At 66.9% G+C, this 41,325-nt stretch carries 46 protein-coding genes and 1 pseudogene; 26 read left to right on the top strand and 21 right to left on the bottom strand.

What is annotated here, in order from left to right; translation table 11 throughout:
• Positions 1–274: 274 nt before the first annotated feature.
• Complete coding sequence (locus K3F48_RS17725) at positions 275–1,018, top strand: SDR family oxidoreductase (RefSeq protein ID WP_222576763.1); 744 nt, start codon at positions 275–277, stop codon at positions 1,016–1,018.
• 270 nt (positions 1,019–1,288) lie between these two features.
• Here the strand turns inward: K3F48_RS17725 and K3F48_RS17720 are convergent, their stop codons facing one another.
• A complete protein-coding gene (locus tag K3F48_RS17720) occupies positions 1,289–2,698 on the bottom strand; it encodes an outer membrane protein (RefSeq protein WP_222576762.1) in 1,410 nt (469 codons plus the stop codon).
• A 188-nt stretch (positions 2,699–2,886) separates the two neighbouring features.
• Between K3F48_RS17720 and K3F48_RS17715 the strand changes: the two genes are divergently transcribed.
• Positions 2,887–3,204 (top strand): YnfA family protein, encoded by a 318-nt coding sequence (locus tag K3F48_RS17715; RefSeq protein WP_222576775.1) that lies wholly within the window; start codon positions 2,887–2,889, stop codon positions 3,202–3,204.
• A gap of 212 nt (positions 3,205–3,416) precedes the next feature.
• On the opposite strand, the gene K3F48_RS17710 is transcribed toward K3F48_RS17715, so the two are convergent.
• On the bottom strand, positions 3,417–3,848 hold the full coding sequence (locus K3F48_RS17710) for an iron-sulfur cluster assembly scaffold protein (RefSeq protein ID WP_222576761.1): 432 nt from the start codon (positions 3,846–3,848) through the stop codon (positions 3,417–3,419).
• Positions 3,849–3,977: 129 nt separating this feature from the next.
• Here K3F48_RS17710 and folE point away from each other — a divergent pair, with 129 nt between their 5' ends.
• From folE to K3F48_RS17685, 5 genes are all read left to right on the top strand, one after another.
• Positions 3,978–4,607: a GTP cyclohydrolase I FolE gene (gene folE, locus K3F48_RS17705; protein ID WP_222576760.1), complete on the top strand. Its 630-nt coding sequence runs from the start codon at positions 3,978–3,980 to the stop codon at positions 4,605–4,607.
• Positions 4,608–4,634: 27 nt separating this feature from the next.
• Positions 4,635–5,033, top strand: a complete 399-nt coding sequence (gene hisI / locus K3F48_RS17700; RefSeq protein WP_222576759.1) for a phosphoribosyl-AMP cyclohydrolase — start codon at positions 4,635–4,637, stop codon at positions 5,031–5,033.
• A gap of 157 nt (positions 5,034–5,190) precedes the next feature.
• Entirely contained in the window at positions 5,191–6,144 is a 954-nt protein-coding gene (locus tag K3F48_RS17695; protein WP_222576758.1) for an acetyl-CoA carboxylase carboxyltransferase subunit alpha, read from the top strand.
• Positions 6,145–6,294: 150 nt separating this feature from the next.
• Positions 6,295–6,909: a Holliday junction branch migration protein RuvA gene (gene ruvA / locus K3F48_RS17690; protein WP_222576757.1), complete on the top strand. Its 615-nt coding sequence runs from the start codon at positions 6,295–6,297 to the stop codon at positions 6,907–6,909.
• Between the two features lie 159 nt (positions 6,910–7,068).
• Positions 7,069–7,443 (top strand): hypothetical protein, encoded by a 375-nt coding sequence (locus tag K3F48_RS17685; protein ID WP_222576756.1) that lies wholly within the window; start codon positions 7,069–7,071, stop codon positions 7,441–7,443.
• A 4-nt stretch (positions 7,444–7,447) separates the two neighbouring features.
• Here K3F48_RS17685 and K3F48_RS17680 read toward each other — a convergent pair whose 3' ends face one another.
• Entirely contained in the window at positions 7,448–7,693 is a 246-nt protein-coding gene (locus K3F48_RS17680) for an acyl carrier protein (protein ID WP_222576755.1), read from the bottom strand.
• A gap of 374 nt (positions 7,694–8,067) precedes the next feature.
• Here K3F48_RS17680 and K3F48_RS17675 point away from each other — a divergent pair, with 374 nt between their 5' ends.
• The 6 genes from K3F48_RS17675 to K3F48_RS17650 all read left to right on the top strand — a co-directional run bounded on the left by K3F48_RS17675 (position 8,068) and on the right by K3F48_RS17650 (position 11,235).
• Entirely contained in the window at positions 8,068–8,277 is a 210-nt protein-coding gene (locus tag K3F48_RS17675) for a cold-shock protein (protein ID WP_003613126.1), read from the top strand.
• Positions 8,278–8,349: 72 nt separating this feature from the next.
• Entirely contained in the window at positions 8,350–9,048 is a 699-nt protein-coding gene (locus K3F48_RS17670) for a hypothetical protein (protein WP_222576754.1), read from the top strand.
• 41 nt (positions 9,049–9,089) lie between these two features.
• Positions 9,090–9,692, top strand: coding sequence for a malonic semialdehyde reductase (locus tag K3F48_RS17665; protein WP_222576753.1), 603 nt, complete (start codon positions 9,090–9,092; stop codon positions 9,690–9,692).
• A 33-nt stretch (positions 9,693–9,725) separates the two neighbouring features.
• Positions 9,726–10,133: a DoxX family protein gene (locus K3F48_RS17660; protein ID WP_222576752.1), complete on the top strand. Its 408-nt coding sequence runs from the start codon at positions 9,726–9,728 to the stop codon at positions 10,131–10,133.
• Between the two features lie 293 nt (positions 10,134–10,426).
• On the top strand, positions 10,427–10,768 hold the full coding sequence (locus K3F48_RS17655) for a septal ring lytic transglycosylase RlpA family protein (RefSeq protein WP_222576751.1): 342 nt from the start codon (positions 10,427–10,429) through the stop codon (positions 10,766–10,768).
• Positions 10,769–10,959: 191 nt separating this feature from the next.
• On the top strand, positions 10,960–11,235 hold the full coding sequence (locus tag K3F48_RS17650; RefSeq protein ID WP_222576750.1) for a DUF1153 domain-containing protein: 276 nt from the start codon (positions 10,960–10,962) through the stop codon (positions 11,233–11,235).
• Positions 11,236–11,313: 78 nt separating this feature from the next.
• On the opposite strand, the gene K3F48_RS17645 is transcribed toward K3F48_RS17650, so the two are convergent.
• From K3F48_RS17645 to K3F48_RS17635, 4 genes are all read right to left on the bottom strand, one after another.
• Positions 11,314–12,279, bottom strand: a complete 966-nt coding sequence (locus tag K3F48_RS17645; protein WP_222576749.1) for a lysylphosphatidylglycerol synthase domain-containing protein — start codon at positions 12,277–12,279, stop codon at positions 11,314–11,316.
• Positions 12,280–12,453: 174 nt separating this feature from the next.
• Complete coding sequence (locus tag K3F48_RS17640) at positions 12,454–12,846, bottom strand: flagellar export protein FliJ (RefSeq protein ID WP_222576748.1); 393 nt, start codon at positions 12,844–12,846, stop codon at positions 12,454–12,456.
• Positions 12,847–13,021: 175 nt separating this feature from the next.
• A complete protein-coding gene (locus K3F48_RS24490; RefSeq protein ID WP_255609289.1) occupies positions 13,022–13,144 on the bottom strand; it encodes a hypothetical protein in 123 nt (40 codons plus the stop codon).
• A gap of 122 nt (positions 13,145–13,266) precedes the next feature.
• Positions 13,267–13,530, bottom strand: a complete 264-nt coding sequence (locus K3F48_RS17635) for a hypothetical protein (protein ID WP_222576747.1) — start codon at positions 13,528–13,530, stop codon at positions 13,267–13,269.
• A 54-nt stretch (positions 13,531–13,584) separates the two neighbouring features.
• Between K3F48_RS17635 and K3F48_RS17630 the strand changes: the two genes are divergently transcribed.
• On the top strand, positions 13,585–14,439 hold the full coding sequence (locus K3F48_RS17630) for a LysR family transcriptional regulator (protein ID WP_255609287.1): 855 nt from the start codon (positions 13,585–13,587) through the stop codon (positions 14,437–14,439).
• Here the strand turns inward: K3F48_RS17630 and K3F48_RS17625 are convergent.
• The 3 genes from K3F48_RS17625 to K3F48_RS17615 form a co-directional block, all read right to left on the bottom strand.
• A complete protein-coding gene (locus tag K3F48_RS17625) occupies positions 14,430–15,047 on the bottom strand; it encodes a septation protein A (RefSeq protein ID WP_222576746.1) in 618 nt (205 codons plus the stop codon). The two genes, K3F48_RS17630 and K3F48_RS17625, sit on opposite strands and share 10 nt — an antisense overlap.
• Positions 15,044–16,087, bottom strand: coding sequence for a signal recognition particle-docking protein FtsY (gene ftsY / locus K3F48_RS17620; protein WP_222576745.1), 1,044 nt, complete (start codon positions 16,085–16,087; stop codon positions 15,044–15,046). Before ftsY ends, K3F48_RS17625 begins: the two co-directional genes overlap by 4 nt.
• Positions 16,088–16,237: 150 nt before the next feature.
• Positions 16,238–16,615 carry a GNAT family N-acetyltransferase gene (locus K3F48_RS17615; RefSeq protein ID WP_222576744.1) on the bottom strand — a complete coding sequence of 126 codons (378 nt, stop codon included), beginning with the start codon at positions 16,613–16,615 and terminating at the stop codon, positions 16,238–16,240.
• A gap of 107 nt (positions 16,616–16,722) precedes the next feature.
• On the opposite strand from K3F48_RS17615, the gene K3F48_RS17610 reads away from it, so the two are divergent.
• Both K3F48_RS17610 and K3F48_RS17605 read left to right on the top strand, forming a co-directional pair.
• Positions 16,723–18,822, top strand: coding sequence for an HWE histidine kinase domain-containing protein (locus K3F48_RS17610; RefSeq protein ID WP_222576743.1), 2,100 nt, complete (start codon positions 16,723–16,725; stop codon positions 18,820–18,822).
• Between the two features lie 53 nt (positions 18,823–18,875).
• Positions 18,876–19,235: a response regulator gene (locus K3F48_RS17605; protein ID WP_222576742.1), complete on the top strand. Its 360-nt coding sequence runs from the start codon at positions 18,876–18,878 to the stop codon at positions 19,233–19,235.
• A 63-nt stretch (positions 19,236–19,298) separates the two neighbouring features.
• Here the strand turns inward: K3F48_RS17605 and K3F48_RS17600 are convergent, their stop codons facing one another.
• Together K3F48_RS17600 and K3F48_RS17595 are read right to left on the bottom strand one after the other, a co-directional pair.
• On the bottom strand, positions 19,299–19,586 hold the full coding sequence (locus K3F48_RS17600) for a type II toxin-antitoxin system RelE/ParE family toxin (protein WP_222576741.1): 288 nt from the start codon (positions 19,584–19,586) through the stop codon (positions 19,299–19,301).
• Positions 19,583–19,822: a CopG family ribbon-helix-helix protein gene (locus tag K3F48_RS17595; RefSeq protein WP_222576740.1), complete on the bottom strand. Its 240-nt coding sequence runs from the start codon at positions 19,820–19,822 to the stop codon at positions 19,583–19,585. The genes K3F48_RS17600 and K3F48_RS17595 overlap by 4 nt, the downstream gene beginning before the upstream one ends.
• 221 nt (positions 19,823–20,043) lie before the next feature.
• On the opposite strand from K3F48_RS17595, the gene K3F48_RS17590 reads away from it, so the two are divergent.
• The 3 genes from K3F48_RS17590 (at position 20,044) to K3F48_RS17580 (ending at position 25,248) form a co-directional block, all read left to right on the top strand.
• A complete protein-coding gene (locus K3F48_RS17590; protein WP_222576739.1) occupies positions 20,044–20,886 on the top strand; it encodes a tRNA nucleotidyltransferase in 843 nt (280 codons plus the stop codon).
• 115 nt (positions 20,887–21,001) lie between these two features.
• Entirely contained in the window at positions 21,002–22,798 is a 1,797-nt protein-coding gene (gene recQ, locus K3F48_RS17585) for a DNA helicase RecQ (RefSeq protein ID WP_222576738.1), read from the top strand.
• A gap of 398 nt (positions 22,799–23,196) precedes the next feature.
• Positions 23,197–25,248 carry a TonB-dependent siderophore receptor gene (locus tag K3F48_RS17580; protein WP_255609286.1) on the top strand — a complete coding sequence of 684 codons (2,052 nt, stop codon included), beginning with the start codon at positions 23,197–23,199 and terminating at the stop codon, positions 25,246–25,248.
• Here the strand turns inward: K3F48_RS17580 and cysG are convergent.
• From cysG to mog, 7 genes are all read right to left on the bottom strand, one after another.
• A complete protein-coding gene (cysG, locus tag K3F48_RS17575) occupies positions 25,200–26,660 on the bottom strand; it encodes a siroheme synthase CysG (RefSeq protein WP_222576736.1) in 1,461 nt (486 codons plus the stop codon). The genes K3F48_RS17580 and cysG overlap by 49 nt on opposite strands.
• A gap of 249 nt (positions 26,661–26,909) precedes the next feature.
• Positions 26,910–27,362: a hypothetical protein gene (locus K3F48_RS17570; protein ID WP_222576735.1), complete on the bottom strand. Its 453-nt coding sequence runs from the start codon at positions 27,360–27,362 to the stop codon at positions 26,910–26,912.
• A gap of 136 nt (positions 27,363–27,498) precedes the next feature.
• Entirely contained in the window at positions 27,499–27,897 is a 399-nt protein-coding gene (locus K3F48_RS17565; RefSeq protein ID WP_222576734.1) for a cytochrome c-554, read from the bottom strand.
• A gap of 163 nt (positions 27,898–28,060) precedes the next feature.
• Entirely contained in the window at positions 28,061–28,681 is a 621-nt protein-coding gene (locus tag K3F48_RS17560; RefSeq protein WP_222576733.1) for an alpha-ketoglutarate-dependent dioxygenase AlkB, read from the bottom strand.
• A gap of 25 nt (positions 28,682–28,706) precedes the next feature.
• Positions 28,707–29,327, bottom strand: coding sequence for a 2,3-bisphosphoglycerate-dependent phosphoglycerate mutase (locus K3F48_RS17555; RefSeq protein WP_222576732.1), 621 nt, complete (start codon positions 29,325–29,327; stop codon positions 28,707–28,709).
• Positions 29,328–29,364: 37 nt separating this feature from the next.
• Positions 29,365–30,186 carry a 4-hydroxy-tetrahydrodipicolinate reductase gene (gene dapB, locus K3F48_RS17550; RefSeq protein ID WP_222576731.1) on the bottom strand — a complete coding sequence of 274 codons (822 nt, stop codon included), beginning with the start codon at positions 30,184–30,186 and terminating at the stop codon, positions 29,365–29,367.
• Positions 30,187–30,431: 245 nt separating this feature from the next.
• Positions 30,432–30,974, bottom strand: a complete 543-nt coding sequence (mog, locus tag K3F48_RS17545; protein WP_222576730.1) for a molybdopterin adenylyltransferase — start codon at positions 30,972–30,974, stop codon at positions 30,432–30,434.
• Between the two features lie 241 nt (positions 30,975–31,215).
• Between mog and K3F48_RS17540 the strand changes: the two genes are divergently transcribed.
• The 7 genes from K3F48_RS17540 to dnaA all read left to right on the top strand — a co-directional run bounded on the left by K3F48_RS17540 (position 31,216) and on the right by dnaA (position 38,599).
• Positions 31,216–32,796 (top strand): ATP-binding protein, encoded by a 1,581-nt coding sequence (locus K3F48_RS17540; protein WP_222576729.1) that lies wholly within the window; start codon positions 31,216–31,218, stop codon positions 32,794–32,796.
• Positions 32,797–32,859: 63 nt separating this feature from the next.
• The gene (gene coaBC, locus K3F48_RS17535; protein ID WP_222576728.1) at positions 32,860–34,122 is read left to right on the top strand and encodes a bifunctional phosphopantothenoylcysteine decarboxylase/phosphopantothenate--cysteine ligase CoaBC; all 1,263 of its coding nucleotides are present in this window, start codon (positions 32,860–32,862) and stop codon (positions 34,120–34,122) included.
• A complete protein-coding gene (gene dut / locus K3F48_RS17530) occupies positions 34,119–34,583 on the top strand; it encodes a dUTP diphosphatase (protein ID WP_222576727.1) in 465 nt (154 codons plus the stop codon). Before coaBC ends, dut begins: the two co-directional genes overlap by 4 nt.
• A complete protein-coding gene (locus K3F48_RS17525) occupies positions 34,580–35,026 on the top strand; it encodes an Rrf2 family transcriptional regulator (RefSeq protein ID WP_222576726.1) in 447 nt (148 codons plus the stop codon). Before dut ends, K3F48_RS17525 begins: the two co-directional genes overlap by 4 nt.
• Positions 35,027–35,043: 17 nt before the next feature.
• A complete protein-coding gene (locus tag K3F48_RS17520) occupies positions 35,044–35,817 on the top strand; it encodes an enoyl-CoA hydratase (RefSeq protein ID WP_222576725.1) in 774 nt (257 codons plus the stop codon).
• A gap of 115 nt (positions 35,818–35,932) precedes the next feature.
• Positions 35,933–36,199 (top strand): 30S ribosomal protein S20, encoded by a 267-nt coding sequence (rpsT, locus tag K3F48_RS17515; RefSeq protein WP_222576724.1) that lies wholly within the window; start codon positions 35,933–35,935, stop codon positions 36,197–36,199.
• A 909-nt stretch (positions 36,200–37,108) separates the two neighbouring features.
• Positions 37,109–38,599: a chromosomal replication initiator protein DnaA gene (gene dnaA / locus K3F48_RS17510; RefSeq protein ID WP_222576723.1), complete on the top strand. Its 1,491-nt coding sequence runs from the start codon at positions 37,109–37,111 to the stop codon at positions 38,597–38,599.
• 61 nt (positions 38,600–38,660) lie between these two features.
• Here the strand turns inward: dnaA and K3F48_RS17505 are convergent, their stop codons facing one another.
• Positions 38,661–40,691: a glycosyl transferase gene (locus K3F48_RS17505; RefSeq protein WP_222576722.1), complete on the bottom strand. Its 2,031-nt coding sequence runs from the start codon at positions 40,689–40,691 to the stop codon at positions 38,661–38,663.
• Positions 40,692–40,798: 107 nt separating this feature from the next.
• Positions 40,799–41,325: pseudogene (locus K3F48_RS17500) on the bottom strand (hypothetical protein); the annotation flags it as partial.

Raw genomic sequence — 41,325 nt, 5'->3', positions numbered from 1 at the left:
GTGCCCGCCCTTCGACACGCCCGCTGCGCGGGCCCCACAGGACGAGGGTGACGGGGCTGTAGTCCGTCACCCGATGACTCTGATCGACGTGCTGAGACGCCGTGTTCACTGCGCTTGACGCCCGTCGGGGAATCGCCGAGCTTTTTCGACAGCACAGTGTTCGAGGCTTCCCGCCGGAGCGGCATTGGTCGATCAGAACTCGCTTTTTCGACGCGACTCGTCGAAAGCCGCGATGGCGGCTTTCCCCTCCGATCCGAGACAACAGGGCGCTTGGATGGATCTGCGGATACAGGACAGAACCGCTATCGTTTGCGGCGCCTCTCGGGGGCTGGGCATGGCGTGCGCTCGGGCCCTCGCCGGCGAGGGCGTCCGCGTCACGCTCGTCGCGCGTCGGGCCGAGGCGTTAGAGATGGCCGCCGACCGCATTGCGGAGGCGACCGGAAGCCGTCCCGCTTTCGTCGTCGCCGATGTCGGCACGGCGCAAGGGCGCGCCGCAGTTCATGCGTCGAGCGCCGAGACTGACATTCTCGTCACCAATGCCGGCGGCCCCCCGATCAAAGATTTCACGGATTTGACGCTCGAGGATTGGGAGCGGGCGCTCGACGCGAACTTGCTGTCTGCGGTCGAGTTGATCCGGACGTTCGCGCCGGGCATGCGCGCGCGCCGCTTCGGCCGGATCGTCAACATCACGTCGGCGACCGTCAGAATGCCGGTGGCGAGACTCGATCTCTCCACATCCGCTCGTCTGGCTCTCACCGGATATGTGGCAGGCGTGGCTCGACAGATTGCCGAGGATGGCGTGACGATCAACAATCTGCTGCCCGGCACGATCATGACGGAACGGCTCGCCGAGCTCGGCGCGACGGCGGACGCGCTGGTCGCCCGTGTGCCCGCCGGAAGGGCGGGAAAACCGGAAGAATTCGGAGCTGCATGCGCATTCCTGTGCAGCGAGCAGGCCGCTTTCATCACAGGCCAGAATCTTTTGGTCGACGGAGGCTTGTGCACGCTGACGATCTGAGGCGTCGATCTTGCGTGTCGAAGGCCGAAGGCGCGTGATCTAAGCGGTCGCCGATCGATCGAGACGCTCGAGAGGCCTCGCGACTTCCGCCTGACGCGAGGCCGAAGGTCTTGTCGAGCGCCGCCTGCAGCTGCATGCGCAAGCTGTTGCGGAAGATGCTCTCTTCGGCTGCGATAGCGTCGAGCGTCGCGCCCCCGGGCCGATCCGATTCGTCCATCGCCGTGAAGGACGAGTTCCGAAGGGACGGCGCGGGCGACGACGCTCGACCGTTCAAAACTTGTAGATCACGGCCGCGCGCGTCTTGCCGATGGTCGGACGCGCATCGATCGTCGAGCCGAGCACGCTCGCGTATTTGTCGTAGAAGCTCTGCAGATATTCGAGCCGCGCGCCGACATGCGCCGTCAGCATGGTTTCCATGCCCGCGCCGAATTGAACGCCCGAGAACACATGCGAGGTTTCCAGGCCGCCGAGCCCCGCCGTCGTGAGTTGAGCGTAGGTCTGCGTCCATCCGACGGAGCCGAACAACAGCGTGTCGCCGAACAAATGGCCCGCCCGCGCGCGTATGGAGTAGTCCCAGTCATAGGTGATTTGCGCATTCGCCGAGAGAATGGGAAGCGTCACGCTCGCCGTCGATCGCGCGCCGCCGCCGCTGCCGTCGATTTCCAGGCCGAACACCGATCGCCCGAGCTGGTAGTCGTAGCCGAGCAGCGCGCCGCCGACGCCGCCGGTTCCGCCGACGCCATCGCCCGAAATGGAGCCCGAGGAGAGCTTGGCGCTGCCGAAGGCGTAGCCGCCATGCGCGCCGACATGCGCGCCGGTCCAGCTTTCACGCGGGACGGCGGACGGGACGCCGACGCCGGCCGGCGCGCCGCAGCAATCGGCCGCCTCGAATGGCTTCAAGATCAGCCCGACGCGGGCGACCGCCGTCTCGGGACGGGCGTTGGAGAGCCCGCCGTCGAAATTACGCTGTCCATAGACGCTGTGGAGATATTCGGCCCGGCCATAGAGCCCGGGAGCCAGGCGCGTCTCGACGCCGACGCCGAATATCGCGCCCGTATAGCGCACATCGTCGCTGTCGCCATTGGGATAGCCGAGCTTGGTGACGGCCTGCGTGACGCCGGCGGTGGCGTAGACGAGCGTGTCTTCGGAGACGAGGCCGCCGAGCCTTCCGCGCAAGGCCCAGGAGGCGGCCTCGCGGAATGTCACGTCCTTGCCGAAGCCGGAGGCTTTCGCCTCCGTGCTCTTGACGGAGCCGTCGGCGGCGACGCCCGCGACGAAGGACGAGCCGAAACGATAGTCGAAGCCGGCGGTGACGCCGCCCGCGACGCCATACATGCCGACGCCGCTGACATTGGCGACGCCCGGAATGGCGGCGCGCGTGATCGCCCAGCCGGGGCCGACATTGGCGCCGACATAAAAGCCCGTCCAGCGCGACGAGACGAAAGCCGGCTGCGGAGCATCATCGGCGCGGGGCTGCGCATCGGCGATGATCGGCAGCGAGCCCGTGACATCGTCGTTCTGCCGGTGAAGCCGCTTTCCCCGTGCTGGCTCCGGCGCGCGCCCGCTGCGGCTTTCGAATATCGGACTTGAGGGAGGTTCGTTGTAGCGAGGCGGCGAGCCGGCCGACGCCATGTCCGTGGACAAGAAAACGAGCGTGGTCGAAGCGAAAATTCTTCTCATCGTGTAAAGCCCCCAAAGCGACGCCGCCACTATTGGGAGACATGGTTAATAACACGTAAGGTTGTTTACTCGCGGCGTCCTGAAGCGATAGTTGAGCGGCGGATCGGCCCGATCGCTGTGGCGAGATGCGGACAAGGCCGCCCGGTCGGCATGTCGCGGAACGGGAGCGCGAAATCGTGACGTCGACAATGGCCGTCTATTTTGCCGTCTCCCTCGCGGAGATCGCGGGATGCTTCAGCTTCTGGGCGTGGCTCCGGCTCGGAAAATCGCTGCTCTGGCTGGCGCCCGGCATGGTCTCGCTGGCCCTGTTCGCCTATCTGCTCACCCTGGTCGACAGCTCGGCCGCGGGCCGCGCCTACGCCGCCTATGGCGGAGTCTACATCACGGCTTCGCTGCTCTGGCTCTGGCTGGTCGAAGGAACGCGACCGGATCGCTGGGATTTGACGGGCGTTACGATCTGTCTGATCGGCGCCGGCGTCATCCTGCTCGGCCCGCGAGCGGGCTGAAAATGACCTGAGCTCCTTCGGCTTTTGGGCAGCGAACCGAAGTCGGCGCCCGCCGCCGACCCCGCAGCCGTTTCATCGTCCAGCCGTCCGATCCGCGACGCAGCGGGAGGAGAGGGAACCGCGCGACCTCTTCCTCGTGGCATGATTCAGCCTCTCGAGAGCGAGCCTTCAGGCTCGCTCTCGAGAGGCTGCAAATTCGTCGACGCGAGCCGCTACGTCTTCCGCTCGATCTGCCCGATCGCGTCGACCACCGCGTCGAAAGTCAGAAGCGTCGAGGCGTGGCGCGATTTGAAATCGCGAACCGGCTCGAGGAGAGCGATGTCGCCCCATTTGCCTTCCGGCGGAGCGCCGTTCTCCTTCAGCATCCTGCGGACGATCTCGCGCAGATCGCGCAACTCCTGCGGCGTGCAGCCGACGATATTGCGCGCCATGATCGAGGAGGCGGCCTGGCCGAGCGCGCAGGCCTTTACCTCATGAGCGAAATCCGCCACTTTTCCGTCGCGGAGAGTGACGTCGACCGTCACTGTCGATCCGCATAATTTGGAATGGGCGGTGGCGCTGGCGTCCGGAGCCGTAAGGCGGCCGACGCGCGGAATTTGCGCGGCGAGCTCCAGAATGCGCTGGTTGTAGACTTGATCGAGCATCTGGCCGATAAGTTGCTAGCAGGGGGGTTACGTGGATTTCTTCCACTGAGTATATAATTCGCCGGGCCGTCTTGAAAGCGGCCATCTCCCCCGAAGACGTCGGGCCTTGTTGTTTTAAGGAGGCGCCACATGGATGCCGTGGTTAAGTCCTTGCTCAGCCGTCCCGAGACGGCCGATAAGCCCGTCGAGCGGCCGAGCCGCGAGGAAGCGGAGGCGGCCGTGCGCGTGCTGCTGCGCTGGGCGGGCGACGATCCGGACCGCGAAGGGCTGAAAGAGACGCCGCGGCGCGTGGTGAAGGCCTATGAGGAGTTTTTCCGCGGCTATGAGGAGGACGCCGGCGAGGCGCTGGCGCGAATCTTCGAGGAGGTCGAGGGCTATGACGATCTCGTCCTCGTGCGCGACATTCCGTTCGTGTCGCATTGCGAGCATCATATCGTGCCCTTCGTCGGAAAGGCGCATATCGCCTATTATCCGACGGGCGGCGTCGTCGGCCTCTCCAAGCTCGCCCGCCTCGTCGACACTTACGCCAAGCGGCTGCAGACGCAGGAGGCGATGACGGCGCAGATCGCGGCGGCGATCGATCAGCATCTGGCCCCGCGCGGCGTCGCCGTTCTGGTGGAGGCCGAGCATATGTGCATGTCCATGCGCGGCGTGCTGAAGCAGGGCTCCTCGACCGTCACCGTGCAATTCTCGGGCGTGTTCCGCGACGAGCCGGCCGAGCAGGTGCATTTCTACACGCTTTTGCGCGGCGCGCGCTGAGCCGCCGCGCCTTCGGGAGACCCCGCCATGTCCGCAGCGACGCCGGCCGAAGCCCGCGAGGTCGAGGAAGGGCTCGTTTTCGCGCCGCGATTCGACGCGCAGGGCCTCATCGTCTGCATCACCGTCGAGGCGGCGACCAAGGACATATTGATGGTCGCCTATATGAACGAGCTGGCGCTCGAAAAGACCATCGAGACCGGCGTCGCGCATTATTGGTCGCGCTCGCGCCAGAGCCTCTGGCGCAAGGGCGACACCTCCGGCCAGGTGCAGAAGGTGCTGTCGATCGAGGTCGATTGCGACCAGGACGCCCTGCTGCTGAGGGTGGAGGCGGGCGGCGACGGCAAGGCCTGCCATACGGGCCGGAAATCCTGCTTCTACCGCCGTCTCGTCGAAGGCGAGACGGGTCGGCTCGTGTTCGAGCCATAGCCGCGACGGGGAAGCCGGACAGCCTGTCGTTCCTGTCGTCGGCTTTCGCCTGGCGCGCAGACGCCGCGCCCGCGTTCTTGACTTCCGGCTCCGATGCGGCCAGTTTCCGCGCCTCGCCGCTAGGCTCCGAGCCGCAATCGCCGTGTCCGATCGTCACATGCGTTTCTACCTCGACTTCGAAAAGCCCGTCGCCGAGCTCGAGACCAAGGTCGAGGAGTTGCGCGCCCTGGCCTCCAAGGGCGACGGCGTCTCCATCGGCGAGGAACTCGCCAAGCTCGAGGCCAAGGCCGCCAAGGCTCTGGCCGACCTCTACGCCGCGCTGACGCCGTGGCAGAAAATTCAGGTCGCGCGTCATCCGCAGCGCCCGCATTTTTCCGATTACGTCCGCCTGCTGTTCGACGAGTTCACCCCGCTCGCCGGCGACCGCGCGTTCGGCGAGGACGCCGCGATCGTAGGCGGCTTCGCGCGCTTCCGCGGCGAGCCGGTCTGCGTGATGGGCCAGGAGAAGGGCTCCGACACCTCGAGCCGGCTCGCGCATAATTTCGGCATGGCGCGGCCGGAGGGCTATCGCAAGGCGGCGCGGCTGATGGACCTCGCCGACCGTTTCGGCCTTCCCGTGGTGTCTCTTGTCGACACGGCCGGCGCCTTTCCGGGCATAGACGCCGAGGAGCGCGGCCAGGCGGAGGCCATCGCGCGCTCGACCGAGGTTTCGCTGTCGCTCGGCGTGCCCAATGTCGCGGTCGTGGTCGGGGAGGGCGGCTCGGGCGGCGCCATCGCCATCGCCACATGCAACAAGGTGCTGATGCTGGAGCACGCCGTCTACACCGTGGCCTCGCCGGAGGCCTCGGCCTCGATCCTCTGGCGCGACGCCACCAAGGCGCAGGATGCGGCGACCAGCATGAAGATCACCGCCCAGGACCTGCTCAAATTCGGCATCATCGACGTCATCGTCGCCGAGCCGCCGGGCGGCGCCCATCGCGATCCGCAGGCCGCGGTGACGGCGGTGGGCGAGGCGATCGACCATGCCCTCGCAGGCCTCGGCAATATGTCGCGGGCGCAGATCGTCGACGCGCGCGCCGAAAAATTTCTGTCGATCGGACGCAAGATCTGACGGCGTCGTCCTAGTGGTGCGATTCAGCCCATCAATTTCGGGCGGCTCGCGAGCCCTTCGATCACGCGCCGAATCTTCTCCCTCTTCCGTGCGGCGGGAAGGGGGCGGGAGGGGCGCCAGGAGTTCTGACGCAGACACGGAGCAGGCGCGATGATCGGCAAGCTCAGAGGCGTCGTCGACTCGCAGGGAGAGGATTTCGTGATCCTCGACGTGCAGGGCGTCGGCTATGTCGTGCATTGCTCGACGCGCACGCTGCAGAAGCTGCCGCCCGCGGGAGAGGCCGCGGCGCTCGCCATAGAGACGCAGGTGCGCGAGGATTCGATTCGGCTGTTCGGCTTTTCCGCCGACGCCGAGCGCGACTGGTTCCGGCTGCTGCAGACGGTGCAGGGCGTCGGGGCCAAGGTCGCGCTCGGCATTCTTTCGATTCTGGGCCCCGGCGAGCTCGCCGCGGCCATCGCCGGGCAGGACAAGGCGATGGTGGCGCGCGCGTCGGGCGTCGGGCCCAAGCTCGCCGCCCGCATCGTGGCCGAACTGAAGGACAAGGCGCCGGCCTTCGCCACGATCGATCCTGCGGTCGGGCGTCTCTCGGGCGAGGCGGAGGCGGCCGCGCCACAGGCGGCGCAGGACGCCGTCTCGGCGCTCGTCAATCTCGGCTATGGCCGCCCGCAGGCGGCCGCCGCAGTCGGCGCGAGCCTGAAAGCGCTCGGCGAGAACGCCGACACGGGCGCGCTGATCCGGCGCGGGCTCAAGGAGCTCGCGGGCTAGTCTAGCGGCTTGCGTCGAGATTGAAGCGCGCCACCAAGCCCCTCGGCCTCACGAAACATTAGCTATTGGTCGCAATTCGCGGCGCCGTCGCTGGCTATGCGAGCGCGCTGCGCCATCTGACGGGCGAGGCCGCGAAGGGCGGCCGCGTGGAGGCTCGTCATGTCGCGTTCGATATTCGGCGCGCGCCAGATCGGCGCATTGTTTCTCGGCTTTGTCGCTTTTGCGCTGTTTGCGATCTTCGTCTCCGTTCAGCGCGCCGCCGCCACGCCCTCGCGGGAAGAGCCCTTGTTCGCGCAATGCGGGCTCGAGAATCTCCTGCCGGCCTCCGGCAAGGAGAAGGAGCATGTCGCCTCGCGGCCGACGCGTGAGGAGGGCCGCAGCGCGATCGCCTTCCGGCGTTGGCTCGAAACCTCGTCCCCCATTCTCCCCGGCCTTTTGGTCTTCGGCGTCGATCAGCGGGAATGGCCCGCCGCCGACCTCATCGCCGCCGCCGATCCGACGGCGCGCTACTGCCCCTCGGGCGCGCAGCTCTGACCAGTCAGGCGGCCTTGCTCTCGAGCTGGCGCAGGCAGAACACGATGGAGCCGATCGTCGCGAAGGTCTGGCGGCGCAGCATGCGCTCGGGGAATTGCAGTCCGAGCGCCTCCTCGAGCGCCAGCATGACCTGCACCGCCGCGAAAGAGGTGAGGCCGATCTCATAGAGATCCGCATTCGTCGACAAATCGCGCGCCGGCGCCGGCAGGCGTCCATGTCGGTCGATCATTTGCCGCACGAGGTCGATCATCTTGCTGTCCTGCTTTGGGCCTCGGCGGCGCGGGCCGTCGCCGATTGCGTCGTTCCCGACGATTTGTCGAATATTCGAACGATCGTCGTTGAATCCGAGGTTAAGATTGGCCTTCTCGTGCTGAACGCCGCATGAATTGCGGCGGGACTCGAACGGTAGGGTAAGCAAAATCTTTCCATTGTGGAAAATGCGTAGGCGTCGGGGCCGGGTCGGTCGTTGCCAGGCGCCGGACAGGTTTCTATATTCGCCGGCATCGATTATTCGGCCTGACGACTTGGCCGCGCTTCGGAGACGAAGCCGCTGACGACCTCTCCCAATATCGATCGACCCCGGCCCGCGCGTATGCGGGCTTCAATCTCCAATGGGAGAGACGTATGGCGACCGGAACCGTGAAGTGGTTCAACGCTCAAAAGGGCTATGGCTTCATTCAGCCCGACGACAACGGCAAGGACGTGTTCGTCCATATCAGCGCTGTGGAGCGCGCCGGCCTCCGCGATCTGCGCGAAGGGCAGAAGCTCGATTATGAGCTCACCCAGGATCGGCGCACCGGCAAGTCGGCCGCCGATCGGCTGAAGGCTCTCTGATCTGCTCTGAAATGGAAAGGCCGCCCGCGGGCGGCCTTTCTCATATTCGGGGACTGGGCTAAACTCGCGCTCATGCGCAAGGCGGTCCCCGCAATCTCGCTGTCGCTCTGTCTGGCCTTCGCCGCTGCGCCGCCGGCATGCGCGGCGGAGACGCTGGAGCATTATCTCGACATTCCCGGCCTCGGCCGCGTGCCGATTCCTCTGCCGCCGGGCGTGACCGTGTTCGGTCCGTTGCGCAAGCCGCCGCCGACCCCCGAGCCTCCCATGGATCGAGACGAGCCCGCGCCGCGCGCGACCGGGCTCGACTCCTTGCTCGGCCGCCTTTCCGAAGCGCGCAGCGAAGAGGAGGCCGAGGCGCTCGCGCAGGCCATCGGCCGCATTTGGGCGCGCTCGGGCTCCGCGACCGCCGATCTGCTGATTTCACGCGCCGCCGTCGCCGCTCGGGCGAGCCAGCCCGAGCTGGCGCTCGGCCTTCTGGATCGCATCGTCACGCTGGAGCCCGGTTGGCCGCAGGCCTTGGTCGCTCGCGCCGAGATGCGGCTCACGCTCGGCGACGCCGCAGGCGCCGAGCGCGATCTCGACGCCGCGGTCCGGCTCGACCCGCGCCGGTTCGATGCGCTGGGCGCGCTGGGCGCGCTGCGCGAGCGCGCCGGAGAGCCCGAGCGCGCGCTCGACGCCTATCGCCGCGCGCTCGCCCTTCATCCGCGCCGGGAGCAATGGCGCCGGGCCGCGGAGCGCCTCGAGCAGGAAGTCGTGGGCCGGGACATTTGACGGCGGCGGGCGTTTCCCGCCGGAAGGCGATGGAGGCAGGAATGACGCGAGCTCCGCACGAGACACTCGACGACGCCGCGCTGGCGCAGCTCTACACGCAGGCGCGCACGCATAACGGCTGGCTCGACCGCGAGGTTCCGGACGCTCTGCTGCGGCGGGCGGTCACGCTCGCGCTGTGGGGGCCGACCAGCGCCAATTGCCTGCCGGCGCGCTTCGTCTTCGTGCGCTCGAAAGCGGCCAAGCAGCGTCTCGCTCCAGCGCTCTCTCCGGGCAATCTCGACAAGACCATGGCGGCGCCGGCGACCGCGATCGTCGCTCATGACCTCGCCTTCCACGAGCATCTGCCGCGCCTCTATCCGGCGACCGACGCGCGCTCCTGGTTCGCCGGCAATCAGCCGCTGATCGAGACGACGGCGTTTCGCAACGCCACTCTGCAGGGCGGCTATCTCATCCTGGCGCTGCGCGCGGTCGGGCTCGACGTCGGGCCGATGAGCGGCTTCGACAACGCCGCGGTCGATGCGGAATTTTTCCCCGAGGGGAATGTGAAATCGAACTTCCTGATCAATATCGGTTATGGCGATCCGGCCAAGCTCTATCCGCGCGGCCCGCGCTTCGCGTTCGAGGAGGTCGCCCGCATTCTCTGAGAGGTCGCCTCCATTCTTCAAGAGGAGAGCCGTATGGACTGGAGTCGCCGGGCGCCGGAACTGGCGCCGTGCTTATTGGGCGTGCTGCGCATCGGCGCGGCCGTCCTGTTCCTGCAGCACGGGACCGCCAAGCTGTTCGGCGTTCCCCATGTCGCCATGTTCGACGGGCTGACGCTGTTCTCGCTGCTCGGCGCCGCCGGGATCATCGAGGTCGTCGGCGGCCTGCTGCTGCTTTTCGGCCTGTTCACCCGACCCGCCGCCGTGGTCCTCGCCGTGGAGATGGCCGTCGCCTATGGGGTCGCGCATGCCGGCAAGGCGCTGCTGCCGATCCACAACCAGGGCGAGCTGGCGCTCCTCTATATGCTCGTGTTCATCTATTTCGCCGCCGCTGGACCTGGGCGCTTCGCGCTCGATCGAGCCGGCGCACGTCCCGAAATTTGACCGAATCGAGCGCTCTCGCACAGCGAAGGCGCTGATTCTCGCTCTTTGTTGCATTTTTGTCACAAAAAGTAATCGTGCTTGCCGAATATTGCAAAATGCGTCCGACGCTACTCGAGCCAATAGTATAGATAAGCGGGAAATATTGTTCGGCGTTGCTTGCCGCGCCGCAGCGGAAATTCGAGCGCCTCGTCGCAGGGCTTGGCCGCCACTATTCGATCACATCTTATCCCTAGCGCATGTCTACCTGACAACGGCGGCGCTCGAGGCGTCGCGACTGCGTAAGGAGAGAGTGAGTGAAGCATTTGATCATCGGCTTGGCGGTTGTTTCCGGTTCGACGAGCGCGGCGCTCGGACAGTCTTTTGTCGGCAAGGCGTCCTATTACGGCTATGGCGGCCGCACGGCGAGCGGGGGCCGGGTGGGCCCGATGACGGCGGCGCATCGCACTCTGCCTTTTGGCTCGAAGCTGCGCGTGACCAATCTCGCCAATGATCGATCGGTGATCGTCACCGTCAATGATCGCGGCCCCTTCGTGCGTGGGCGGGTCATCGACGTGTCGGTTCACGCCGCCGAAAGTCTCGGCTTTCGCTCGGCGGGGATCGCCCGGGTGAAAGTGGAGAGGGCGCCCGAGCGGTAGCCCGCTTGTCGCGCGAACGGACGGGTTCGAGCGATCGGAATGCGCGCCGAACCGCTCTGGCGGCGGCGCCACATCTGTAAATTCCTAAGCATAATTGGCAGCAAACACAGGAGTTTCGCTTAGGCAAATATTAAACCGGCGCGTCTATAGATCGGCCAGTCGAGTATGGTCGAGAGTATGCGAGTAGCCAGATGACCGAGACGCATCGTCCGCGTGTCAAATATGTGATCGGGCCCGATGGGAGTCCCCTGACGATCGCCGATCTGCCGCCGCCCACGACCAAGCGCTGGGTGATCCGCCGCAAGGCGGAGGTCGTCGCGGCGGTGCGAGGCGGGCTCCTCTCCCTCGAGGAGGCGTGCAACCGCTACACGCTGACGGTCGACGAGTTCTTGAGCTGGCAGATGTCGATCGACCAGCACGGCCTCGCCGGATTGCGCACGACGCGCCTGCAGCAATATCGCGTCTGAGCAAAAGCAGGAAATTCGAAAGGCGTAGAGCCGATCCGCCGAACGGGGCGGATCGGCTCTACGCTTTTTTTTTAAGGCTCAGCCGCGGTTGCGCAAAGCCTCGGCGAGGCGGCCACGCTCGAACAGCACGACCACGACAAGGGAGAAGAGCAGCGGCACGATCAGATAGAGCAGCCGGAACACCAGCAGCGCCGACAGCACCTTGAGCCGCGGCACGTCCGGCATCGCCTTGATGAAGACGAGCTCGAACACGCCGAGCCCGCCCGGCGCATGGGACACGAGGCCGGCGGAGAAGGACAGGAGGAAGGTGCCGAGCACCACGAGATAGGGTGCGTCGGTTCCGGCGGGCAGCGCGAAATAGATGATGCCGGCCGCGCCGATCAGCTCCATCGGCGCCGCGAACATCTGGCGGATCATCACCTCGGGCCGCGGATAGAGGATATGCAGCTTGCCGATGTTGATCGGCTTGAAGTGCATCAGCGAGCCCGCGACGTAGAGCGCGACCGCGCCGAGGGCGGAGAGGCCGGCGATCAGCGCCGTATGCTCATTGGTCAGCATGTCCGGCAGCATGCCGGAAAGGCGGCCGAGCAGGCTCGGCTGAAAGGTGAGCAGCAGGCCGGCGAGCAGCACCGTGCCGAGCCCGAAAGTGTAGGAGCAGAGCACGACCAGAACGGCCACCTGCCCGGCGGTGAGCCCCTTCGTCGAATAGGCGCGATAGCGCACCACCGCGCCCGAGAACACGGATGCGCCGATGTTGTGCGACAGCGCATAAGTGGTGAAGGAGCACAATGAGATGAATATCCAGGAGATGTGCTTGACGCCGAGATGCAGCAGCGCAATGCGGTCGTACCAGGCGAGCGCGGCGTAAGCGAGAAGCGAGCAGAGCGCGGCCGCCCCCCAATGCAGGGGCGGGATCGCTTTCAGATCCGCCCAGACCTCTTCTCCGACCGCCTCGCCGCGAAACTCTCCATAGAGAAGATAGAAGGATCCGACGACCGCCAGCAGGCCGAAGACGGGCCACAGATATTCCAGGGTTTTTTTCATGCGGCGACGCTTTGACGCTTTCGGAAGGCGAGTCGTCCCCCCGCGGGAACGCCGCTCTCAGTCGCACGGGGACGGCGCAACCGCAAGTCCCGTCTACGGATCCTGTCCCCGTCTACGGATGCGCGCCGCCGCGCGGCCGCGCGGCGGCGGAAAGTCGCGGCCGGCGCTCTGCGCTCAGACGCGGCGGGCGGCCTCTCGGCGATCCGGGCCGTGGCGGTCGGGCATGATGTCGAGCATGCGGTTGCGCGCCTCCTGGCTCTGCGCCTTGGACAGCTCGTCCGACGCGTCCTTCAGGTGGCTTTCCGCCTCGGCGAGCTGGCTGCGCAGATCGCCGACCGAGCGCAGGAGATTGTCGCGGCGCGCGCGGGCGGCGCGGGCGTAGGTGGGATAAGCGAAATGATTGGGATCGGCGATGTTCGCGCGCTGCTCCTCATGCGCGATCTCGCGATCGAGATCGCCGGTCATGCGGGAAAATTCGGCGATCATCGTCTGCAGCTGCGCCACGCGGCGGCGGCATTCCTCGGCCTGAAAGCGCTTCAGGCGGACCAAGGCATCTCGCGATTTCATTTCCACACTCCGACACACGATACATTCGACGCTTGCGAATTCGGTCGCAACATCCGCGAGACATGTGAAATATGGCGCAAGGAGGTTGCTCGAATGTTACTGTCGGATCGGCCGCGCAAAAAGCCGTCCTCCTCGTCTATCTTTGCACCTGTGCGTCGCTTTCCAGCGGCGTGATCTACGGAGGGGTGCGCCGCATGGGGGCGGGGAGCGCATCGAGCTCGGCCGCGGCGGGAGTCGGCATTGCAAGCAGATAGAGCGCCGCAGCGGCGACGAGCTTGAGAAGATGACAGCGAGACATGATGCGATCCGATCGAGCGGCGAGCGCCGCCGTGGCCGAGACGACGAAGCATCTTTGGCTCGATTTCGGTCGGAGGTCCGTGTGGTCGCGCACAGCGAAGCGCCTGTAGACGGCTCCAGCCTTCAGGCCCGCCTCTCGCAGCACGTCGTTTCGTCCGACGCAGGGCGCGCTGGGGCGGCGGGATAGGCCTTTTGGGCCTTGGCCGAGGTGAGGAAGAAGCGCTCGCCCTCGCGATAGGCCGCGTTGCCGCTCACGACCTCGAACTCGACGAGGCCGCCCGGCCGCGCGTCCATCATGTCGCCGAGGAGGCGGACGCTCTTGGGCAGGAGCCCGAGATCGGCGCTGCGCGCCCCCTCGGCCTTCAGCAGAATTTCCCGCGCATCCATCGCCGTCTCCGTTCCTGCTTTATGGAGATGTCCCGTCGATGCGGTTCTGTCCAATTGTCCTTTCCGATCCGACGATGCATTTTCTGCATCATGGAGCTGCAATGGATCGACGATTTCCTGGCCTTGTGCGAGACGCGCAATTTCACGCGCGCGGCGCAGGCGCGCTGCACGACGCAGTCGGCCTACAGCCGGCGCATGCAGCGGCTGGAGGATTGGCTCGGCGCGCCATTGTTCGATCGCGAGCGGCGTCCGGTGGCGCTGACGCCCGCAGGGGAGGAGTTTTTGGCGCGGGCGCATCGGCTGCGCGATGAGATTTTCGATGCGCGCCGGGCTGTTCTGTCTGTCTCGAGCCATTTGGAGAAGTCGCTGCGCGTCTACACGACCAACACGCTCGCCGCGACCTTTCTGTCGCCCTGGCTGATCGCGCGCGGGCTGCAGAATTATTCCGTCATCGTCGCATCAGTGTCCGGCTGCCTCGAAGCGGTGAAGCGCGGCCATGCCGATCTGGCGCTGACGCCGCATTTCGGCGACGCCGAGGCGCTGACCGGCCTCGAAGCGCGCGAAATTGGCGAGGATCGGCTGATCCTGGTCCAGAGCGGCGGACTGAAGGACCCGGTGGGGCTCATCGGCCGGGAGCTCACAGGCGCGCTGATGGTCTACACGCCCGGCACGCAATATGGGGCGCAGATCGCCGCCATGCTCGATGCGCATCGGATCGCCATCCGGGCGCGGCCGGTCTGCGAGAGCGCCTCGGCCGAGGCGCTGCTCGCGCAGGTGAAGGCCGGGCTGGGCGCGGCCTGGATCCCCGCGATCCTGCTCGACCGTGAGGCGACGGTTCGCTGTGCGGCGCCGGATTATTTCGACATTCGATACAAGATCGTGCTGGCCCGGCCGGCAGGTCAGAAGTGACTGTCCGGCTCCGCGGCGGCCGCTTCCTCGCGCTGCTCGTGCCGAAGCATCAGCGGAATCTGCGAGAAGGCGAACAGCAGCGTCAGCGGCAATATGCCGAACACCTTGAAATTCACCCAGACGTCGGTGTCGACGCTGCGCCGAACCACCTCGTTGAGGCCGGCGAGAAAGAAGAAGAAGAAGCTCCAGCGAAAGGTGAGCTTGCGCCAGCCGGCGTCGTCGAGATGAAAGGCCGAGTCGAAGACGGCGGGAAGCAGCAGCTTGTCGAACCAGAGCGCGCCGATGAGCGCGGAGCCGAACAATGCATAGAGGATCGTGACCTTCAGCTTGATGAAATTCTCGTCCTGCAGGAAGAATGTCAGCGAGCCGAAGATCAGCACGAAGATCGCGGTGACGACCGGCATCGCCGGCAGATGCCGCGTGATCGAATAAGAGACGGCGAGCGAGACGAGGACGGCGACCATCAGCGCGGCCGTCGCAGGGAAAATGCCGAATTTCTGATTGGCGAGGAAGAACAGGACGAGCGGCCCCATCTCCAGAACCAGCTTCAGCCCGGGCGCGAGGCGCTTCTTCGGCCGCGTGAGGCCGGCGCTCGTTTCATCGATCATGGCGTCGTTTCCGTTTTCTCTTCGTCGCCCTCGAGTCCGGCGATGGCGCGGGCGAAATCGCGCGCGGTGAAGGGCTCGAGATCGTCCGCCCCTTCGCCGACGCCGATGAAGTGGATCGGCAGGCCGTAGGTCTCCGCGATGGCGACGAGAATGCCGCCGCGCGCGGTGCCGTCGAGCTTGGTCATCACCAGGCCGGTGACGCCCGCCGTCTTGCCGAAGACGTCGACCTGAGCCATGGCGTTCTGGCCGACCGTGGCGTCGAGCACCAGCAGCGCGGCGTGGGGCGCCTCGGGCTCGGCCTTTTTCATCACGCGCACGATCTTGGCGAGCTCGGCCATCAGCTCGGCGCGGTTCTGCAGCCGTCCGGCCGTGTCCATCAGCAGAATGTCCGAACCGCGTTCGCGCGCCGATTTGATCGCATCGAAGGCGAGGCCGGCGGCGTCCGCGCCCTCGGGAGCGTAGCAGACCGGCACATTGAGCCGCTCGCCCCAAAAGCGCAGCTGCTCGACCGCCGCGGCGCGGAAAGTGTCGCCAGCGGCGAGCATCACCTTGCGCCCCTCGGCCGTCCATTTGGCGGCGAGCTTGGCGATGGTCGTCGTCTTGCCCGAGCCGTTGACGCCGACGACCAGCACGATGAAGGGCTTCTTGCTCTCGTCGAGCTCGAAGGGCAGCGCCACCGGGGCCAGAACGCGCTCGACCTCGTCGGCGAGGATCGCCCGCACCTCGTCCGGCCCGATCGTCTTCTCGTAGCGCGCCTTGCCCACCGTCGCGGAAATGCGCTGGGCGGCGGCGAGGCCGAGGTCGGCGCGCACCAGCACGTCCTCGAGTTCCTCGAGCGTCAGCGCGTCCAGCTTGCGCTTGGTGAAGAGATCGGAAATGCCCTGGACGATCGCCTGCGACGAGCGCGAAAGGCCTCCGGTCAGCCGCTCCCACCAGGAGCGCTTGCGCCCCGCCTCGGCGGGGGCTTCGGTCGTCGGGGCGCCGCCGCCGCGCCCGAACAGGCGCGAGAACAAGCCCTTTTTTTCCTCGGCTTCGCTCATGATCTCCCTCGGTCGCAGCGATTGCCTACACCAGCCTGCGACGAAGGGCCAGCGGCGCGTCGGAAGAGAGCCGTCTTTCGATATTGTTTCGGTTTCGGCCGCCCGAGCGGCGGAGCCGCGTTCAGCGTTTCATCAGACGATCGACTTGTTTCATCTGAAGGAAAAGATGAAAGGGCGCGTCCGCGGCGACATCGAAATCGACTGCTGATAGAACCGCTTCGCCTGTTCGTTCTTGGCGTGAACGACGACTGCTCCGATCCCGGCGATGTCGGCGGCTCGGGCGGTGCGCCGCAAGGCGTCCCGCAGAAGCGTTGCGCCGAGCCCTATGCCCTCCCACTCCCTGGCGACCGCCGATCGGGCCAGAATCATGACCGGCACGGGGCGCCGGGCCAATCCCTTCGCGAGACGCTCCGGCGCTTCGGCGTATTCGACCTGCCCGACGGTCAGGCTGAAATAGCCGGCCGCCGTATCGCCGATCTCGGCAACGTCGGTTTGCGCTCCGCCGGACGCCGGGCTCGGGGAGGGCATAACGCTGGAGGAAGAGCGCAAATCCGGGACGCTGGCGCGAGCGCTTGAATCGGCCGTTGCCGAGTTCGATATAGGCTGCGGAGGGGGCGTATCGGAATCGAACGCCGGTGACCGCAACCGAGATCGAAGCCGCCGCGAGGCCGTCCGAACGGGTCTTGCTGGGCGGCGGCGAAACGGCCGCGCTGATTGCTGCGACAGATTGGTCTGCTTCGCCGATCGGCGAGCCCCGCCGCTGGCCCGAGCGCCTGCGCGTGATGCTCGAAGTGTGCCTCAACAGCGCATTTCCGATGGCTATTTTCTGGGGCGAGGACCTGCGCCTCTTCTATAACGACGCCTATCACGTCTTTCTCGCCGACAAGCATCCGCGCGCGCTCGGCCGACCCGCGCGCGATGTGTGGCCGGAAATCTGGGACGTGATCGGCCCCATGCTGCAGGGGGTGTTGGCCAACGGGCGGCCGACCCGGTCGGAGGATCTGCAGCTCGACCCGATGCGCAACGGACGCCGCGACGAGGCCTATTTCAGCTTTTCCTACGGGCCGATCTTCGATGACGACGGCTCGGTCGGCGGCGTTTTCTGCCCGGTCGTCGAAACCACGGAGCGGGTGGTCGGCGAGCGGCGGCTGCGCACATTGCGCGATCTCGCCGCGGTGAGCCGGGCGGAGGACGAAACGCAGGCCTGCCGCGTGGCGGCGAGCGTTCTCGCGGCCAATGAAGCCGACATCCCCTTTTCAGCCGTCTACCGGCTCGACGAGCCGTGCGGCGAGGCGATCCTGATGGCCTCGACCGGCGCGCCTCCCGGCGCGCGCGCGTTTCCGTCGCGCCTGCGCCTCGGCGATCCCGACCCCGTTCGCGGCGACCTCTGGGGCCTCGCCGACGTCCCCGGGCTCCATCCCGGGCGCGTCGCCATGCGCACGCTCGACGCGCGCCATGGCGTGCTGCCGCGCGGCGTCTGCGCCTCCGCGCCGGACGAGGCGGTGCTGTTCCCGATCGTCCTGCCGGGCCAGGACCGCGCGGCCGCTGCTTTGATCGCCGGCGTCAGCGCCTGCAAGCGGCTCGACGCCGCCTATGCCTATTTTCTCGATCGCGTCGCGGCCAAGATCGGCTCCGCCATGGCCGACGCCCGCGCCTATGCCGATGAGCGCGCCCGCGCCGAGGCGATCCGCTCTCGCGAGGAGGCGTTGCTGCGCACCGAGGCGGAGCTGCGGGAAGCGCAGCGCCTCGGCCGCATCGGCAGCTGGCGCTGGAGCGGCCAGGCGTGCGACAGCGGCAGCGCTTCTCCCTATCTCGCGCACATCTTCGGACTCGATCCGGGCAAGCCGCCGCCGGCCTTCGCCGAGCAGAAAGGCCTGCTCTATGCGCCGCAGGACTGGGAGCGGCTCGATGCGGCGGCGCGCGAGACGCTCCGCTCGGGCGAAGGCTTCGAGCTCGACCTGCCCGCGCATCGCGTCGACGGCGCCGGCATCTTCGTCACCATTCGCGGCGAGGCCGTGCGCGAGCCGAGCGGCGAGATCGTCGGCCTGCGCAGCACGATCCAGGACATCACCGAGCGCAAGAAGGCCGAGGAGCGTGTCGAGCTGCTGATGCGCGAGGTGACGCATCGCGCCAAGAACCTGCTCACCGTGGTGCGCGCCGTCGCCCGTCAGACCGCCCGCAGGGATTCGCCGGCGGCCTTTGCGCAGCGCTTCGACCACCGCATCGCCGCGCTCGGCGCGAGCCATGATCTCTTGGTGCAGAACGAATGGCGCGGCGTCGATCTCGAGGCGCTGACGCGCTCGCAGCTCGCCCATTTCCGCGATTTGTTCGGCTCGCGCATCCTGATCGAGGGACCGCGGACGATCGTGAAGCCCTCGGCCGGCCAGACGATCGGCATGGCGCTGCACGAGCTCGCGACCAATGCGGGCAAATATGGCGCGCTGTCGACGGAGCGGGGCGAGGCGCGCATCGCCTTCGGGGTCGTGGCCGACGAGAGCGGCGCGCCGCGCTTCGAGATGAGCTGGCGCGAGAGCGGCGGGCCGGCCGTCGTTCCGCCGCGGCGCCACGGCTTCGGCCATATGGTCATCCTGCAGATGGTCAAGCATTCGCTCGGCGGGCAGGTGACGCTCGACTATGCGCCGGCCGGGATCGCCTGGACGGTGCGCGCGCCGCCCGAAAATGTGATCGAGCCGCCGCAGGCAGACGCCGATCGAGGCTTGGAGAAGCGAGCCTAGAAGCTCGCTTCTCCAAGCACAGACACGCCGCTCGCGTAGGGGAGAAGCCGAGGATGAGCGCAGGCGAGCCGATCCGCATATTGGTGATCGAGGACGAGCCGGCGATCGCGGCGGACCTGTGCTGGGTCGTCGAGGAGGTCGGCTATGAGATCGGCGGCACTGCGAGCTCGGTGGACGAGGCGTTGTCGCTGATCGAGGGGACCGGAATCGACGGGGTGATCCTCGACGCCAATCTGCGCGGCGTCAGCAGCGCCGGCGTCGCCGATGCGCTGAAGGCCCGCAATCTGCCGTTCTTCGTGCTGTCGGGCTATCTGCAGAAGCAATTGCCCGGCCCGCTCGCCGAGGCGCCGTTTTTGGCCAAGCCCTATGATCAGGATGAGCTCGCGACCCGCATTCGCGGGCTGGCGCGGTGAGGGGCGGCGCCCGTCGGCGACTAATCTCGCTGCGGCAAATGCGGGCGCGAAAGCGCGCCCATCTCAGTTGAAGCTGTCCGGCCATTGGCGCGAGCCATGGAAAACGGCAAGCACCTCGACCACCTCTCCCCTCACGCGGTAGGGCAGAACGAAGGGGGAGTCCGACACGATCATCTCCCGCGTTTCAGGGACGCGCCCGGCGCGCCCCGCGTGGGCGTGGACGGCGAGGAGCTCGGCTTGGTCGAGGATGCGGGTGACGACGCGATCCGCCGCGGCGGGATTGTCGCGCGCGATATAGTCGCCGATCGCTTCGAGGTCGCGCAGCGCCGGAGCCGTCCAGCGCAGCTTCATTCTGTGGCTGCGAATTTCTTCCGCACTCGCGCCAGCTCGTCATCGCTGGCGAAGTCTCCGCGATCAGCCGCTGCGATTCCGGCTTCGATCTTGCCGATATGCCAAGCGTTCAGGGCGATGTAATCCTCGACGGCCTTGGCGACCAGCCAATTGCGCGAGCGTTCGGTCGTTGCGGCGAGCTTGTCGAGCGCGCCGAGCGTTGTCTCATCGAGACGCACGGTAAAAGCGGCGGACATCGGGGCCTCTTATCGACATGGTGCGATACGGTTCGCATGTAGTCTAACAGCGCCATGTGCCGAAGGCCATGGAATTCGCGTTCTCATCGACGACCGCTTGCCGGAAGCGCGGACGCGGCAGACGAACGCTGGCGCGAGGGATGGGGCGGACGCCTCGCCGCGCGAGCCGCGCGGCCCGCCGTTTGCTCCGCGCGGCGAAACATGACAACTTCGGTATCGCTATGTCAGACGCTTCCTTCCCGACGCCCGATTTCGGGCAGACTCATCCCGGCCTCGGCGTTCTGCGCATGGCCGTCCTGCTCGCCGAGGCCGAGGACGCGACCGGCGACGATGTGCCCGGCCTGATGGCCGAGCAGATCGAGGCGGGCTGCCTCGACGGCGTCGCTTATGCCGACGTCTGGGCGGAGCTGGAGCCCGGGCTCATGGGCCGCGCGCCGGGGCGGCTGCTGCGCATCCTGCGCGGCTGCGGGGCGCTGGAGCGCATTCTGCCGGAGGTCGACGCGCTGTTCGGCGTGCCGCAGATTTCGGACGGGCAGGGGGAGGTCGATCTCGGCGAGCATCTTCTCGCCGCGCTGGACGAGGCGGCCACGCTCGGCGCGCCGCTCTCGGTGCGCTTTGCCCTTCTCACCATGAATGTCGGAAAATCGGATTCGCCGCCCGAGCATTTGCCGGTGCATTACAAGCATATCGAGCGCGGCGTGCCGCGCGTGGATGCGATTGCGGAGCGTTTCGGCGCGCCGGCGGACTGTCGCGAGCTGGCGCTGCTGGCGCTGGCCGAATGCGAGCGCGTGCATCGCGCGTCGGAAGTGCGCGCGGGGCCGGTCGCCCTGATGCTGGAGCGGCTCGGCGCCTTCGACGCGCGCGAGCGCTTCGACCGGCTGATGATGGTCTGCGCCTGCGATTTCCGCGGTCATGGCGATCGGGACAAGCCCTATGCCAAGGCGGCGCTGCTCGCCGCCGCGCTCGCCGCCTGCGCGGCGATCGACGACCCCTCCGCCGAGGCGCGCGCCGCGGCCATAGCGGCGGCTTTCCGCTCGCAGCGGTGGTCCAGCGAGACGGCCTGAAGGCGGCAGGGCCTCCGCCGCTTCTGTCGATTATCGCGCCGGAGCGTTTCGCGCCCTTGCGGAGGCGAGCGACGCGCTCGCCCGCCGCCGCCGTTCCGTGCTACCTGCTCGGCTCATGTCCGAGCTTCCCCAAAAGGCGCGCGCGCTGCTCAAATCCATTTTCGGCTATGAGGATTTCCGGCCGGGACAGGCGGAGATCATCGCCGCCGTGCTGGCCGGCGAGGGCGTGCTCGCCATCATGCCGACCGGCAGCGGCAAGTCCATGTGCTATCAGCTGCCCGCTCTCGTCGACGGGAAGCTCACCATCGTGGTCTCGCCGCTCATCGCCTTGATGCGCGACCAGGTGCAACAGATGCGCGCCTTCGGCGTTCCCGCGGCGACGCTCAATTCGACGAACGACGCGCAGGAGAACGATGACGCGCGCCGCGCGCTACGCAATGGCGAGCTGCGCCTGTTGTTCGTCTCGCCGGAGCGGCTGCTCGCGCCCGGCGTTCTCGACATGCTGGCGCGCGCCGGCGCGAGGCGCCTCGCGATCGACGAAGCCCATTGCGTGTCCGAATGGGGTCACGACTTTCGCCCCGAATATCGCGAGCTCGGCGTCGCCGCCGAAACGCTCGGCGCGCAGGTGGTCGGCCTCACCGCCACCGCCGACAAGGCGACGCGCGCCGATATCGCCAAGCGGCTGTTCAAGACCAGCCCGCGCGTCTTCCTGCACAGCTTCGACCGGCCCAATCTCGCGCTGCAATTTTCCGCCAAGGATCAGCCGCGCCGCCAGCTGCAGCGCTTTCTGGAGAAGCATCGCGGCGAGAGCGGCATCGTCTATTGCTCGTCGCGCGACGCGACCGAGAAGCTCGCCGCTTATTTCGCCGAGCAGGGCCATGAGGCGATCTGCTACCACGCGAAGCTGGATCAGGCCGTGCGCAACCGCAATCAGGATCGCTTCCTGCAAGAGGACGGAATCATCGCCGTCGCGACGATCGCGTTCGGCATGGGCGTCAACAAGCCCGATGTGCGTTTCGTCGCCCATGCCGACATGCCGTCCAGCGTCGAATCCTATTATCAGGAGATCGGCCGCGCCGGGCGCGACGGATTGCCGGCCGACACGCTCACTCTCTACGGCCTCGACGACATGGCCTTTCGGCGCCGGCAGATCGATCAGAAGGAGGTGAGCGAGGAGAGAAAGCGCATCGAGCATGACCGCTTCTCCGCGCTCGCCATGCTGTGCGAGACGCCGACCTGCCGGCGTCAGACCTTGCTCGCTTATTTCGACGAGGAGAGCGAGCCTTGCGGGCGTTGCGACATTTGTCTCGGGCGTGTGCAGATCTATGATGGAACCGTCGACGCGCAGAAGGCGCTGTCGGCGGCGATGCGCACGGGCCAGCGCTTCGGCGCCAATTATCTCGCGGACATTCTGACCGGCGCGGCGAGCGAGACCGTGCGCCGCAACCGCCATGAGAGCATCAAGACCTTCGGCGTCGGCAAGGATCGCTCCAAGCAGGAATGGAGCGCCATCATCCGTCAATTATTCGCCGCGCGCGCTCTCGCGAGCACGGAGCACGGCGGCTTTGCGCTCACGGCGAAAGGCGAGGACATTTTGTTCGGCCGCTCGCAGATCGCGCTGCGACGCGACGCCTTGACGGCGCGCGAAAAACGCAAGGACGCCCCTCGCAGCGTTGAGCTCGACACGCAGGACGAGCGCGTGCTCGCGGCGCTGAAGCGCAAGCGCCTCGAGCTCGCCCGGGAGCTGGGCCTGCCCGCCTATATGATTTTTCCAGATCGAACGCTCATCGAAATGGCGTCGCGCCGGCCGGCGACCCTCGCCGAAATGCGCGCCGTCCAGGGCGTCGGCGAGCACAAGCTCTCTCATTATGGCGAAGCCTTTCTCGTAGCGCTGCAGGACGCGCTTTCGTGAGCAGGCTCGGCCTTTCTTTCTGACTTCGGCAGGCTTCCCGTTCGTCTACGGCGCTGGCGAAAGCTGGCGGCGTCTCGCGGCGTCGCGCCGCATCTCCATTTGCGTCTCCACGATCGCTTTTCTGGCGGCGCCGACGTGGCGCGCGGTGGCCTCGTCAGTCTCGCGTAGCGTTCATGACAGGTTGGTGTAAGGTTTGCTCGACGCCGATCGAGAGCGATTGCGATCCATGTGACGCGAGTGTTAAGAGAAGACAGCTTTCGTCGACGACCGACGGCATGAGCTTCTTGCGAGGTTCGCGTGACATTTCTCTTTGTGAGTTGTCGTCGGTGATTGTCGGGAGTTTTTCTACGCGTCAGCGTCGCGGACTCCCGGGCGCGCGCTCCAGCCTCGCGCTCGGATTGGAGCGCTTCGGCTCGAAGCGGCGAGACATCGCCCTTCTGTCCGCGCTCGCGCTCGCGACGCCGTCCTTGGCCGAGGAGGCGAGGACATCGGAGGAGCGCCGGCCGAAGCTCGAAACGGACGGCGAGAGTCGCGAGACGAAGAACAAGGACAACCCGCCGCGCGCGCAGAGCTTGGGCAAGGACCAGTCCGGTGTGTTCGTCAATTCGTCGACGAGCGATTCGGGCTATTCGCCGGGCTTCGTCATGCGCGGATTCCCGAGCAGCCTGACGCTGTTCGATGGCGCGGCGCATGGCTTCACCGCGGACGACGTCAATCTCGCGATGGTCGATCACGTCGAGTTCTACAAAGGGCCGAGCGCGATGCTGTTCGGCAAGGCGCTCGGCGGCTATGGCGGCGCGGCGAATTATATTCGCAAGAAGCCGATGGGCGAGGGATTCACGAAAGCGACGGCGACGCTCGGCTCTTTCGGCGTGCGCCGGCTGACCTTCGACATCGACACGCCCTCGGAGCTTTCCGACAATCTGCTGTTTCGTATGACCGGCTTCGCGCAGATCCGCGAGAGCTTCGTCGATGTCCAGCGTTCGCGCGGATTTGATGTCGCTCCGGCCGCTACTCTTCTGCTCGACAATGGCGACCGGCTGACATTGCGCTCCGAATATCGCGCGATGCGGCTCGTGTATCGCGACGGCGTGCCGGCGGCGCCGATCTTTCTGCAGGTTCCGCGCGAGTTCTACGCCGGCGCGCCGGTGAACGAGCACGAGACGCCGCACGCCGCCGAATTCTCGCTGACCTATGAGCACGCGTTCGACGCCGATTGGAAGCTGACGACGCTGGTCGACTACACCCTCAATGGAAACGAGTATGGCTGGTTTCTCGGCTGGGGCTATGACGGGAATCGCTCGCTCACGCTCGGCAGGCCGGCGCGATCGAATTTCTCCACGCGCAATTTCGACGCGCAGCTGCGCTTGAGCGGCCGCTTCGACACCGGCCCGATCGCGCATTCGGTGTTTCTCGGGCTCGAGCATTGGGATTATTTCTTCGGTCACAACGAGACGGTCGCGCGCGATCCGCTGCCGCCGATCGACATCGGCGCGCCGGTCTATCCGCTCGGCGTCGATTTCAGCAACGCCTTCTGGAGCAATGGCGCGGCGCGCGCCTGGAGCCAGTCGGCCTATGCGCAAGACCTGATCGACCTTTCGCCGCAATGGCGCATTCTCGTCGGCGGACGCTATGATCTGCTCGCGCAGCGCGAGACCGTGCATGATCCTTTCGGCGTGATCGCCGGGCAGCCGATCCACAGCCTCAGCGAGGGAATCACCGGCTATTTCAGTCCGCGCGCCGGCATATTATATCGCCCCTTCGCCGACACGCAGCTCTTCGCCGCCTTCGGACGCTCGCTCATTCCCAACATATCGGTTCGGCTGAAGAGCGGAAGCGCGCCGCCGCCGCAGCAGGACACGCAATATGAGATCGGCCTCGAGCACGAGCTCACGGAATGGAAGGCGAGCGTCGGGCTCGGCCTGTTCGATGTGACGCGCGATCATGTCGCGATCGTCGACCCCGCCAATCCCGGCGGCTTTTATGCGCTCGTCACCGGCCAGCAGCACAGTCACGGGGGCGAGGTCAATGTCTCTGTCGAGCCGCTTCCCGGATTGAAGGCGACGGCCGCCGCCACGTTCCTTCATGCTCAGGTGACGAAGGACTCCAATACGCCGTCGCAGGTCGGCAGCGATCTGCTCGGCGCGCCGCGCCGCGTCTATAATTTCGATCTGAGCTATACGTTCGAAACGGGCGATCTGCGCGGCCTCTCGCTCGGGGCGAGCTTTAATTATGCGAGCCGCACCGAGGCGACGCAGCCCAATGTGCAGGGCTTCACTCTGGCGCCCCAGCAGGTTCTCGCCGCCTCGCTCGGCTATCGCTTCGACGATCACTGGAGCCTCGACGTGAGCGCCTCCAATCTGACCAATCGGCCGAATTTCACCTCCGGCGGGGCGCTGTTCTACGGCGAGCCGCGATCGGTCTCGGCGACGCTCACCTGCAAATATTGACGCTGCGCGTCGGCGAGCGTCCCGCCGATCAGCACGAGGCAGGGGCCCGAGAGAGGCTCCTGCGCCGCCTTCCGCGGAAGCTCGGCGATGGTCGCGGCGATGACGCGCTGCTGCGGCGTGCTCGCGCGCTCGATCAGGAAGGCCGGCGTCGTCGGATCCATGCCTTCGGCGACGAGGCGCCGCGACAATTCCGGCAGGGTGCGATTGCCCATATAGACGGCCGTCGTCGCGCGCGCGTCGGCGAGCGCGCGCCAGTCGATGTCCTCGGGAAATTTGCCGTCGCTCGTATGCGCGGTGACGAATTGCACGCGCCGCGCCGTGTCGCGATTGGTGAGCGAAGCCTCCAGCGCCGCGGCGGCGGCGAGCGCGGCGGTGACGCCCGGCACCACCTCGACATCGAGGCCGGCCGCGCGGATCGCGCGGATTTCTTCGTTGGCGCGGCCGAAGATCATCGGATCGCCGCCCTTGAGGCGCACGACATTCTTGCCCTCCTTGCCGAGAGCGACGAGAAGCGCGCTGATCTCGTCCTGCGCGACGGAGGGCGCGTAGCCGCGCTTGCCGACATTGATGCGAGCCGCCTCGCGCCGCGCGAGATCGAGCAGGGCGGCGGGCACCAGATCGTCGAACAGCACGACGTCGGCGTTCGAGAGCGCGCGCAGGCCTTTGAGCGTCAGCAGCTCCGGATCGCCGGGGCCGGCTCCGACGAGGGTGACGCGGCCGCGCGTCGGCATGGCGGCGGCGCGGCGCGCTTCGTCGAGCAGCGCATCGCGGACGCGATCGTCGGGCGCCTGCTCGACGCGGGCGAAGGCTTCGCGCGTGAAGCGGCGCCAGAAGTCGCGACGCGCGAGAAAATCGAGCCCCGAGGCGAGCACCTGCGGGCGCCAGTCGCGCGCGGCTTTCGCCCAGGCGGAGAAGCTCGCCGGCATCAGCGTCTCGAGACGCGCGCGCAGCGCCTGCGCGAAGGCCGGCGCCGCGCCGCCGGTCGAGACGCCGACGACGAGCGGCGAGCGATTGACGATCGCGCCGATGGAGAAATCGCTCAGCGCCGGCCGATCGACGAGATTGACCGGCACGCCCTGCGCCTTCGCCGCATTGCGGAAGCGCTCCGCCTCGGCGTCGTCCTCGATCGCGGCGAGCGCCAGAGCGGAGCCGGCGAGATCATCCGCGCGCCAGTCGCGCTCGACGAGGGTCATGCGCGCGCGCGCGGCGGCGACGGCCTGCAGCCGCGAGGACGGGGAGGGCGCGAAGACATGGACATCGGCGCCCGCCGCCGCCGCGAGATCGGCCTTCCACGCCGCCGCCTCGGAGCCGCCCGCGACGACGACGCGGCGTCCTTCGAGCGTGTAGAACACCGGCAGCGTCGCGAGGTCGCGCATCAGCTCGGCGGGAATCTCGTCTGGCTTTCTCGTCACGCTGGCCTCTGGCTCGACCGTTGTCGATTGCGGCGCTCTTTCGAGAGCCGGCTGGGGAGGGGCCTTAGCACGAAATACGGCGCGGGATCGAAGGATCGGAGGACGGCGAGCCGGGAAGCAAACACCTAGGCGGGCCGTGGGCCGTCCGTTGAGCAGTTGCAGCAATCTGTCGCTTATTTGTGCTGTCGACAACCATGGATAAATGCAATCAAACGCTTCAAGAAATAATTGCAATATTTTCGACCGATGCTAACAGTCGGATTGCGGTTGTGTTTCCATATACTCCTCAACTATCTGCCATTTTTTTAATTCGTTTTGCGCTACGATCATGTAGTATCCAGTGTCTGTATAGCACTTGATAGTGAAGTACCTGTTCGCTTTTATTTTATAGACTTGACCATGTCTTGAAATAGTTACGTTAGACGTGGTGCTTATATCGTTTTTTGCTTTTGCCAATGGCATGATCGTGACGATCAAGCTCTTCCATTGTGCTCCGCTCAGCACGATAGTCCGTTGGAGGCCGAATGGATACCTTCTGAACGTGTGAATTTTTGCAGTATCAGAATAGAGATCGGCTACGGACGGGTCGAAATTTCCATTGAGGCGCCCATATCTGTTAAAGAATTCGCTCACCGATTCGCCAGCGTGAGCTGTTTGCAGCAATAGCATTGTGAAAACGGAGAAAGCAGCTACGTAAAACATTTTACTGTTCCTTAATTTTGCAAATTCAGCCTTCCGCTGTAAGCGTCAATAAAAATCCCCATTGCTGCAATGGGGATTTTATCTGTTTTGCGTAGTCTAGCTACGCTTTATTTTGATGGCTAGGCCCGTGGGGCGTTTACTTCTTTTTGCCGTCCGCGCCGAACTGGCTGAGATAGGCCCACACATTCTCCTGGTCCGCCTCGGAGGCGAGGCCCGGGAAGATCATCTTGGTGCCGGGGACCTTGGCCTTGGGGTTCTTGATGAACTCCTTGAACTGAGCCTCGTCCCAGGTGATGCCGAGCGCCTTGAACGGCTCCGAATAGTTGTAGCCCTCGACGGAAGCGGACTTGCGGCCGTTGATGCCGTTGAGCTCCGGAGCGACGGCGTTCTTGGCGGTCTCGCCGACCTGATGGCAGGCCTTGCACTTGTTGAAAACCTTCTCGCCCGCCGCGGGATCGCCGGCGGCGACAGCCTGACCGGCCATGGCGGCGAAAGCGACGCTCGCAGCGAGCGTCAGCATGGAAATCGATTTCATCCTCGTCCCTTTCCTCGAAGCGTCGTCCCCTCCGGATCGACTGTCTTAGTTCGCGGCGATGGCCGCGCCATGCGCCGTTTCGTTCATCCCGCGGCGGGGAACCTATATCGGAGCGCTTTTTCAGACAATATGCTCCGCAGGCTGAACGGGCGCTGAAAATACGTCAGCCGACGCGGCGCAAGGTGAGATTGATGCGCCCGCCGTCGGCGAACAGAGGCGATGCGAGCCGCGGCGCGATCTCGGGCAGGATCCTGTCGACGCCGTGGAAGCGCAGCCGCGCCCCGCCGCCGAGCGTGAGCGCATCGCCGGAAGCGAGCGCGAAGGCGCGCGACGGATCGCCGCGCCTCGAGCCGCCGAGGCGGAAGCGGCAATCGGCGCCGAGCGAGATGGAGAGGATCGGCGCGCAAAGATCGGCCTCGTCGCGATCCTGATGCAGGCCCATGCGCGCCGCAGGGTCGTAGAAATTGACGAGGCAGGCCTGCGGCGGCAGCGGATAGGCCGCGAGCGCGCTCCAGGCCTCGAGCAGCGGCGGTGGAATGGGCGGCCAGGGCTCGCGCGTTTGCGGATGCAATGGCTGGTAGCGATAGCCGCCGGCCTTGTCGCTCACCCAGCCGAGCGGGCCGCAATTGGTCATGCGGACCGAGAATGGCTTGCCGCTGCGCGGCATGGTCGGCGTGAACAGCGGCGCCCGCGCGATGACCGCCTCGATCTCGCGCAGCAGAGCGATCTGCGCCGCCTCGTCGAGATAGGATCGGCAGAGGTGGACGCCCGGTTCGATCTCCATGCGCGCTTTCCCCGCCGCGGCGGGTTCACCTGCTCAGCACGTCCTTGATCGCGACGGTCGAGTCGGAGTTCAGCCGATAGACGATCGGAACGCCGGTCGCGATCTCGAGCGACGGCACCGAATCCGGCGTCAGCCGGTCGAGCACCATGGCGAGCGCGCGCAGGGAGTTTCCATGCGCGGCGACCAGCACGCGCTCGCCGCGCATCGCGCGTGGAAGAATCTCCTGGCAGTAGAAGGGCAGCACGCGCGCCACCGTGTCCTTGAGGCTCTCGCCGCCGGGCGGCGCGACGTCATAGGAGCGCCGCCACAGGCGCACCTGCTCGTCACCCCATTGGTTGCGCGCCTCGTCCTTGTCGAGGCCGGAGAGGTCGCCGTAATGGCGTTCGTTCAGCGCGCGGCTGCGGATGATCGGCACGTCCTTCTGGCCGAGCTCCTGGAACACGAGGTCGAGCGTGCGCTGGGCGCGCAGCAGCAGCGAGGTGAAGCCGATGTTGAAGCGCAGGTCGAGCCGTTTCAGCTGGCAGCCGGCGTGGCGCGCCTCCTCCTCGCCCTTGGCGGTGAGGTCCGGATTCTTCCAGCCGGTGAACAGGTTCTTCGCGTTCCATTCGCTTTCGCCGTGGCGAAGGAGGACGAGAATGCGATCCATTGAGGAGGTGTCCCTCGAAGCTTCGAGCGAGCCGCGCTCAGACGCGAGCGTCGCCGAGGCCGAGCACATCGGCCATCGAATAGAGGCCGGCGGCGCGGCCCCTGGTCCAGAGCGCGGCGGCGATTGCGCCACGCGCGAAAATGCCGCGATCCTCGGCGCGATGCGCGAGCTCGATGCGTTCGCCCGCGCCGGCGAAGATCACCATATGGTCGCCGACGACGGTGCCTCCCCGCAGCGAGGCGAAGCCGATGTCGCCGGCCCGGCGCGGGCCCGTCATGCCGTCGCGCGCCCGCGCGCTGTGCTCGGACAGCTCGACTCCCCGCCCGCGCGCGGCGGCTTCGCCGAGCAGCAGAGCGGTGCCCGAGGGCGCGTCGACCTTCATTTTGTGGTGCATCTCGACGATCTCGGCGTCCCAGGCCGGGCCGAGCGCCTCGGCGGCGCGCTCGACGAGAGCGGCGAGCAGATTGACGCCGAGGCTCATATTGCCGGAGCGCACGACGACATTGCGTTCGGCGGCGGCCGCTATGGCGGCGAGGTCCTCGCGCGAGAGGCCGGTGGCGCCGATGACATGGGCGACGCGCGCCTCCGCCGCTTGCGCCGCGAGCGCGATCGTCGCCGCCGGAGTGGAGAAGTCGATCAGCGCGTCGGCCTGCGAAAGAACGGCGGAGGGGTCGGCGCTCACAGCCACCCCATTGGCCGGGCGCCCGACGAGCACTCCCGCATCCTCGCCGATATGCGGCGAGCCGGGATGCTCGAGCGCGCCGCTCAGCGTCACGCCGAGCGAATCGCCGATGGCCCCGATCAGCATTCGGCCCATGCGGCCGGCGGCGCCGGCGACGACCAGCCGCATCTCGCTCATGATCCTGCTCCCGCGGACATTCGGACGAATTCGCCGGCGCCGCCCCTAAGGGCGGTCCGGCAGCGTTCTATACAGTCCCGACCGGCCGAAGAGAAGCCGACCGGGACGAACGGCTGCGCAGTTCGGCGGCCCCTGGGCCGTTTGGTAAACAAAGGCCCCGAGCGACGCAGGCGATCGGGCGGGGACGAGCCCGCCCCGACGCCATTCGTGCGGCGACCCCGCCCGTTCCGGGCTGGGCCGCGCCGTTACTTGCCCTTGGGGCGGAAGGCCGCGACTCGCGCCGGATCGGTCTCTATATAGGCGGCGCCGATCAGATCGAGACAATAAGGGACGGCCGGCATCACCGCGTCGAGACACAGCTCGATCGCCGCCGGCTTGCCGGGCAGGTTGATGACGAGGCACTTGCCCCGATGGGCGGCTGTCTGCCTGGACAGGATCGCGGTCGGCGTCTGGGCCAGCGAGACCTTGCGCATCAGCTCCCCGAAGCCGGGCAGCTCGCGCGGCGCGGCGGCCAGCGTCGCCTCGGGCGTCAGATCGCGCGGGGCGGGTCCAGTGCCGCCGGTTGTGACGACGAGATCGCAACCCAAATTGTCGGCGAGATCGATCAGCGTATCGCGCACGCTCTCGAAACCGTCGGGAATGATGCGCCGCTCGATGCGAAAGGGGCTCGTCAGCACGTTTTGCAGATAGGCGGCGATAGCGGGACCGCTTTCGTCTTCATAAACGCCGGCGCTGGCGCGATCGGAGGCGGTGACGACGCCGATGACGGCTTCTCTCTTCTCGTTCATGGCGCGCAGATTAGCCTCTCCCGCGCGGCTGACAATAAGGAAAGCGCTCGCGGCGCGGCGCGCCCTGCGACGATTCGACCGATCGAATTGCGAGATCGGCCGCGGCTGTCCGGCATAAAATCGCGAGACGGCGCCGAGAACTGCGGTGGCGGAAGAGCGCGGCCCGCGTCGTGGCATTGGTCGCAGGGCGTTGCCTTTCCGGCGCTTTCGGCAAATTTTCGGTCGAGGAGGAGAACTCGACATGTTGACAAAGCTCAGCGAGTGGCTCTTCGGCGCATCCGACCTCGCGCCGCACGGCTATTGCCTGCTCTGGGAGCCCGGGCTCGTCTGGCTCTATGCGATCTCCGACACGGCCATCGGCCTCGCCTATTTCTCGATTCCGCTGGCGCTCGTCGTGATTGGACGGCGCCGCGGCGATCTCGTCTTCCGGCCCATGCTCTGGCTGTTCGCCGCATTCATTCTGGCCTGCGGCGCCACCCATCTGCTCGATGTCGTGACCTTGTGGACGCCGCTCTACGGGCTGCAGGGCGGCGTCAAGGCCCTGACGGCCATTGCCTCGGCCGCCACGGCGGTCGCCTTGTGGTGGACCTTGCCGAGCTTCCTCTCGCTGCCGTCGGCGCGTCAGTTGAGCGAGGCCAACGCCGCTCTGCTCGACAGCGAGGAGCGTCTCGCCCATGCGCAGAAGATGGAGGCGATCGGCCGGCTGACCGGCGGCATCGCGCATGATTTCAATAATGTGCTGCAGGTCATCACGGGGTCGCTCGGAGTCATCGAACGGCAGGTCGCGCGGGGGCGCGGCAATGAGATCGCGCCGTCGATCGCGGCGATACGCAAAGCGTCGAGCACGGCGTCGCGCCTCATCAACCGAATGCTGGCTTTCGCCCGGCGGCAGACGCTGGAGCCGCGCATCATCGATCCCGACAGGCTGATTCTCGGCCTCGAGGAAATGCTGCGACGCACCCTCGGACCCGACGTCAGCCTCGATCTGCAGCCGGGCCATGGCGGCTGGAGCGTCATCTGCGATCCGTCGCAGCTCGAGAGCGCGCTGCTCAACCTCGCGGTCAATGCGCGGGATGCGATGCCGAAAGGCGGCGCGCTGCGCATCGCCACGGCGGATCGCAGAGGGCTGGCGGACCCGGTCGATCCGGGCAGGGCGCCCGCCGATTATGTCGAGATCGAGGTGACGGATACGGGCGTGGGCATGGAGCCGGAGGTTCTGAGCCGTGTGTTCGAGCCGTTTTTCACCACCAAGCCGACCGGCAAGGGGACGGGCCTCGGCCTCTCGCAGATCTATGGCTTCGCGCGGCAGTCGGGCGGCTTCGTGCGCATCGACAGCCGCCCTGGCGACGGGACGAGCGTGCGGCTCTATCTGCCCGGAGAGGAGCGTCCGCTCCTCGTCTCGGAGGAGGAGCTGCGCCCCGCCACGACCGAATGCGCATGCGGGAATGGACGAACGGCGCTGCTGGTGGAGGACCAGATCGAGGTGCGCATGCAGATCGCCTCGACGCTCGAGGGCATCGGCTGCGCGGTCGTGCAGGCCGAGGACGGCTCGGAGGGGTTGAAGATTTTGCGCTCGGGCGCGCCGCTCGATCTGCTGGTCACGGACCTCGGGCTGCCCGGAGTCGACGGGCGCCGGCTGGCCGAGGCGGCGCGCGTCGACAGGAGCGACCTGCCCATCCTGCTGGTCACGGGCTATGCAGGCAAGTCGCTGGACGGCTTGCAGGGCGAGCCGAATATCGAAATCCTGCACAAGCCCTTCACGCTCGACGAATTGGAAGCCAAGGTCGAGGCGATGCTGTGCCGGGGGGCGCCGGCCGGTTGATTTCCGGTCCGCGTCCCGCTGTTTTCGCCGCGGCGCGAAAAAGAGTATTCTTCGCGACGCCTCATGCGAGCGGAGTCCCTGGTGAGCACAGACGCGCAACAGCAAATCCTCGCCGGCCGGACCTTGCTGCTCATCGTCGGCGGGGGCGTCGCCGCATATAAGTCGCTCGACCTCGTCCGCCGCCTGCGCGAGCGCGGCGCGCGCGTTCGCACGGTTCTCACCGCGGCGGCGGCGCGCTTCGTCACGCCCCTCTCCTTCGCGAGCCTGTCCGGCGAGCGCGTCTTCGACGATCTGTTCTCTCTCACCGACGAGCAGGAGATGGGACATATCCGCCTCTCGCGCGAGGCCGATCTCGTCGTCGTCGCGCCGGCGACCGCGCATCTCCTCGCGCGCATGGCGTCGGGGCAGGCCGACGATCTCGCGACGACCCTGCTGCTCGCGACCGACAAGCGCGTTCTCGTCGCGCCGGCGATGAATGTCCGCATGTGGCTGCATCCGGCGACGCGGCGCAACATCGCGCAGCTGCGCGACGACGGCGTCCTCTTCGTCGGGCCGGAGGAGGGGGAGATGGCCTGCGGCGAGTTCGGGCCCGGACGCATGAGCGAGCCGCTCGCGATTGTCGCGGCGATCGCGGCTGCGTTGCCGGGCGCGGGGCGCCAGTCGCTCGCCGGCCGGCATGTCGTCGTCACCTCCGGACCGACGCGAGAGCCCATCGATCCCGCCCGCTATCTCTCCAACCGCTCCTCCGGCAAGCAGGGCCACGCCATCGCCGCCGCCGCGGCGCGCGCCGGCGCGCGCGTGACGCTGGTCAGCGGGCCGGTCGAGATCGACGATCCGCCGGGGGTGGAGACGCGCCATGTCGAGACCGCGCTGCAAATGCTGGCGGCGGTCGAGGCGGCGCTGCCCGCCGATCTCTTCATCGGCGCGGCGGCCGTCGCCGACTGGCGCGCCGAGCCGGCGCCGGACAAGATCAAGAAGCGTCCGGGCGGCGCGCCGCCCTCGCTCGTCCTCAGCGAGAACCCCGATATTCTGGCGCGCGTCGCGCGCCGCGAGAGCGCCCGTCCAACGCTCGTCGTGGGCTTTGCCGCCGAGACGCGCGATATGATCGCCAACGCCGAGGAAAAGCTCGCCCGCAAAGGCTGCGACCTCATCGTCGCCAATGACGTGAGCGCCGCTGCGGGCGTCTTCGGCGGCGACGCCAATGAGGTTCATCTCGTCGGCCCCGACGGCGTCGAATCCTGGCCGCGGCTCGACAAATCGGACGTGGCGGCGCGCCTCGTCGCGCGTCTCGCCGAGCGTCTCTCGCAAGCGGAGTGCGCCCGATGAAGGTCGCATGGCGCCGGCTGCCCCATGGCGAAGGACTGCCCGCTCCCGCTTATGCGAGCGTGGGAGCGGCGGGGCTCGACCTCGTCGCCGCGCTCGCGCCCGGGCAGAAGCTCGTGCTCGAGCCCGGCGCGCGCGATCTCGTGCCGACCGGGATCGCGCTGATGCTGCCGGAGGGCTTCGAGGCGCAGGTGCGTCCGCGCTCGGGCCTCGCCCTCGACTTCGGCGTCACCGTGCTGAACGCGCCGGGCACGATCGACGCGGATTATCGCGGCGAGGTAAAGGCGCTGCTGGTCAATTTGGGGACGCATCCGTTCGAGATCGTCCGCGGAATGCGCGTCGCGCAGCTGGTGATCGCCCCTTGCGCGCGCGCCGAACTCGTGGAGGCGGCCGAGCTCGGCGAGACCGCGCGCGGCGCCGGCGGCTTCGGCTCGACGGGGACGGGGCGGAGCGAGACGCAATGAGCCTGCTGCCGCGGTCCGCGCGCCTTGCTCTGATGGCGGCGCTCGATGTCGCATTGCATTCGCGCGCGCGGCCGGTGTCGTCGCGGGCGCTGGCGGCGCGGCACGATCTGCCGCCGCGTCATCTCGAGGGCATGTTGCAGGCGATGGTGCGGGCCGGAATATTGAAGAGCGTGCGCGGACCGTCCGGCGGCTACGAGCTGGCCAAGGAGCGGCGCCGGCTCAGCGTCGGCGACATCGTGCGCGTCGCCCTGCGCGTCGAAGAGGAGGCGAACGGCGCCGAGAGCCTGCTCCTTCTCACGCGCGTCATCGATCCGGTGTTCGCCGAAGCCGAGCGTCTCGCTCTGGCGCGGCTCGACGAGATCACGCTCGACGAGCTGCATGCGGCGGCGTTCGCGGAAGGCTTCGGCCAGGCGGAGGCCGCCGAAGGCGATTTCGACATCTGAAGAGGCGGAGGCCGGCCGTGAATTATGAGACGATAGAGATCGAGACTCACGGCCGTGTGGGCCTGCTGCGGCTCAACCGTCCGCGCGCGCTCAACGCCTTGAACGCCCGTTTGATCGGCGAGCTCGCCGACGCCCTGGCGCAATTCGAAGCGGACGCAGGGATCGGCTGCATGGTGCTGACCGGCGGGGCCGAGGTCTTCGCCGCCGGCGCGGATGTGAAGGAGCTGCGCGACAAGACCGCGTCGGACGCCTATCTCGACGACTTCCTGTCGCAATGGGACGGTCTCGCCCGCGCCCGCAAGCCGATCATCGCGGCGGTGGCGGGATTCGCGCTCGGCGGCGGCTGCGAGCTCGCCATGATGTGCGACTTCATCCTGGCCGCCGACACGGCCAAATTCGGCCAGCCCGAGATCAAGCTCGGCGTCATCCCGGGCTCGGGCGGCACGCAGCGCCTGGTGCGCGCGGTCGGCAAGTCCAAGGCGATGGAGCTGGTGCTGACCGGCCGCATGATGGGCGCGGAGGAGGCCGAGCGCTGCGGCCTCGTCGCCCGCGTCGCGCCCGCCGAGCGTCTGCTCGAGGAGGCGCTGAAGACGGCGCAGACCATCGCCTCCATGTCGCTGCCGGCGGCGCTGATGGCGAAAGAGGCGGTCGAACGCTCCTTCGAGACGCCCTTGTCCGAAGGCGTGCGCTTCGAGCGGCGGCTGTTCTATTCGCTGTTCGCGACCAAGGATCAGAAAGAGGGCATGAGCGCCTTCATCGAGAAGCGTCCGCCGCGCTTCGAGCACAAATGAGCGGCATTGACGCGGGAGCGCCCGCGCGCTTATAAGGCGCAGACATCGGCCGCGGCTTCGCGGCCGCTTTTCTTTGGCGGCCCCGGCCGCCCGCATCGTCCTCGAGGGAACATAGATGGCCAACACCAGCTCGGCCAAGAAGGCCGTTCGCAAGATCGCCCGTCGCACGGCGGTCAATCGTTCGCGCCGCAGCCAGCTGCGCACGCAAGTCCGCAAGGTCGAGGAGGCGATCGCCAGCGGCGACGCGGCGGTTGCCGCCGCGGTGCTGCAGAGCGTCGCGCCGGTCGTGATGCGCGCGGCCCAGAAGGGCGTCATTCACAAGAACACCGCATCGCGCAAAGTGTCGCGCCTGACGGCGCGCGTGAAGGCGCTCTCCGCCTGACCAAACGCGATCGACGACATCGTTCTCGTAAGTCGAAAGCCCGGCTCCGCCGGGCTTTCGCTTTTTCGCGTACTGGCGCGTAAGGCGTCGCGGCGCTATCGAGCGTAGTGGCAGAAATTTATCACACGTTTTTCTTGCGCGCAGGGAACAGTGTTGAAAAACAAATGATTGCGATAAAGGCCCCGGCCCTGTGGCGGCCTCTGCCCGCTTGACATTCGCGCGGATGCCTCGGCAGCCCTCCGCTCGCCCAGAGCGGTCGCCGCAGCCTGCGCCCGGCGCCTTTTTTTTCTCGGCGGCGAATCATGCCTTTATCCGGGCGAAGCTTCGGCGGTGTCGCAAAGCGAGGCGCCGATGCGCCAAAATGCGCGCACACTGCGGCTCGAGGATGATTGCGCGGCGAAAACGAGGCGTGTAGTTTCAAAACCGTGGGATGGAATTGCGACAGGCCTTGCGAATGTGAACGACAGAAAGCTCATGCGGGCCATGGGGTGAAGACCCCGGACTCGACGACAGGATCGAGCAGCGCCCCGCAACCGCGTCCACCATGCCACGAATGCATCGACTGAAACACCGCTCGATGCATTTTCTGTCTGCGTATCAGTGATCGAGAGATTGTCAGGACCACGAGGGGCGCGGCTCTTCGTGGATTCGGGGGTGACGTGATGGCGTTGGGGCGGCGGGCCGAGATGGGGCTGAACATGAGTGCGAGGCGCGGCTCGATGGCGTCTCGAAGTCGACCCGCGGCGGGCGCGCGACCTTTCGACTTCAGCCAGTAATCGGCGCAGCAGCCGTCGCTCGAGCGTGTCGTGACGGCGTAGCGATCAAATTCAAATGGTTTGTCCGGGCTTCCGCTTGGGCGCCGCAATGGCGCCCACGGCGCTCGGCTCGTCTTCTGCGCGAAAGAGAATCATGCCCGAACACAGCGATCATCAGCCGTCTCCCAGCGAATTGTCGAGCGCCGATCGGCAGAAGTGGGAGCGGGTGCGCGGCCGACTTCGCGCCGAGCTCGGCGACGCTATCTATAATTCCTGGTTCGCGCGTCTCGAGCTCGAGACGGTGAAGGACGCCGCTATTCTCCTGACGGTGCCGACCAAATTCCTGAAGAGCTGGATTCAGTCGCATTACGCGGATCGCATCAAGGCGCGCCTCTGCGCGGAGTTCGCGGGAACGGATCGCGTCGTCATCGACGTGCGTTCGCCCTCGCGCCGCGCGCGCGCGCGCGAAGCCGATTCCGCTGCCGTTTCGCCGCCGGCCGAGAAGGCCGCGGAGCCGCCCGTATCGCCGGCTGTCGTCGAAAAGGCCGAGCCGCATGTGCGCAGCGCCGGCCGCGCGGCGGCGCGGATCGAGGGCGAGGCCTTCAGCGGCTCGCCGCTCGACCGGCGCCTGTCCTTTTCGACCTTCCTGGTCGGACCGTCCAACCAGCTGGCTTATGCGGCCGCCTGCCGCGTGGCGGATGCGCGCGCCGGCGATCATCCGCTGTTCAATCCGCTCTACACCCACGCCGCCGTCGGGCTCGGCAAGACGCATCTGCTGCAGGCGGTGGCGCGCTCGGCCAATGACAACAGGCGCCGCGTCATCTATCTCACCGCCGAGAAATTCATGAGCGGCTTCGTATCGGCGCTCACGGCGCAGACGTCGATGGCCTTCAAGGAGAGGCTGCGCAACATCGACGTGCTGATCATCGATGATGTGCAATTCCTGCAGGGCAAGTCGATCCAGCAGGAGTTCTGCCACACGTTGAACGCGCTGATCGACGACGGCAAGCAGGTCGTCGTCGCCGCCGACCGCCCGCCGTCCGACCTCGAGACTTTGGACGAGCGCGTGCTGTCGCGCTTCAAGGGCGGGCTCTGCGTCGATATCGGCCCGCTCGACGAGGATCTGCGCGTCAAGATCCTCGAGGCGCGCATCGCCGCCGCGCAAGAGGCGCAGCCTAATTTTCAAGTGCCGCCCGCGGTGATCTCCTATGTCGCCAAGACGATCGTGACCAATGGCCGCGATCTCGAAGGCGCGGTGAACCGCCTGCTCGCCCATTCGACGCTCAATGGCGCGCCGCTCTGCGTGGAGACGGCCGAGAACGCGATTCGCGATCTCGTGCGCAATCACGAGCCCAAGCGCGTCAAGATCGACGATATTCAAAAGCTCGTCGCCAGCCATTACAACATCTCGCGCGCCGATATTCTGTCCTCGCGCCGCACCGCCAATGTGGTGCGGCCGCGGCAGATCGCTATGTATCTGTCGAAAGTGCTGACGCTGCGCTCTCTGCCCGAGATCGGCCGCCGCTTCGGCGGGCGCGACCATACGACCGTGCTGCACGCGGTGCGCAAGGTCGAGGAGCTCGCCGCCAAGGACAAGAGCCTCGCCGAGGTCATCGAGCTGCTGAAGCGCATTCTCGCGGAGTAGGGCGCGCGCCCTCTCCTTCGCCCGCTGCATCGGGGAGGGGGCAGGCGCAGCGCCTCTTGCGTCAACGCGCGCGCCAGAGGCGATCGTCGGCCGCGATCGGCTCGGCTCGATCCCATTGCGCGAGCTTGTCGAGATAGAGCGCGCGATAGGCGTCGTCGCCGATGAGCTCGAGCCGCTCGTGATCGAGCTCGACACCGATCTCGTGATAGATGTCGAGATTGCGCAGGTCGGGCCGCGGCAGGGCGCCTGTCTCGAAGTCGCGCCACATCTCCCGATAGAGATTTTCGAGATGGCCGACGAGCGACGGCGTGTCGAACAGCACGCAGCGATCACGCCCGGCGATCAGCCGCTCGCGAATGGCCGCGAGTCGCCGCCGATCCCGCCCGAGCTCGATGGCTCGAGCCACATAGTCCTCGGCGCTCGCGCACACCAGCTCGCCGACGCCGGCCGCCTGCACGAGGCTGGCGCAGACGCGCGCGGCGAAGCTGCGGCCCGCATAGGTCAGAATCGGCACGCCCATCCACAGCGAGTCGGCGGCCGTCGTATGGGCGCCATAGGGGAAATTGTCGAGAAAGAGATCGGCCAGCGGATAGCGCGCGAGATGGCGCGGATTGGGCATCTTCGGCGCGAAGACGATGCGCTCCGGCGCGATCCCGCGCTCGGCCGCCGCGCGGCGCACGCGCTCATTGGTCGCCTCCGTCCCGGTGAGCAGCCACAGCGCGCTGTTCGGAACAGCGGCGAGAATCCTCATCCACCGCTCGAAGGTGAGCGCGGTGAGCTTCTGCATGCCGTTGAGCGAGCAATAGACGAAGGCGTCCTCCGGCAGTCCCGCCTCCTCGCGCGAGGGCCGCTCCGCCGCCACGACGCGCTTGCGGTCGTTGGGCTGGTAGCAGGGCAGGCGCAGGACCTTCTCGGAATAGAATATCTCGGCTTCCTTCGGGACGATGACGGAATCGGCGATCATATAATGATGGTAGGGCGTGCCCATGCTGCCGGGAAAGCCGAACCAGTTCGCGATGATCGGCGCCGGCCGCAGCGCGAACATGCGGGTGCGCGCGTCCTTGGTGTAGCCGTTGAGGTCGACGAGAATGTGAACGCCGTCCTCGGCGATCCGTCGCGCCGCCGCCTCGTCGCTCATGCCGTTGATGTCGGTCCAGCGGTCCACCGCGGCGGTTATGCGCTCGCGCGTCGGATCATTGCGGGCGATCCCGCAATAATAGGCGTGGATCTCGAAATGGGCGCGGTCGTGCGTCTCCATCACATCGGTCATGGCGAAGCCGACCGCATGCTCGCGCAGATCGGATGAGACATAGCCGATTTTGAGCCGCTCGCCCGGACGGCGGCGCGGCGCCTCCTCCCGCGGCAAGGGCGGGACGCGGCCGATGGCGCGCTTGTTGTAGCGATAGGCCTTCGCCAGATGGAACATCGGATCGTCGGAGAGATTGGCGAGCGACAGCGAGGAAATGCCCTCGAGGAGATGCGCGCGGGAGACGCGCTCCGATGTCGCGAGCGTCGGCCATTCGCATTGGCGCTGGCGCAGCGCGATCCAATGCTGCGCCACCTCCAGCTGGCGCGGATCGATCTCGAGGCTCTGCCGCAGCGCGTCCTCGGCCGAATCGTCCTTGTCATGGCCCTCGAGCACGCGGCCGATCTGCTGCAGCGCGCTGAGCTTATGGGCGACCGAATCGCCGGTGATCGCGCCGAGCTGCTCGACGCATGTCATCCATTGCGCGACGCCCTTGCCGGCCTGGCCGCTGTCCTCGAGCAGGCGGCCGAGATTGATATGCGCCGGATGGAAGTCGGCCTTCACGCGCAGCGCCTCGCGCAGCGCAAGGATCGCGCCCGGGCGGTCGCCCGTGTCGGCGAGCGCGGAGGCGTAGTTGAAATAGGCGGCGTAGACCAGCGGATGGTCGCAGTTGTAGGCGATCCATGTCTTGTAGAGCTCGGCCCCGGAACGCTCCTGGCCGGAGCCCTTCAGCCGGGCCGCCGCGTCGAACAGCTCCGCGAGCGACAGGTTCTGCGAGGCGGCTTTCGCAATAGACGTTTTGAACAGAGCGATCGCGGGCTCCGATCCGTTCGGCTGGCTGGGCATGTCGACGTCCATTCGGCGAGGCTGACGGCGCGCGGCCGGGAGAGGCCGCCACGCCGGTCCTTTTTAAGGAAACGCGTGTCGCCACGCGGCTCGCCGCCCTTCCGTCGTCAGCCGAGGAGAGTAACGAGCGCCACAGCTTGATCGACGGACATTGCGTGAATCTGGGTTGTCGTGAATGCGAGCCCTTGCGTGGTCGTCAGCGCCGCGATGTCGGCCGTCGTCAGGCCCGCGATCGCCGTGGTGGTGAGCGCGGAGAGGCTGTCGGTCGTCAGCGACGAGAAGCTGGTCGTCGTCAACGCGCCGATCTGAGCGCTGGTCAGCGCGGACGCCTGAGTCGAGGTGAGCGCGGCGAGCTCGGTCGTGGTCAGCGAATTGATCGAGCTCGAGGCGATCGACCCGACCTGCGCCGCGGAGAGCGCGCCGATCTGCGTCGACGTCAGATTGCCGATCGAGGTGGCGTCGAGCCCCGCGATCTGCGTCGTCGAGAAGGAGCCCGCGTCGATGGCGTCGATATAGGACGCATCGAAGGCGTTCAGCTGCGTCGACGTCAATCCGTGGACCTGGGTGGCGGTCAGCTCGCCGACCTGGGTGGTGGAGAGATCGGCGAGGGCGGTGGTGGAGAGCTTGCCGATCT

This window comes from Methylosinus sp. Sm6, assembly GCF_019802345.1.
Taxonomy (GTDB): Bacteria; Pseudomonadota; Alphaproteobacteria; order Rhizobiales; family Beijerinckiaceae; genus Methylosinus.
This window is presented reverse-complemented; position numbering and strand designations above follow the sequence as displayed.

Coding starts and splice junctions, on each gene's coding strand:
- K3F48_RS17560 (WP_222576733.1), bottom strand. CDS start 28,681: ATGGAGATCGAACCGGGCGTCCACCTCTGCCGATCCTATCTCGACGAG.
- recQ (WP_222576738.1), top strand. CDS start 21,002: ATGTCCGAGCTTCCCCAAAAGGCGCGCGCGCTGCTCAAATCCATTTTC.
- K3F48_RS17540 (WP_222576729.1), top strand. CDS start 31,216: ATGTTGACAAAGCTCAGCGAGTGGCTCTTCGGCGCATCCGACCTCGCG.
- K3F48_RS17725 (WP_222576763.1), top strand. CDS start 275: ATGGATCTGCGGATACAGGACAGAACCGCTATCGTTTGCGGCGCCTCT.
- K3F48_RS17640 (WP_222576748.1), bottom strand. CDS start 12,846: ATGAAATCGCGAGATGCCTTGGTCCGCCTGAAGCGCTTTCAGGCCGAG.
- K3F48_RS17555 (WP_222576732.1), bottom strand. CDS start 29,327: ATGGATCGCATTCTCGTCCTCCTTCGCCACGGCGAAAGCGAATGGAAC.
- K3F48_RS17670 (WP_222576754.1), top strand. CDS start 8,350: ATGCGCAAGGCGGTCCCCGCAATCTCGCTGTCGCTCTGTCTGGCCTTC.
- K3F48_RS17565 (WP_222576734.1), bottom strand. CDS start 27,897: ATGAAATCGATTTCCATGCTGACGCTCGCTGCGAGCGTCGCTTTCGCC.
- K3F48_RS17685 (WP_222576756.1), top strand. CDS start 7,069: ATGTCGCGTTCGATATTCGGCGCGCGCCAGATCGGCGCATTGTTTCTC.
- K3F48_RS17590 (WP_222576739.1), top strand. CDS start 20,044: ATGTCAGACGCTTCCTTCCCGACGCCCGATTTCGGGCAGACTCATCCC.
- K3F48_RS17595 (WP_222576740.1), bottom strand. CDS start 19,822: ATGTCCGCCGCTTTTACCGTGCGTCTCGATGAGACAACGCTCGGCGCG.
- K3F48_RS17505 (WP_222576722.1), bottom strand. CDS start 40,691: ATGCCCAGCCAGCCGAACGGATCGGAGCCCGCGATCGCTCTGTTCAAA.
- K3F48_RS17600 (WP_222576741.1), bottom strand. CDS start 19,586: ATGAAGCTGCGCTGGACGGCTCCGGCGCTGCGCGACCTCGAAGCGATC.
- K3F48_RS17615 (WP_222576744.1), bottom strand. CDS start 16,615: ATGCCCTCCCCGAGCCCGGCGTCCGGCGGAGCGCAAACCGACGTTGCC.
- dapB (WP_222576731.1), bottom strand. CDS start 30,186: ATGAGCGAGATGCGGCTGGTCGTCGCCGGCGCCGCCGGCCGCATGGGC.
- K3F48_RS17650 (WP_222576750.1), top strand. CDS start 10,960: ATGACCGAGACGCATCGTCCGCGTGTCAAATATGTGATCGGGCCCGAT.
- dnaA (WP_222576723.1), top strand. CDS start 37,109: ATGCCCGAACACAGCGATCATCAGCCGTCTCCCAGCGAATTGTCGAGC.
- K3F48_RS17570 (WP_222576735.1), bottom strand. CDS start 27,362: ATGTTTTACGTAGCTGCTTTCTCCGTTTTCACAATGCTATTGCTGCAA.
- K3F48_RS17680 (WP_222576755.1), bottom strand. CDS start 7,693: ATGATCGACCTCGTGCGGCAAATGATCGACCGACATGGACGCCTGCCG.
- K3F48_RS24490 (WP_255609289.1), bottom strand. CDS start 13,144: ATGTCTCGCTGTCATCTTCTCAAGCTCGTCGCCGCTGCGGCGCTCTAT.
- K3F48_RS17720 (WP_222576762.1), bottom strand. CDS start 2,698: ATGAGAAGAATTTTCGCTTCGACCACGCTCGTTTTCTTGTCCACGGAC.
- K3F48_RS17665 (WP_222576753.1), top strand. CDS start 9,090: ATGACGCGAGCTCCGCACGAGACACTCGACGACGCCGCGCTGGCGCAG.
- K3F48_RS17645 (WP_222576749.1), bottom strand. CDS start 12,279: ATGAAAAAAACCCTGGAATATCTGTGGCCCGTCTTCGGCCTGCTGGCG.
- K3F48_RS17625 (WP_222576746.1), bottom strand. CDS start 15,047: ATGATCGATGAAACGAGCGCCGGCCTCACGCGGCCGAAGAAGCGCCTC.
- coaBC (WP_222576728.1), top strand. CDS start 32,860: ATGCGAGCGGAGTCCCTGGTGAGCACAGACGCGCAACAGCAAATCCTC.
- K3F48_RS17695 (WP_222576758.1), top strand. CDS start 5,191: ATGCGTTTCTACCTCGACTTCGAAAAGCCCGTCGCCGAGCTCGAGACC.
- rpsT (WP_222576724.1), top strand. CDS start 35,933: ATGGCCAACACCAGCTCGGCCAAGAAGGCCGTTCGCAAGATCGCCCGT.
- K3F48_RS17675 (WP_003613126.1), top strand. CDS start 8,068: ATGGCGACCGGAACCGTGAAGTGGTTCAACGCTCAAAAGGGCTATGGC.
- ftsY (WP_222576745.1), bottom strand. CDS start 16,087: ATGAGCGAAGCCGAGGAAAAAAAGGGCTTGTTCTCGCGCCTGTTCGGG.
- K3F48_RS17710 (WP_222576761.1), bottom strand. CDS start 3,848: ATGCTCGATCAAGTCTACAACCAGCGCATTCTGGAGCTCGCCGCGCAA.
- ruvA (WP_222576757.1), top strand. CDS start 6,295: ATGATCGGCAAGCTCAGAGGCGTCGTCGACTCGCAGGGAGAGGATTTC.
- K3F48_RS17715 (WP_222576775.1), top strand. CDS start 2,887: ATGGCCGTCTATTTTGCCGTCTCCCTCGCGGAGATCGCGGGATGCTTC.
- mog (WP_222576730.1), bottom strand. CDS start 30,974: ATGAACGAGAAGAGAGAAGCCGTCATCGGCGTCGTCACCGCCTCCGAT.
- folE (WP_222576760.1), top strand. CDS start 3,978: ATGGATGCCGTGGTTAAGTCCTTGCTCAGCCGTCCCGAGACGGCCGAT.
- hisI (WP_222576759.1), top strand. CDS start 4,635: ATGTCCGCAGCGACGCCGGCCGAAGCCCGCGAGGTCGAGGAAGGGCTC.
- K3F48_RS17660 (WP_222576752.1), top strand. CDS start 9,726: ATGGACTGGAGTCGCCGGGCGCCGGAACTGGCGCCGTGCTTATTGGGC.
- K3F48_RS17605 (WP_222576742.1), top strand. CDS start 18,876: ATGAGCGCAGGCGAGCCGATCCGCATATTGGTGATCGAGGACGAGCCG.
- K3F48_RS17635 (WP_222576747.1), bottom strand. CDS start 13,530: ATGGATGCGCGGGAAATTCTGCTGAAGGCCGAGGGGGCGCGCAGCGCC.
- dut (WP_222576727.1), top strand. CDS start 34,119: ATGAAGGTCGCATGGCGCCGGCTGCCCCATGGCGAAGGACTGCCCGCT.
- K3F48_RS17525 (WP_222576726.1), top strand. CDS start 34,580: ATGAGCCTGCTGCCGCGGTCCGCGCGCCTTGCTCTGATGGCGGCGCTC.